Here is a 56,265-nt window from a genome sequence, read left to right as displayed (position 1 = left end):
GGCACGCAGAGCAGCGCCTGGTGCTGATAGTCAAAAGGACTCGGCAGCAGCAGAGTCTGCGCCTCGTCGATCCCCAGCCGGGCGGTAAAGTGATGCAGATCGTCGTTCACCGACAGCGTCGCCGAGGTAAAGATCCAGCTCCCCGACTTCTGCGCCATCACCTCTTTAAACTTCTCGGCCACGGTCAGCGGCGTCAGCGCGAGAGTAAAGTGGCGCGAGGTACACTCATACCAGTAGCTGTAGCCCGGCTGGTTGATCTCTTTCAACCGCTTCAGGCGCCCGCGATAGAGGGTGGCGCGCTCAAAAGCGGCGTCGAGCAGCGCCGAGCGACCCAGCGAAAGTTTGGCGACGTCATAGCATAGCTCGAGCGCGTCATCGAGCAGCAGCAGCGCTCGCTGAATGTGGCTGTCCGCCAGCAGCTCGCGCAGATTGCCGCGGTAGCCCGGGTCTCCCAGCTGCAGGCGGAAATCCTGCGCGCTTTGCGCCAGGCGGTCGGCGCATTTTTGCAGCTGCTGAGTGTCTTTCAGTTCGGTGCGGTAGGCAATGGTGATGTCTTTCGCCAGGTCCAGCAGCTGGCGGCTGGAGAGCGACTGGCCAAAGTACTGACTAGCGATATCCGGCAGCTGATGGGCTTCATCGAAGATCATCACTTCCGCCTCGGGGATCAGCTCGGCAAAGCCGCTCTCTTTGACCACCATATCGGCCAGAAACAGGTGATGGTTGACCACCACCACGTCGGCGTCCATCGCTTTTTTACGCGCCTTCACCACGAAGCAATCTTTATACAGTGGGCAGTCGCTACCGAGACAGTTATCGTTGGTGCTGGTGACCAGCGGCCAGGCCTGAGAGTCTTCCGCGACGCTGGCGCAGGTGCTGATATCGCCATCCTGAGTTTGATTCGACCAGGAGCGCAGGAGGATCACATCGCTGAGGGTTTGCACCGGCAGATCGCCGCCCGCCAGCGCCTGCTGCTCAAGACGTTCGAGACACAGGTAGTTGGAGCGCCCTTTGAGCAGCGCCAGTTTCCCGGTGAATTTGAGCGCTTTGGCGACGGTGGGCAGATCGCGGCTGTAAAGCTGATCCTGCAGCGCTTTCGAGCCGGTGGAGATAATCACCTTTTTTTTCGCCCGCAGCGCAGGCGCCAGGTAAGCGTAGGTTTTACCGGTTCCGGTCCCCGCTTCCACCACCAGCGGCCGGGAGGCCTCAATCGCTTCGCTGACCGCCACCGCCATCTGGCGCTGCGGCTCGCGCGGTTTAAATCCCGGTATGGCTTTGGCTAGCTGGCCGTCTGCTGCAAAATCGTCGATCACATTGCCCCCTGGTTATTTGGACAGTGATTATGTCAGGGAGGACGGCGTTTCGCCAGTCCGGGTAGTGACGCGAGCGGCACATTATGGCAGTCTTGCCGCAGCCGAATGGAATGCTTAAAGAGGAAAAGCAATGACAATTACGCGTATTGATGCCGAAGCCCGTTGGTCAGACGTGGTGATCCACAACCAGACCCTGTACTACACCGGCGTGCCGGCAAATCTCGATGCCGACGCTTTCGAGCAGACCGCCAATACCCTGGCGCAGATTGACGCGGTGCTGGAAAAACAGGGCAGCGACAAGTCGCGTATTCTTGACGCCACCATCTTCCTCGCCGATAAAAGCGACTTTGCGGCGATGAATAAAGCCTGGGACGCGTGGGTGGTGGCTGGTCACGCCCCGGTACGCTGCACGGTGGAAGCGACGCTGATGAACCCGCAGTATAAAGTTGAGATCAAAATTATCGCCGCGGTGTAATTACTCGTCCTCATCCTCATCTTCAAAGCGCGCAACGATCTGCTCGCCGGTATGCGTTGCGCGCAGCTCTTCCGCCACCAGGGCAATCGCCTGGCCGCTGCTTATCCCCTGAGCCATTAGCTCATGGATACGTTCGACCGCTTTTTGCTGTTGCTCGTGGCTCAGCGAAGGTAAACCTGCAAACATCTTTTACTCCTGCTACATTGTGGGGCGTAATTATTTCACGCCGTCCCCAACTACGCCAGAGGGGCGGCAACGTTCAGGATCGAGAAAGATGTTGTCCCCCGCGATTATTACCCTGCCCTGGCGCCCGGATGCGGCCGAACACTATTTTGCGCCGTTAAGCGCCCTGCCCTGGGCGATGCTGCTGCATTCCGGCTTTGCCGACCATCCGCATAACCGCTTTGATATTCTGGTGGCTGCCCCGCGCGCCACGCTGCTGACGCGCGGTGAACAGACGTGGGTCGACGACGGCGAAACCGTTGTTGTCTCAGCGGAAGATCCGCTGCAGCTCCTGCAGCAGCAGTTGGATCGTCAGCCGTTCACGCCGCAACCCCATGACGATCTGCCGTTTCTCGGCGGCGCGCTGGGATTATTCGGTTACGACCTGGGCCGTCGCTTTGAGCGTCTCCCTTCGCACGCGCAGGCCGATATCGCGCTGGCGGATATGGCGGTGGGGATCTATGACTGGGCGCTTATCGTCGACCACCAGCGCCAACAGATATCGCTGCTCAGCTATGACGACCCGCAGCAGCGTCTACAGTGGCTGGAGGCGCAAACGCCGACGCCGGGTGAAACCTTCGCCCTGACCTCTGCCTGGCAGTCAAATATGAGCCGCCAGCAGTACGGCGAAAAATTTCGCCAGGTACAGGCCTATCTGCACAGCGGCGACTGCTATCAGGTCAACCTCGCCCAGCGTTTTCAGGCCAGCTACGTCGGTGATGAATGGCAGGCCTTCCGCCAGCTGAACGCCGTCAACCGCGCCCCCTTTAGCGCCTTTATTCGCCTCGATGAAGGGGCGATTTTAAGCCTGTCGCCGGAGCGCTTTATCCAGCTGCGCCAGGGGGAGATCCAGACGCGGCCGATAAAAGGCACCCTGCCGCGGCTCGATTCGCCGCTGGCAGATGCGCAGCAGGCTGAGAAGCTGGCGAATTCGCCGAAAGATCGCGCCGAGAATTTAATGATTGTCGACCTGATGCGCAACGACATCGGCCGCGTCGCCGTCCCGGGCAGCGTGCGGGTCCCCGAGCTGTTCGTGGTGGAGCCGTTCCCGGCGGTCCATCATCTGGTCAGCACCATCACCGCCCGCCTGCCAATGACGCTGCACGCCAGCGACCTGCTGCGCGCCGCCTTTCCCGGCGGCTCGATCACCGGCGCGCCGAAAGTGCGGGCGATGGAGATTATCGATGAACTGGAGCCCCAGCGTCGCAACGCCTGGTGTGGGAGCATTGGCTACCTGAGCTATTGCGGCAATATGGATACCAGCATCACCATTCGCACCCTGACGGCATGGCAGGGACAGCTGTACTGCTCCGCCGGCGGCGGAATTGTGGCGGATAGCGAGGAAGCGGCGGAATATCAGGAAACTTTTGATAAAGTTAATCGTATCCTGCAGCAACTGGAGAACTAGACCATGGTGGATCGCGCCCTTAATCTGGATGATTTTCTGTCCCGCTTTCAGCTTCTGCGCCCGCAGCCTTCGCGCCATGCGCTCAATCAGCGGCAGGCGGCGGTGCTGGTGCCGATCGTGCGCCGGCCGCAGCCCGGCCTGCTGCTGACCCAGCGTTCGCCGCTGCTGCGCAAGCACGCCGGCCAGGTCGCCTTTCCCGGCGGCGCAGTAGATAATACCGACGCGACGCTTATCGCCGCCGCCCTGCGCGAAGCTCAGGAAGAGGTGGCGATCCCGCCGGAGGCGGTCGAGGTGATCGGCGTCCTGCCGCCGGTGGACAGCGTTACCGGCTTTCAGGTGACGCCGGTGGTGGGCATTATTCCCCCGGATCTGCACTATCACGCCAGCCAGGACGAAGTCTCCGCGGTATTTGAAATGCCGCTCGCCGAAGCCCTGCGCCTTGGGCGCTACCATCCGCTCGATATCCACCGCCGGGGCAACGACCACCGCGTCTGGCTCTCCTGGTACCAGCATTATTTTGTCTGGGGAATGACCGCCGGAATCATTCGCGAGCTGGCGCTGCAAATTGGCGCACGTCCTTAGCTATACTGATAATGAGAGGGCGCTCTCATTATTAGTAAAATCGCGGTTAGCCATTAGTTTAATTCATGTGAATAGTTGAACTGACAGGGCGCTTCCCTCTTACACTATGCGCAGTTATTACATCGTTACCGCACCCGCGGTAACCCTGTCAGGAGTATTATCGTGATTAGTCTATTCGACATGTTCAAGGTGGGGATTGGTCCCTCATCTTCCCACACTGTTGGCCCGATGAAGGCCGGAAAACAGTTCGTCGATGACCTGGTCGAAAAAGGATTGCTTAATGCAGTGACTCGTGTGGCGGTTGACGTCTACGGTTCACTGTCATTAACCGGCAAAGGCCACCATACGGACATCGCCATTATCATGGGACTGGCGGGCAATCAGCCCGATACGGTCGATATTGACGCGATCCCGGCTTTTATCCGTGACGTCGAAGCGCGCGGTCGTCTGCTGCTGGCCAACGGCCAGCATGAGGTCGACTTCCCGGCGGATGACGGCATGCGTTTTCGCAGCGACAACCTGCCGCTGCACGAAAACGGCATGACCATTCACGCCTGGGCCGGCGAGAAAGAGATCTACTGCAAGACCTACTACTCGATCGGCGGCGGCTTTATTGTCGACGAAGAGCACTTCGGCAAGGAAAACGCCAACGAACTGCAGGTGCCCTACCCATTTAAATCGGCGCAGGAAATGCTGGCCTACTGCAAAGAGACTGGCCTGTCGCTCTCCGGGATGGTGATGCAGAACGAGTTGGCTCTGCACAGCAAAAAAGAGATCGAGGATTATTTCGCCAACGTCTGGCAGACCATGCGCGCCTGTATCGACCGCGGGATGAACACCGAGGGCGTGCTGCCTGGCCCGCTGCGCGTACCGCGTCGCGCCTCGGCGCTGCGTCGTCTGCTGGTGGCCAGCGATAAGCTCTCCAGCGATCCAATGAACGTTGTTGACTGGGTCAATATGTTCGCGCTGGCGGTCAATGAAGAGAACGCCGCCGGCGGTCGCGTGGTAACCGCGCCGACCAACGGCGCCTGCGGCATCGTTCCGGCGGTACTCGCCTATTACGATCACTTTATCGAGTCCGTCAGCCCGGAGATCTATATTCGCTACTTTATGGCCTGCGGGGCGATCGGCGCGCTGTATAAGATGAATGCGTCCATTTCCGGCGCGGAAGTCGGCTGTCAGGGCGAGGTGGGCGTCGCCTGCTCGATGGCGGCGGCGGGCCTGGCTGAACTGCTCGGCGCCAGCCCGGAACAGGTTTGCGTGGCGGCGGAGATCGGCATGGAACACAACCTCGGCCTGACCTGTGATCCGGTCGCCGGCCAGGTGCAGGTGCCATGTATTGAACGTAACGCCATCGCTTCCGTCAAGGCGATCAACGCCGCGCGAATGGCGATGCGCCGCACCAGCGAACCGCGCGTCTCGCTCGATAAGGTGATCGAGACCATGTATGAAACCGGTAAAGACATGAACGCCAAGTACCGCGAAACCTCGCGCGGCGGCCTGGCGATTAAAGTTCAGTGTGACTAAACTTTTCGTGCCCCTCTGCGCCTGCAAAGCGCGCAGGGGGTTAACCCTGGTGACTGAAATCTCCCTGATGCGCCTTCAACGGCGCATTTTCTTTTTTCTATACCTGGCGATATTCTGCCACTACACTTGCTCTATAAAATAAGCCACGCTTAACCACTCGTCCTGTCGACAGGGTGTCGCACATGCAGACTGCACAAAAAGTCATTACGGCCTATCGTCACAAACGCATTATTGTCTGCCTGCTGGTAGCCCTGGCGACCCTGGGCGCCACATTAGCCATCCGATTTATTTCGCAGCGCAGCGTAAATGAAGATTATATTCGCACGGCCGCCAGCCAACGGGTGGCGGCGCTCAATGACATCTTGCGCCCGCTAAGCGCGCAGCGAGCCACCCTGCTCCCTCTGGTGGGCAAACCCTGCCCTGATATCCATCTGACGCTGCGCAAAATGGCGGCCTCGTTGCAAACCATTCGTTCCGTCGCCCTCGTCACGTCAGGTATCGTTTACTGTTCCAGTATTTTTGGCCCGCGACAGGCAGACTTACATCGCCTGCAGCCCGCGCTTCCTGCGCCCCGCCCTCTGCTGCTCTTCTCGAACGACAGCTCCTTGCTCAAAGGCTCGCCGGTACTGATCCAATGGTATCCAGCCGCGGAGAGCGGCCTGGACGGCGTGATGCTGGTGGTGAATATTGAGCTGCTGGGAACCTTAATTCTTAATGAAAAATCGGCCCTGATCAGCGACGTCAGCCTGCAGGTTGGCGATCGTTATTTTAGCAGCCGCCATGGGCTTCTCGAAAAAACGCATGTCCCGCAGGGCACGGTGATTTATCGCCAGCGCTCTACGGAGTTTCCGTTTACTGTCAATATTAACGGCCCTGGCGCCTCGGCGATTGCGCTTGAGGAGCTGCCCGGCGAGCTGCCGCTGGCGCTGATTTTTAGCCTGCTAATGACCGGCATCGCCTGGCTGGCCACCGCCGGCAGAATGAGTTTCTCGCGGGAAATAAGCCTTGGCATTTCGGCCCGGGAGTTTGCCCTCTGGTGCCAGCCGCTGCAGGATGCGCGCAGCGGCCGCTGCTGCGGGGTGGAGATCCTGCTGCGCTGGAATAATCCCCGCCGTGGGACGATTTCGCCGGAGGTATTTATCCCCATCGCCGAAGGCAATAATCTGATCATCCCTCTCACCCGCTATGTGATTGCCGAAACCGCTCGCCGCCTGGACGCTTTTCCTCGCGACCGCCATTTTCACATCGCGATCAATGTCGCCGCGCGCCATTTCGCTAACGGACTCCTGCTGCGCGACCTGCACAATTACTGGTTCAGCGTGGATCCGGTGCAGCAGCTGGTGGTCGAGCTAACCGAACGCGATGTCCTGCAGGATGGCGACCAGCATATGGCCGAACATCTGCACTTTAAAGGCGTACAGCTGGCGATCGATGATTTTGGTACCGGCAATACTTCGCTCTCATGGCTGGAAAAGCTGCGCCCGGACGTCCTGAAGATCGACCGCTCGTTCACCAGCTCGGTCGGCATAGATAGCGTGAACGCGACGGTGACAGATATTATTATCGCCCTCGCCAACCGCCTGCATATTGTTACCGTTGCCGAAGGGGTGGAGACGCTGGAGCAGGAAAACTACCTGCGTAGCCACGGCGTCGATGTGCTGCAGGGGTTTTATTATGCGCGGCCGATGCCGGTGGAGGCGTTCCCGGCGTGGCTGGCCAGCAGGGAGGAGAGTGAGAGTGAGGGTGAGAGCGAGACGACAGAATAACTCGCCGGCCGCAGCGGCCGGCGAGCCTGGCGATTACTCTTCTTCGTCGCTCGGCGGACGAGTGACCACCGCGCGCACCAGATCGACCCGGTAATCATTCGCTTCCACTACGGTAAAATGCAGCGGCGGAAGCGACACGACGTCGCCAATGCGCGGGATATGACCATTAGCGGAGATCACCAGCCCGGCAACGGTGGCAATATCCTCATCGTCATTGATCAGTGGATCCAGCCCCAGCGCCTGCTGCAGCGCATGCAGGTCGGTCGACCCCTTAATAAGCCAGCCATCGCCATCGATGACAATCTCTGGCGTCTCATCAGCGTCCGGGAATTCACCGGCGATGGCTTCAAGGACGTCCAGCGGCGTGACCAGCCCCTGCACCACGCCAAATTCATTAGTTACGATGACGAAGCTGCCGCGCGCCCGACGCAGGACCCCGAGCAGATTGATCGGGTCCAGCGTTTCCGGAACGACAATTGCCGGGGAGGCAGAAGCCAGCGCCGCGACGTTTTCCCCCGACTCCAGGGCCACCAGCATCTCTTTCGCCCGCACGATACCAATGATTTCATCCAGCTCTCCGCGGCAGACCGGGAAGAGGCTGTGCGGCGACGACAGCAGCTGACGACGAATTTCATCTTCACTCTGCTCAGCGTCGACCCAGCTGATTTCTCCGCGCGGGGTCATGATGCTGCGCAGGGAGCGCTGGGCCAGGGTCAGCACGCCGTTAATCATGTAGCGCTCTTCTTCCGCAAAGGCGCCCTCAGGAACGGGCACCGCGGCTGGACTGTCTGCGTCATGGCTGACGGAGGCCTGTTTGCGGCCGCCCATCAGGCGCAGGATGGCATCCGCGGTCCGAGCGCGCAGCGGCAGCGTCGACTGGTGGCGAACAAAGTTACGGCGCGCCACCTGGTTAAAGAACTCGATAATGATCGAGAAACCGATCGCCGCGTACAGATACCCTTTTGGAATATGGAAGCCAAACCCTTCCGCCACCAGGCTAAGGCCAATCATCAACAGGAAGCTCAGACAGAGCACGACCACCGTCGGGTGCTGGTTGACAAAGCGCGTCAACGGCTTGGAGGCCAGCAGCATCAAGATCATCGCGATCACCACCGCCGCCATCATCACCGGCAGATGGTTAACCATCCCGACCGCCGTGATCACGGCGTCCAGGGAGAAGACGGCATCCAGCACCACTATCTGCAATACTACTACCCAGAAACTGGCATAGCCTTTACCGTGACCGGCATCGTGCTGGCGGTTTTCCAGCCGTTCATGCAGCTCGGTTGTCGCCTTAAACAACAAGAAGATCCCGCCGAGCAGCATGATGAGATCGCGCCCGGAAAAGGAGAAATCGGCGATGGTAATCAGTGGTTTCGTCAGCGTTACCATCCAGGAGATGACCGACAGCAGCCCCAGGCGCATCACCAGCGCCAGTGACAGGCCGATCAGACGCGCTTTATCGCGCTGCTTCGGCGGCAGTTTGTCCGCCAGGATGGCAATAAACACCAGGTTGTCGATACCGAGCACAATTTCCAGAACGATAAGCGTCAACAGGCCGGCCCAGATTGAGGGATCCATTAACAATTCCATGTACGACTCCGGTTTGCGGCAAGGTCAGTCATCGCCATGCCATGCAGGGGCGCGACACCAGGTGCTGAAAGAAATGCGGGATACGTAGAGGTGGCAATCAGATGCCAGAAAGTGAAAAGACGTCGATGACGGTCCATACTGCGGGCTATGCCCTATACTCCTGAGTAATTAAACGGAAGTTAAACATAGCAAAATATAGATCGAAATTGGAAATAATTTACCTGAATTTGCAATAACTAAGGCTATTTTTTGCGCTGCAAAATTATTCGCAGACGATACGTGATTAACGGATCTTCATCACATTAATTATTTTTTCACTGTCTAAAATAATTCGCGGTAGTAACTATTTTCTATCTTACACCCTAACTGAATCGATTTTGTCCTCAAGAGTGATTCAGGATGTATCAAAGCAGATGATGCATTCACGATAATAAAGGAGGTAGCAAGTGACGATTGCTATTGTAATAGGCACACATGGTTGGGCTGCAGAACAGCTGCTGAAAACAGCAGAAATGCTGTTGGGCGAGCAGGAAAACGTTGGCTGGATCGATTTCGTTCCGGGTGAAAATGCCGAAACGTTGATCGAGAAATACAACGCCCAGTTGGCAAAACTGGATACCAGTAAAGGCGTGCTGTTTCTCGTCGATACATGGGGAGGCAGCCCTTTCAACGCTGCTAGCCGCATTGTCGTCGATAAAGAGCATTACGAAGTTATCGCCGGCGTCAATATCCCGATGCTGGTGGAAACCTTCATGGCCCGCGACGACGATCCTTCCTTTGATGAACTGGTCGCCTTAGCGGTTGAAACCGGCAGCGAAGGCGTGAAAGCGCTTAAAGCCAAACCGGTGGAAAAAGCGGCCCCTGCGCCCGCGCCTGCCGCAGCGCCAAAAGCCGCCGCACCGGCCAAACCCATGGGCCCGAACGACTACATGGTAATTGGCCTTGCGCGTATAGACGACCGTCTGATCCATGGTCAGGTCGCCACCCGCTGGACCAAAGAGACTAACGTTACCCGCATCATCGTTGTCAGTGATGAAGTGGCCGCGGATACCGTGCGTAAAACTCTGCTGACCCAGGTTGCGCCGCCGGGCGTCACCGCTCACGTGGTGGATGTGGCCAAAATGATCCGCGTCTACAACAACCCCAAGTATGCCGGACAGCGCGTTATGCTGCTGTTTACTAACCCGACCGACGTTGAACGTATCGTCGAGGGCGGCGTGAAAATCACCAGCGTCAACATCGGCGGTATGGCGTTCCGCCAGGGTAAAACCCAGGTTAACAACGCGATTTCAGTCGATGCCAAAGATATTGAGGCGTTTAAAAAGCTGAACGCCCGCGGTATCGAGCTGGAGGCACGTAAAGTGTCCACCGACCCGAAACTGAAAATGATGGATCTGATCGCTAAGGTTGATAAATAACCCGGCGGATCGCGCCCCAGTTTTCACTTTAAGACTTAATCAACAGGAGAAGTACAATGGAGATTACCCTTCTTCAGATTGTGCTGGTGTTCATCGTCGCGTGTATTGCGGGTATGGAGTCGGTACTTGATGAATTTCAGTTCCACCGTCCTCTGATCGCCTGTACGCTGATCGGCGCCGTTCTCGGCGATATGAAAACCGGTATTATCATCGGCGGTACGCTGGAGATGATAGCCCTGGGCTGGATGAACATCGGTGCGGCGGTAGCCCCTGATGCCGCGCTGGCGTCCATTATTTCCACCGTCCTGGTTATTGCCGGCCATCAGAGCATCGGCGCCGGTATCGCGCTGGCTATCCCGCTGGCGGCGGCAGGCCAGGTGCTGACCATCATCGTGCGCACCATCACCGTGGCCTTCCAGCACGCGGCGGATAAAGCGGCGGAGAATGGCAACCTGACCGCCCTGTCGTGGCTGCACGTCTCGTCCCTGTTCCTGCAGGCGATGCGTATCGCTATCCCGGCCGTTATCGTGGCGATTTCCGTCGGCACCAGCGAAGTTCAGGGCCTGCTGAATGCTATCCCGGAAGTGGTCACCAGCGGTCTGAACATCGCCGGCGGTATGATCGTGGTTGTCGGTTATGCAATGGTCATCAACATGATGCGCGCAGGCTATCTGATGCCGTTCTTCTACCTCGGCTTCGTCACCGCCGCCTTCACCAACTTCAACCTGGTGGCCCTGGGCGTGATTGGTGCGGTCATGGCAATCCTCTACATCCAGCTGAGCCCGAAATATAACCGCGTCGCCGGTGCGCCGGCTCAGGCGGCTGGTAACAACGATCTCGATAACGAACTGGACTAACAGGTGAGCGAAATGGTTGATATGACTAAAAATACCACCGAGAAAAAACTCACACAGAGTGATATTCGTGGCGTGTTCATTCGTTCTAACCTGTTCCAGGGTTCATGGAACTTCGAACGTATGCAGGCGCTGGGGTTCTGCTTCTCTATGGTTCCGGCGATTCGTCGTCTGTACCCGGAGAACAACGATGCGCGTAAGCAGGCAATTAAGCGTCACCTTGAGTTTTTCAACACCCACCCTTACGTTGCCGCTCCGGTACTGGGCGTAACCCTGGCGATGGAAGAGCAGCGCGCCAATGGCGCAGAGATTGACGATGGCGCTATCAACGGCATCAAAGTCGGTCTGATGGGACCGCTGGCCGGCGTTGGCGACCCGATCTTCTGGGGTACCGTGCGTCCGGTGTTTGCAGCCTTAGGCGCCGGGATCGCGATGAGCGGTAGCCTGCTCGGTCCTCTGCTGTTCTTTATCCTGTTCAACGCGGTGCGTCTGCTGACCCGTTACTACGGTGTCGCCTATGGTTATCGCAAAGGCGTGGATATCGTTAAAGATATGGGCGGCGGCTTCCTGCAGAAACTGACTGAGGGGGCGTCAATCCTCGGCCTGTTTGTCATGGGGGCGCTGGTTAACAAGTGGACGCATGTGAACATTCCGATGGTGGTGTCAAAAATCACCGGCTCTGACGGACAGGTTCACGTCACCACGGTGCAGACTATCCTTGATCAGCTGATGCCTGGTCTGGTGCCGCTGCTGTTGACCTTCGCCTGTATGTGGCTGCTGCGTAAGAAAGTTAACCCGCTGTGGATCATCGTTGGCTTCTTCGTCATCGGTATCGCCGGCTACGCGGTCGGCCTGCTGGGTCTGTAATTTCCAGGCTGTACGCCGGGGGCTTGCCCCCGGCTTTTTTTTATCAGGAGAAACGCAAAGCAATGACCTTCACGGACCTGGTGATCATCCTGTTTATCCTTGCGCTACTGGCCTACGCGATATATGACCAGTTTATTATGCCGAGGCGAAACGGCCCGGTACTGCTGGCCATCCCCCTGCTTCGCCGCAGTCGCGTTGACGGCATGATCTTTGTCGGCCTCACCGCCATTCTGATCTATAACAACATTACCCAGCACGGCACGGCGATCACCACCTGGCTATTATCTGCGCTGGCGCTGATGGGGCTCTATTTATTCTGGATCCGTACGCCGAAAATCATTTTTAAACCGCGCGGCTTTTTCTTCGCCAACGTGTGGATAGAATATCAGCGGATTAAAGAGATGAATTTATCCGAGGACGGTGTGCTGGTGATGCAATTAGAGCAACGGCGGCTGCTGATACGCGTACGAAATATCGACGATCTGGAGAAGATATACAAACTTCTCATTACAACTCAATGACTTAAAAATATAGCCAGCGCTATATTATTCCCGTTAGCAGCGGAGAAATATTATAGCCACGGCTATATTTCCCGCCTAACCTTATCTTTTTTATTAACTATTTTTTCACTTATAAATTTAAATGAAAATCGTTATCATTTGGTTATTAAAATAGCCCTCTTCTGTTATTGTTTTATATTCTAAAAATATGTTAAGGTTGCGCCCGTCGTTGGGGAGTAGCCGATTTCCTGCCCGCCAGGAAATGTACGTGTCAACATACTCGTTGCAAAACGTGGCACGTACGGGTTGAAGAGATTCAATCAGGCGAGACCATAGATACATCACTGCTGTACGTATTGCTCAGCCATTGAGCGGCTCCGCGTATGTTTACTGGGGGCAGCGATGTGTCATATGGATTATCCCCGGTCAGGACACGCACATGAATTTATCCGCTACCATTCTTCTCGCTTTCGGCATGTCCATGGACGCCTTCGCAGCCTCCATCGGCAAAGGCGCCACCCTGCATAAACCCAAATTTTCAGAGGCAGTACGCACCGGGCTGATTTTTGGCGCCATTGAAACCCTGACACCGCTGGTCGGCTGGGGGCTTGGCATGCTGGCCAGCCAGTTTATCCTCGAGTGGAATCACTGGATTGCCTTTATTTTACTGGTGTTTCTCGGCGGGCGAATGATCGCCGAAGGTTTTCGCGGCGACAGCGACGAGGCGTGCGAGGCGCCTCACCGACATGGTTTCTGGCTTCTGGTCACCACCGCCTTCGCCACCAGCCTTGACGCGATGGCCGTCGGCGTCGGTCTGGCCTTCCTGCAGGTCAGCATTGTGACCACCGCGCTGGCGATCGGCTGCGCCACCTTTATCATGTCGACGCTGGGGATGATGGTCGGTCGCTTTATCGGCCCGCTGCTTGGCAAACGAGCCGAAATTCTCGGCGGTATCGTGCTGATTGGCATCGGCAGCGAAATCCTCTGGAGCCATTTCGCCGGTTAAGCTTTACGCTTCGCGCTGCCAGCCGTGGATCATAAAATCGGTCTGGCAACCAAAGGTCGGCTGCTGACGCAGCGCGGCGTGCACTTCGGCTTTAGCCCGCCATGCGAACGGCGTCATCTGCAGCAGGGCCTGCGCTTCACTTCCCGTCAGGATCATCGGGTAAGCCAGCTGCTGCTGAGCCTCCAGGCGGAACCCCGGCATCGCTTCCGTCTTCAGCTCATGCAGGCGAACTTCATCGTAAATCAGCCCTTTCAGCTCCAGTAGGTGACGGGGACCCGGCGTGGCGGTGATCACCCAACCACCGGGACGCACCACCCGCGCCAGCTCTTCGGCGTTGCAGGGCGCGTAAATGCGCACTACCGCGTCGAAGCTAGCGTCGGAAAATGGCAGGCGCTGGCTGGAGGCCACGCAAAAATTCACCTGCGGGTAGCGTTTTGCCGCCGCGCGGATCGCCGGCTTCGACACGTCCAGCCCCCAGCTGCGGCTGGCGATGGCGGCAAACGCGTGGGTGTAATACCCCTCGCCACAGCCGATATCCAGTAAATCCGTAGGGGCGTAATGTCGCAGCCGCTCAGCGATAGCATCCCGTAGCGGCTGATAATGTCCGGCGTCGAGGAACGCCCGCCGGGCCTGCATCATTTCGGCGCTATCGCCGGGATCGCGCGACCGCTTGAACTGCACCGGTAGCAGATTGACGTACCCCTCTTTCGCCAGATCGAACTGGTGCCGCTGCGGGCAGGAATAGTGGTTGTCGCTACGGCTGAGCGGCGCGTGACAAAGGGGGCAACTGTATGACATGACGGCTCCGGTGTTGCTGAAAGGGCGAAAGTGTAGCGCTATTCGCCCCTGCAGACCACTGTTACAGCGCCGGCCCCTGTGGGTGGCTATCGTGCATTACGATCAGATTCTCCGCCCCTTGCGGCATGCCGTCCGGCATGACGTTCTCCAGCCGCAGGACATCGCCCATGATCTGGCTGAAGACCGGCGCGGACACAGCGCCGCCGTAATAGGAACCATTGCTCGGATCGTTCATCACCACCACCAGCGCGAACTGTGGTCGACTGGCGGGCGCCACGCCGGCGGTATAGGCCACATACTTATCGATATATTTGCCGTCCGGGCCGATTTTCTTCGCCGTGCCGGTTTTTACCGCCACCCGGTAGTCGCGTACCGCCGCTTTGGTACCGCCCCCGCCCGGGAGCGCCACGCTCTCCATCATATGTTCCACGCTATGCACAATACTCTCCGGCATCACCCGCGTGCCCATCACCGGCGGATCGATGCGGGTAATCGACAGTGGTCGCGCAATGCCGAAGCCGCCGATGGTGGCGTAGACGTGGGCGAGCTGGAGCGGGGTGACCATCAAACCATAGCCGAAGGCGAAGGTGGCGCGATCCAGTTGCCCCCAGTAGCGGCGATGCGGCATCAGCCCGGCGCTTTCGCCGGTCAACCCCAGCCCCGTCGGTTCGCCGAAGCCGAAAGCTTTATAGGTATCGATCAGATGCTGCACCGGCATGGCGAGCGAGAGGTGGGACACGCCGGTATCGCTGGATTTCTGCAGGATCCCGGTCAGGCTCAGCTCCGGATAATAGCCCACATCGCGAATACGATGGCCATCGAGGACGAACGGATGGGTATCCACCACGCTGTCTGGCTGGACAATCCCCTGCTGCAGCGCAGTCATGATCACCAGCGGTTTGACCGTCGACCCGGGCTCGAAGGTGTCGCTGATGGCCCGGTTGCGAAAATCATCCAGCGTCGCGCTATCGCGATTGTTCGGATTGAAGTCCGGATAGCTGGCCATCGCCAGGATCTCGCCGGTATCAATTTTGATCAATACCGCCGCCCCGGACTCTGCTTTGTTCCAGCGGACGGCGTTGTCGAGGGCGTCTTCCGTCACCGTCTGCAGGCGTTCATCAATACTCAGCTGCAGATTATGCGCCGGAACCGGCGGCACTTCGGTAATGTTCTCAATGACATTGCCATGTTTATCTTTACGCACCAGACGTCGCCCGGGTTTACCGGTCAACTGGGCGTTAAAGCTTTTCTCCACCCCTTCGATGCCCTGATTATCAACATTGGTAAAGCCCAGCAGATTGGCAGCCACGTGGCCCGCCGGGTAGAACCGTCGCGATTCATCGCGCAGGTAGACGCCCGGCAGATGCAGTTTATCAATCCACTCTGCCTGCTCGGGATTGATCTGACGCGCCAGATAGAGAAAGCGAGCGTGGGGATGACTCTGTACCCGCTGGGCCAGCTCTCCGAGGTTGAGGTGCAGCGCTTCGGCCATCGCCTGCCAGCGGGGTCCATAGCCCACACCGCCCTTCTCCATAGTGGTCTGCGGGTCGATCCAGATAGCACTGACCGGAACGCTCACCGCCAGCGGCCGTCCTTCCCGGTCGCTGATCATCCCCCGCTCAACCGCTACGGGTTCTTCGCGCAGGGAGCGCATATCTTCTTGTTTTACCAGGTTATCGGGGGAGATAATTTGTAGCCAGCCCACGCGGACCAGCAGCAGCCCCAGACAACCGAGAATGGCCACACACAGTAACCCGAAGCGAATCGGGGTGAAACTGGCGGCGGACTTCGTTTTTTTCTTTAGCACCATAGCTCCGGCATTGTTTTGCAACCAACTGATTTAACAGAAAATTAGCAAAACAGACTGCTACACAATGCTAATAAAGATGAGTATTTGCAACAAGACGCGACGGGAGGGGGAAAAATGACATGCTTTGCAATAAAAATGCAAAAGCCCCGCGCAGGCGAGGCTTTTATACAAGAAGAGTGGTCTTGTATCAGATAGCAGTTACGTTAACTGCAGCCGGACCTTTCTGGCCGTCCTGAATTTCGAACTCAACGTTCTGGCCTTCAGCCAGAGTTTTGAAGCCGTTACCCTGGATAGCGGAGAAGTGTACGAACACGTCTTTGCTGCCATCAGCCGGAGTAATGAAACCAAAACCTTTAGACTCGTTGAACCACTTAACTTGACCTTTAATCTTTGCCATTTGCAAAATTCCTTAGACTGTTTTCTTCGCCTGCTGGCGTTTACCTAGATAAAACTGACACATAACTGCATGAGGCACTAATTTAAGGTTCGGCAGAGAAGCGGTATTCAACGACAACGTGTTTACTCAGGACTTCTTTACTGAAAATGCCACACATAAACAGAACTGTACCTCGTTTAACCCGAAACGTGTTATCACACACTACGTAAATAATGGCAAGCCATTTTTAAACGTGTCTCGATCGTTCGCACAAATTATAAGGTAATCATTTGATCGCCTGCACATTTATGCGTCTTTGCCGCCCCTGGCAAGGCGCTACAGCATCAGCCAATATCGCCCATTCGTTGCCTCATTACTGCAACTTTTTTACCATAGCTCAACAACTTCGCTTCGTCCAGGTATGTCCGTACACGAACTGCTGTAATGTAAGCGTCTGGTGGGCAACGGTGAATATTGATGCGCATAATTCGTTATAACTCCAGGCTAAAAATCGCTAAGCCGTGCCAGTGTAGTGATAATAAAACCTGTTAGTCGTCACGCTAAAAATAGTGCTAATTCTGCACCTTAATAATGAAAAAAAGATGACAGTGTCACGTTACCCAACAATAAACGCGGCGAGAATGACTTTATTTACAGCGTGTAATAAAGAGGATATTGCACTAAGAAAGGAATAATGGAATAAGAATAAGATATTACCGCCCGCTATCATGCAGGTGCGCATCTTATGATGCACACCTGTCGGGCACCTTAACGTTCAGCTACCAGGCGGATAAACTCATCCTCCCCTTTCGCCTTGCCGGCGACGGTCGGCTCAGCCACATCCTCTTTCTCTGGCGCATTAGCTTCGCACAGGCGACGTAACAGCGCATTCTGCCGCTTTTGCTGATCCAGCAACGCTTGCAGCAGCTCTATCTGCTCATTGGCCCGCGAACTGGCGCGGTTGACGAAGAACCATAACAACAGACCGACAAGCAGCAGCGCCACGGACACAGCCAGCGATGCCAGATTTAAAATCCCAGGATTTAGTAACTCACTCATTTCACCACCTCAAAGAGAAGGCGTTCATTCTACCACCCGCGGCGCAGAAGGAAATCAGTCGGCAGAAAAATGTCTTACCACGGAATAAATTTATTAATAGTGCAAATGCCGCTGAAAAACTGAACATCCTGGTCGCACATTACGTTAAGCATCTGAGTCCACAGCAACAGGCAGCCTGCTATGATGACTATCAGTAAAACCCACCGTAATTTTTTCACTCCACTCTCCGCATCAGTACGCAATGTCGCCAGGATAGCACGGCCTTCTTAAACCGCGGCTAACTGTATTACGAAAGGTAAGTTTAGGAATCATCGACTTGTTTCAAAACGTGTTCGTGTCAAAATCAAGCCAGGGATCATACAAATAATGAGGCATCAATGCGATTAATCATTCGTACTATTATCTTGGTGGCTATCTTATGGATTGGCGTATTATTGAGCGGTTATGGGGTGTTATTCCACAGTGAGGAAAACGTCGGCGGTCTGGGTCTTAAGTGCCAATATCTCACCGCCCGCGGAGTCAGCACCGCACTTTATGTTCATTCCGACAGCGGAGTGATCGGCGTCAGCAGTTGCCCTCTGCTGCGTAAAAGCACAACCGTGGTTGATAACGGCTAACATCGAACCGGCGATCGCGACGTAGCGCCGCGGTCGCCAACCCCGTTATCCGCCGCCTCAGAACGGATAGTCGTTGTATCCCATTTGTTCAGAAATCTTACGCGCCGCCTGGTGGAGCATCGCCACGTATTCATGCAAGCGTTCTTCAGAGAAACGTAGCGTTGGGAATGAGATGCTCAGCCCGGCGATGACCACGCCGAAACGGTCAAACACCGGCACGCCAATGCAGCGCAGCCCCTCTTCCTGTTCCTCATTATCCTCGCCATAGCCCTGCTCGCGAACGCCATCCAGCACTTTCAGCAACTCCTCGGTGCTGGTAATGGTCCGCTCGGTGCTGCGCTTATACTCCACGCCGTCGAGGATCTGCTCCACTTCGCTGCGATCGCGCCATGCCAGCAGCACCTTGCCAATCGCGGTACTGTACAGCGGGTTGCGGCGGCCAATACGCGAGTACATCCGCAGGTTATACATCGAGTCAATTTTATGGATGTAGACGATACTGTCTTCATCCAGCGCCCCAAGATGGATGGTCTCTTTCGTCAGTCGCGAAAGTTCGCGCATCTGTATATCGGCGCTGCGCACCAGGTCGACGTTCTGCAGCGCGCGCGCGCCCAGTTCGAACAGCTTGAGGGTGAGAGAGTATTTCTCAGACTCTCCTTCCTGTGCCACATAGCCCAGTGATTTCATGGTCTGTAAAAAGCGATAAACGGTGCTTTTCGACATCATGACGCGCTGGGACAGTTCGGTAATGCCAATTTCACGCTCTTCACCCAGCGCCTGTAGGATGCCGAAAACCTTCAATACCGAAGAGACAGAATCTGGCTGTTTATCCAAATCTGCACCTGCCATTTATCACCTCGTCGTAACTGTTTTATAAAAATTAGAACCGGTTTTTATTATAAATTCGCCGCCTCTGAGCCGCAATCATTCTTCTGCCACTTCGTTACAAATCTGCGACATACTGCGAATTAATCAATGCTAAACTCATCATTCAAAAAACCGTTTCATTTAAGACTCATATTCACCATGGATAAAAATTCTTCTGATGGCGTGCCGTTGCCGCAACGCTATGGCGCCATTCTGACCATCGTGCTTGGGCTGACCATGGCCGTGCTCGACGGGGCTATCGCCAACGTCGCGCTGCCGACTATCGCCAGCGATCTCAACGCCTCACCGGCGGCTTCAATCTGGATCGTTAACGCCTACCAAATCGCCATTGTCATCGCCCTGCTGCCGCTCTCCTTCCTCGGCGACATGGTCGGCTATCGGCGTATCTATAAGATAGGCCTGGTGGTGTTTATCTTTACCTCGCTGGCCTGCGCGCTGTCGCGTAGCCTCGAAATGCTAACCTTCGCTCGCGTCGCGCAGGGATTGGGCGGCGCCGCGCTGATGAGCGTCAACACCGCGCTGATCCGTCTGATTTATCCGCAGCGCTTTCTTGGTCGCGGCATGGGCATTAACTCCTTTGTCGTTGCCGTCTCTTCGGCGGCCGGCCCGACTATCGCCGCAGCGATCCTCTCCCTCGCCTCATGGCAATGGCTGTTTTTAATTAACGTGCCTCTCGGCATCGTCGCCTTTGTTCTGGCCATGCGCTTTCTGCCGCCCAACAGCGCGCGCAGCAAAATCATCCGCTTCGATCTGCCGAGCGCCATTATGAACGCCCTTACCTTCGGGCTGCTGATCACCGCCCTGAGCGGTTTCGCCCAGGGGCAGTCCACTCAGCTGGTGCTGGCGGAGGTCGCCGCTATGCTGGTGGTGGGGTTCTTCTTCGTTCGCCGCCAGCTCACGATGCCCGTCCCCCTGCTGCCGGTCGACCTGCTGCGTATCCCACTCTTCTCTCTCTCTATCTGCACTTCCATCTGCTCCTTCTGCGCGCAGATGCTGGCGATGGTCTCTCTGCCCTTTTTTCTGCAGTCGATGATGGGGCGCAGCGAAGTGGAGACCGGTCTGCTGCTAACGCCGTGGCCGTTAGCGACCATGGTGATGGCGCCGCTGGCCGGCTATTTGATCGAGAAATGTCATGCCGGGCTGCTGGGGGCTATCGGTTTGCTGATTATGGCCTGCGGCCTGTTCGGCCTGGCGCTGCTGCCCTCGTCGCCCTCCGATCTGGATATCATCTGGCGCATGGCGCTGTGCGGCGCCGGCTTCGGGCTGTTTCAGTCGCCGAACAACCATACCATCGTCGCCTCGGCTCCGAGCCATCGTAGCGGCGGCGCCAGCGGCATGCTGGGCACCGCTCGCCTGCTCGGACAGAGCACCGGCGCGGCGCTGGTGGCGCTGCTATTCAATTTGCTCGGTAACAACGGCACCCACACCGCCCTGCTGCTGGCCGGCACCCTGGCTATCGTCGCCGCGCTAATTAGCGGTCTGCGGGTCACTCAGCCGCGCGCAGCCTGACGGACGGTAAAAAAAATCCGCAGCTTGCGGGCTGCGGATTGTCGTTTTCAGCGTCAGAAGATGGATTATTTCAGATATTCACCGCTACGCAGGGCTTCAATACGCTTATCCAGCGGCGGGTGAGTCATAAACAGTTCGCTCATGGATTTCGCTTTACCGTTAATGCAGAACGCCATCATGCTGCTGGCTTCCTGCGGCTCATAGCTGGTTTTCAGACGCTGCAGGGCTGCAATCATCTTCTCGCGGCCTACCAGACGCGCCGAGCCGGCGTCAGCATGGAACTCACGGTAACGCGAAAACCACATGGTGATTATGCTGGCCAGAATACCGAACACCAGCTCAAGCACCGTGGCGACGGCGAAGTAGATCAGCGGGTTGCCATTGCTGCTCTCCCCTTCATCTTCCCGGTTGCCGCCGAGGAAACCGGCCGCAATCTGCGCGATAACGCGGGAGATAAAGATAACGAAGGTGTTCACCACCCCCTGGATCAGGGTCATGGTAACCATATCGCCATTGGCGATGTGGCTGATTTCATGGGCAATGACCGCTTCCGCTTCATCACGGCTCATGTTTTGCAACAGCCCGGTGCTGACGGCGACCAGCGAGGCGTCACGACGCGCGCCGGTGGCGAAGGCGTTAATGTCAGGCGCGTGATAGATAGCTACCTGCGGCATGGCAATACCTACCTGCTGCGCCTGCTGCGCAACGGTATTCATCAGCCAGCGTTCCGTTTCGTTGCGCGGCTGCTCGATCACTTCCCCACCCACTGACTTCAGCGCCATCCACTTCGACATCATCAGCGAAACGATAGAACCACCGAAGCCGAACAGCAGGGCCATAATCAGAAGACCGGTCATGCTGCTGGATTGGATCCCCGTGAGGCTTAACACCAGCCCGAACACGACCATCACTGCCAGGTTCGTCAGCAGGAAAAGCGCGATTCGCATCATAATTTTCTTTTTACCTCAATTTAACAAAACGCACTATGCGATTACCCACATCGTATGGGTCAGGCTGCAATTTTCAACCATCAGCCCCCGCTAAGTCACGATAAAAACACAACTTTACATTTTGTAGCATCTTGCTGACAGCGGCAGCGCAGGTTGACATTTTGTTAGATGAGCTGAATGGCGATGACAACGCGCACAAAAAAAACGGGCACCTCTCAGGGTGCCCGTTAGCAACTTATTTGCTGGCCGGCGGTTCCACCGCCGGGCGCGCTTTCTCCAGATGCGCCAGGTCTACCGCGATATGGACCGTTTCATCAAGATACGGATCCGGCTCCTGGTAATCCTTCGGCAGATCGTCCAGTTTTTTCAACGGCGGCTTGCCTTCGCGTTTCAGGCGATCGTTAATCCGCGCCAGACGAATCGCATCATCTTCTTCGTTCTCTTTCTCACGCTGGGCGTAGTTCAGAGAGACGATGTTACGTTTGTCCTTCATCGCGTTATAACGGGCAATATCCTTCATGATGTACTGGAATTCAGGATCCTGCGCAATACGCTCGTCGTGGCGCTTGAGCAGCTCCGGTCCAAACGGGGTCAGATCCCCGGACTTCACATAGGTGGCCGCGTTGATGCTATCCCACGGCAGCGCGTTGTCTTCATACTGCTCGCCGGTTTCGCGATCTTCATTGCCGGTTGGCATCATGATATCCGGCGTCACGCCTTTGCGCTGCGTACTGCCGCCGTTAATACGATAGAACTTCTGGATGGTGTACTGGACGGAACCCAACGCCGGCCACTCCGGACGCAGCATTTGATCGTAAATACGATTCAACGAGCGATACTGCTGTACCGTCCCTTTACCGAAGGTCGGTTCGCCAACGATCAGCGCGCGGCCATAGTCCTGCATCGCTGCGGCGAAGATTTCAGACGCCGAGGCGCTAAAGCGGTCAACCAGCACCACCAGCGGCCCTTTGTAATAAACCACGCCATCGTTGTCGCTGTCTTCGCGCACTTTGCCATTATTATCCCGCACCTGCACCACCGGACCGGACGGAATAAACAGACCCGAGAGCGATACCGCCTCTGTCAGCGCTCCGCCGCCGTTGCTGCGCAGGTCAATGATGATGCTGCTGACGTTCTGTTTTTCCAGCTTCTGCAGCTGCACTTTCACATCATCGGTCAGGCCAACGTAAAAGCCTGGAATATCCAGCACGCCGACTTTTTCTTTCCCGACGGTTTTCACCGACATCTTCACCGCACGGTCTTCCAGACGAATGCGCTCGCGGGTCAGCGTTACAATACGCGTCTTGGCTCCTTTACCGGCCGGCAGGATTTCAAGACGAACCTTGCTGCCCTTCGGCCCTTTAATCAGCGCCACGACGTCATCCAGACGCCAGCCGATGACATCAACCATCGACTTCCCGGTCTGGCCAACGCCAACGATGCGATCGCCGACGCTGATCGCTTTGCTTTTCGCGGCTGGACCGCCCGCCACCAGCGAATTAATGACGGTATAGTCATCATCCATCTGCAGCACGGCGCCGATCCCCTCGAGTGAGAGGCTCATTTCGGTGTTGAACTGCTCGGTATTACGCGGCGACAGATAATTTGTGTGCGGATCGATTTCGCGAGCGAAGGCGGTCATCGCCAGCGAGAAGACATCTTCGCTGTTGGTTTGCGCCAGGCGACGGATAGCAAACTTATAGCGACGGGTTAAGGTGTCGCGGATCTCTTTATCGTCTTTACCCGCCAGCTTCAGGCTTAACTGGTCAAACTTAACCTTAGCGTCCCACAGCTTGTTCAGCTCGGCCTCGTCTTTTGGCCACGGCGCTTTGGAGCGGTCAAGATTGAAATTATCATTGCCGGTAAAGTCCATCGGACGTTCAAGCACCTTCAGCGCATACTGATAGCGCTCGAAGCGGCGCTGCTGCCCCAGGTTGTAGAGGTCGTAAAAGACGTCCAGTTTCCCGCTGCGCAGCTCATCGCCAATTTGGTCTTTTTTAGCCGCAAACTTCGCCACATCGCTGGCCAGCAGCACATTGTGGCTGTAGTCCAGCAGGTTCAGGTAACGGTCAAAAATCTTTGCCGAGAAGGCGTTGTCGAGATCAAACTGACGGTAATGAGAGCGGGTAAAGCGCGACGTCACGCGCTCGCTTACCGTCGCGTGCTGCGGCTCTTCTTTCAGCACGGGGATTTGATCTGCGCGGGTTATGTCATCAACAGCGAATGCATGGCCTGCTATTGCCAGCAGGCCCGCAAGCGCGGTGATTTTAAAAAATGTGTTCATGCCTGGCCCGGCCTCCGTTTCAGAACACCAGGTGTTCTGCGCGTACAATCATTGACATACCAGAAGTCAGCTGTACACGAACGCCATCTTTGGTGATTTCCAGAACGGTGGCGTCCATGGCGTTATTGCCTGCTTTTACCTTCAGCGCCTGGCCGACGGTCAGAACGGAAACATCCGATACCGGAGTAAGACGCTCTTCACGCGGGGCTTTGGCCGCAACAGGACGCGGTTTACGCTGTTCAGCGCCTTCTTTACGACGCGGCTGCTGAGGACGCGGTTTACGCTCGCGGCGAACGCCTTCATCCTGCTGGCCTGCGGCCGCAGCGGCTTCGCGTTTTTTCGCCTGCTGGGCTGCGCGCTGCGCCTGAACGCGAGCTTTCGCTTCTTCCAGCTGCTGACGCGCATGGGCAATGTGCTGCTCTTCCAGTTCGCCGCACGGATTGCCATCCAGGTCAACGCGAATAGCGCCGGCTTTTACGCCGTACAGATAACGCCAGCTGGACGTGTAGAGACGTAATGCAGCGCGAAGCTGGGTCTTGCTGAGATTCATCTCACCACCCACTCGCTCAACGAGATCCTGAAAAATTCCGATTTTCAGGGGGCGCGCTTCACCTTCAGCGCTAAAGCACTGCGGGAAACGTTCGGCCAGAAAGGCGATAACTTCTTTACTGCTATTCAACTTAGGTTGATTTTCCATGAAATTTCCTGATTACAACGGACGTAGCCAACAAGCCGCAGGCATGAACAGGCGACATTATAATGACGTCCTCGCTAAATGCTACGTTATCCGTTGATTATCCCACGACACGGGTAAAGATTTTTTGATAATCCGTGGCCGCAATGAGTTTTTCCAGATGCTCGACCAGCGTGCGCAACCCCTGCTCATCTTCAGCGGTGAAGCGCCCGTAAGCCGGACTATCGATATCCAGCACGCCGATAATCTGGCCATTCACGCGCAGAGGGAAGACAATTTCCGAATTACTGGCGGCATCGCAGGCAATGTGGCCGTCAAAGGCGTGGACGTCCTCGACGCGCTGGACCTGAGCCTGCGCCACCGCCGCGCCGCATACGCCTCGCCCGACCGGGATCCGCACGCAGGCCAGTTTGCCCTGGAACGGTCCCAACACCAGGGTATCGCCTTCCAGAAGGTAGAAACCGGCCCAGTTGACCTCGCTCAGCCGCTCGAACAGCAGCGCACTGGTATTGGCGATCATCGCCAGAAAACTGGTTTCACCTGCCATTAATGCCTGGAAATCGCGGTTCAGATCCGCGTAAAATTCTGTTTTGCTCATTATATCTTCACTTTGTTGTCTTACTGCCTGATACGTACAGCCTACTAAAATAAGCATTAAATGCGCTTGGGCTCAAGATGAATTCATTCATAGGTTAAGATAGTGAGATACATTCATTCCTGTACGTAATAAATGCCGATAAAAACACCCACCCTCAAACCTGCGAAAAAGATGGTCGTGCATACCGTCAGCACGCCGCTTCCCTATGCGCATTATCAGCGCTGTACGCAGTGTGACATGCTCTTCCGCTTACCGGTGCTCAAACGCAACCAAAGCGCCTGGTGTCCGCGCTGTAACGCGAAGGTGCGCGATGGCCGCGACTGGTCGCTGACCCGCCTGGGCAGCATGGCCCTCGCGATGCTATTGCTCATGCCTTTCGCCTGGTCTGAGCCTCTGCTGCGCCTGCATCTGTTGGGCGTACGCATCGACGCCAACGTCCTGCAGGGGATCTGGCAGATGACCGCGCAGGGCGATCCGATTACCGCCGCCATGGTACTGTTTTGCGCGGTGGTCGCCCCGGTGCTGCTGGTGGTCTCCATCAGCTATCTCTGGCTGGGCAATGTGCTGGGGATGAACCTGCGGCCGGTGCTGCTGATGCTCGGCAAGCTTAAAGAGTGGGTGATGCTGGATATCTATCTGGTGGGCATCGGCGTCGCCTCCATCAAGGTGCAGGATTACGCCTTCCTGCAGCCGGGCATCGGTCTGGTGGCGTTTATCTCCCTGACGTTGTTGAGCATCCTGACGCTTATTCATATGAACGTCGAAGAGCTATGGGAGCGTTTCTATCCCGAGCGTCCGGCGACCCGCGCCGATAATAATCTGCAGGTGTGCACCGGCTGTCATTACACCGGCTATCGCGACGCGCGCGGCCGCTGCCGACGCTGCCACACGCCGCTGCATCATCGCCGACCGCAGAGCCTGCAGCGCAGCTGGGCGGCGCTGATTGCCTCGCTGGTTTTCCTCTTTCCGGCCAACCTGTTGCCAATCTCCATCATCTACGTCAACGGCGCGCGCCAGGACGACACGATCCTCTCGGGGATCATCTCCCTGGCCAGCAGCAATATCGCCATTGCCGGGGTCGTGTTTATCGCCAGTATTTTGGTGCCATTCACCAAAGTTATAGTGTTATTTACCCTGCTGCTCAGCATACAATTCAAGTGCGAGCAGGGATTGCGCACCCGCATCCTGCTGCTGCGGCTAATCACCTGGATTGGCCGTTGGTCGATGCTGGATCTGTTTGTTATCTCACTCACCATGTCGCTAATAAATCGCGATCAGCTCCTCGCCTTCACCATGGGGCCGGCTGCGGTTTACTTTGGCGGCGCGGTAATTTTAACTATTCTTGCAGTTGAATGGCTGGACAGCCGCTTACTTTGGGACGCACATGAGTCAGGAAACGCCCGCTTCGCAGACTGAAGCCAGAATAAAAACCAAACGCCGTATTTCGCCATTCTGGCTGCTGCCGGTCATCGCGTTGCTGATTGCCGCCTGGCTAATCTGGACCAGCTTTGACGACCGCGGATCGACGATTACGATTGATTTCCAGTCCGCGAACGGCATCGTGCCGGGACGGACGCCGATCCGCTATCAGGGGGTTGAAGTCGGCACCGTCCAGGATATTAGCCTCAGTAAAGATCTGAGTAAGATTGAGGTTTCGGCCAGCATCAAACGCGATATGAAAGATGCGCTGCGCAAAGAGACCCAGTTCTGGCTGGTCACGCCGAAAGCCTCTCTGGCCGGCGTATCGGGCCTCGATGCGCTGGTGGGCGGGAACTACATCGGCATGATGCCGGGCAAGGGTGAACCCGAAGATCACTTTGTCGCCCTCGACACCCAACCTAAATACCGCATCAACAACGGCGAGCTAATGATCCACCTGCAGGCGCCGGATCTTGGCTCTCTGAACAGCGGCTCGCTGGTCTACTTCCGAAAAATCCCGGTCGGGCGAGTGTATGATTATTCCCTGAATGCCAATAATCAGGGGGTGACCATCGATGTGCTAATCGAGCGCCGGTTTACCAATCTGGTGAAAAAAGGCAGCCGCTTCTGGAACGTCTCAGGCGTCAAGGCCGACGTCGGCCTGAGCGGGGCCAAAGTGCAACTGGAGAACCTGTCCGCGCTGGTGAACGGCGCCATCGCCTTTGACTCCCCCGCCGATTCGCATGTCGCCTCGCAAAACGATGAATATCACCTGTATGAAGATCTGGCGCATAGCCAGCGCGGCGTGGTAGTGACCCTCGATCTGCCTGATGGCGACGGACTGAAAGCGGGCTCGACGCCGCTCATGTATCAGGGGCTGGAGGTGGGCCAGTTAAGCAAACTGAATCTAAACCCCGGCGGCAAAGTTACTGGCGAGATGACCGTCGACCCGAGCGTGGTGACGCTGCTGCGGGAGAAAACGCTGATTCAGATGAAGAAGCCGAAGCTCTCCCTCGATAACCCCAGCATTAGCACCCTGCTCACCGGCAATACCTTTGAGCTGGTGCCCGGCGAAGGCGAGCCACGCAATCACTTCTCGGTAATGCCGGCGGATAAAGCGCTGCTGGATGAGCCCAACGTCGCCACCGTTACCCTCTCGGCGCCGGAGAGCTACGGCATCGACGGCGGTCAGCCGCTGGTGCTGCACGGAGTAAAAGTCGGCCAGGTGCTGGAGCGTAAACTGACGGCCAAAGGGGTAACCTTTCAGGTTGCCATTGACCCTGAATACCGCGATCTAATTCACGGCGACAGCAAATTTGTGGTTAACAGTCGTCTGGACGTCAAAGTGGGGCTCGACGGCGTGCAGGTGCTGGGCGCCAGCGCCAGCGAATGGGTGAACGGCGGGATCAGGGTGATCCCCGGCGAAAAAGGCAAAATGCAAAGCAGCTATCCGCTGTACGCTAACCTTGAAAAGGCGCAGGAAAATAGCCTGAGCGAAGTGCCGACCACTACCCTGAGCCTGTCTGCTGAGACGCTGCCTGACGTTCAGGCCGGCTCGGTGGTGCTGTATCGTAAATTCGCCGTCGGCGAGATCATCGCCGTCAAACCGCGCAAGGATGCATTCGATATCGATCTGCATATCAAGCCGGAGTACCGCTACCTGCTGACCAACAACAGCGTCTTCTGGGCGGAAGGCGGTGCGAAGGTCAAGCTTGACGGTAACGGACTCACCGTGCAGGCCTCGCCGCTGGCGCGCGCGATCAAAGGGGCGATCAGTTTCGATAACCTCAATGGCAGCAGCGCCGGAGCACGGCTGAATAACAAACGTATCCTTTATGCATCTGAAACGGCGGCGCGCGCCGTGGGCGGCCAAATCACCCTGCACGCGTACGACGCCGGGAAGATGGCGGCCGGGATGCCGATTCGTTATCTCGGCATCGACATCGGTCAAATCCAGTCGCTGGAGCTAATCACCGCCAAAAACGAAGTGCAGGCGAAAGCGGTGCTCTATCCGGAATACGTCGGCACCTTCGCCCGCGCCGGGACCCGCTTCTCGGTGATCACCCCGCAAATCTCCGCCGCGGGCGTGGAACATCTCGACACCCTGTTCCAGGCCTACATCAACGTTGAGCCCGGCCGCGGCCCGGCACGACGCGATTTTGAGATCCAGGATACGACGATCAGCGATTCGCGTTATATCGACGGCCTGAACATCGTGGTGGAAGCGCCGGAGGCGGGGTCGCTTGGCATCGGTACGCCGATCCTGTTCCGCGGACTGGAAGTCGGGACGGTTACCGGACTGTCGCTGGGGTCGATGTCTGACCGGGTGATGGTTAAGCTGCGCATCAGTAAGCGCTACCAGTACCTGGTACGTAATAACTCGGTGTTCTGGCTGGCCTCGGGTTACAGCCTCGACTTCGGCCTGATTGGCGGGGTGGTGAAAACCGGTACCTTCAATCAGTTTATCCGCGGCGGGATCGCCTTTGCCACGCCGCCGGGCACGCCGCTGGCGCCGAAGGCCCAGGATGGCAAGCACTTCCTGCTACAGGAGAGCGAGCCGAAAGAGTGGCGGGAGTGGGGCACCGCTCTGCCGCAGTAATGCCCCCTTCTCCCGCCCCGGGCAACGCCGGGCGCGGGGAGAGGGTAAACCGCACGCCCCGGTGTCACGCGCCGGGGCGTTTGTGCTAAACTGCGCACCCTTTTTTTCTGTGGTGCGCTGCCCGTGGCTGAAAATACTGTCTATTTCCCTGAAGCGTTTCTCGCTCAAATGCGCGCGGCGATGCCAGCGCATCTCTCTTTCGACGACTTTATCGCCGCCTGTCAGCGCCCGCTACGCCGCAGTATTCGCGTCAATACGCTGAAGATTAGCGTCGATGATTTCCTCTCTCTGGTTGCCCCCTACGGCTGGCAGCTCGCGCCGGTGCCCTGGTGCGCAGAGGGATTCTGGATCGAGCGAGAGGATGACGACGCGCTGCCGCTGGGCAGTACCGCCGAACATCTCAGCGGACTGTTCTATATTCAGGAAGCCAGTTCGATGCTGCCGGTCGCCGCCCTGTTCGCCGATAACCGGCAGCCCGAACGGGTGATGGACGTTGCCGCCGCCCCGGGATCGAAAACCACCCAAATTGCAGCCCGAATGGGCAACGCGGGCGGCATTCTCGCCAATGAATTCTCCGCCAGCCGGGTGAAGGTGCTGCATGCTAACATCAGCCGCTGCGGCATCAGCAACGTCGCTCTGACCCACTTCGACGGCCGGGTTTTTGGCGCGGCCTTGCCCGAAACCTTCGATGCCATCCTGCTTGACGCCCCTTGCTCCGGCGAAGGGGTTGTACGTAAAGACGCCGACGCGCTGAAAAACTGGTCGCCGGAGAGCAACCTCGACATCGCCGCCACTCAGCGCGAGCTTATCGACAGCGCCTTCCATGCTCTGCGCCCTGGCGGGACGCTGGTGTATTCCACCTGCACCCTGAATCGTGAAGAAAATCAATCGGTCATTGAGTGGCTGCTGTCCCGCTATCCGCAGGCGGTGGAGATCCTGCCGCTGGGAGAGTTGTTTCCCGGCGCAGCCGACGCCTTAACCGCGGAAGGTTTTCTGCACGTTTTTCCGCAAATTTACGATTGCGAAGGCTTCTTTGTCGCGAGGTTGCGCAAAACTGCGGCGATCGATCCGCTCCCGGCGCCAGGCTATAAGGTCGGTAAATTCCCGTTTACGCCGCTGAAGGACCGGGAGGCCGCCGCGGTAACTGCCGCCGCCAGGGCTGTTGGCCTGGAGTGGGACGCAGGCCATACGCTGTGGCAGCGGGATAAAGAGCTGTGGCTGTTTCCGCTGGCTTTGGAGCCCCTGTTCGGCAAGGTGCGCTTTTCTCGCATCGGCGTGCGCCTGGCGGAGCTGCACAATAAGGGGTACCGCTGGCAGCATGAGGCGGTTATCGCCTTTGCCGCGCCGCAGCGCGCCTTCGAGCTGTCGCAGGAGGAAGCGGAAGAATGGTATCGCGGGCGCGACGTCTATCCGCAAACCGCGCCTGGGCAGGATGAAACCATTGTGACCTTCCAGGGCGTCCCGCTGGGCCTGGCGAAGCGCGTCGGCTCCCGACTGAAGAACAGCTATCCGCGCGAACTGGTGCGCGATGGAAAACTTTTTGCCGGCAAGGTGTGAGGCCGCGCAAAAAATGCGCACTTTTTGACTGGCGCTTTTCGCCCCATTGACTACGCTGAAAAATAACGGCCATAACTGGTCGTACCACAACTCAGCTGAAAAATGGGGTGAAGCGATGAGTAAAACCAATGTCCGCATCGGCGCGTTCGAAATAGACGATGCCGAACTGCACGGTGAGCATCAGGGTGAGCGAACGTTAAGCATACCCTGCAAATCCGATCCAGACTTATGTATGCAGCTTGACGCCTGGGATGCCGACACCAGCGTGCCCGCGATTCTCAATGGCGAACATTCTGTTCTCTACCGTAAACATTACGACCGCCAGTCCGATGCCTGGGTCATGCGCCTTGCCTGACACCAATGAACCCGTCGCCTGAGACGGGTTATTTATTTCCCCGTCCCGCCGTCATCCCCTACACTAAATAGTATGTGAACCCGAGCATGAGGCCAGGATGTTTGCCTTAGTGTTGTTTATTTGCTATCTGGATGGCGGCTGCGAGGACATTGTGGTTGACGTCTACCGCGAGGAAACGCAGTGCTTAGTGGCGATGGAGGATCAGCGGATCCGCCACGGTGGCTGCTACCCGATAGAAGATTTTATTGATGGCTTCTGGCAACCCGCCAGCGAATACAGCGACTTTTAGCCTGCCGACTGCAGCGCCACCAGCGTCAGCGTCCCACCAAACACAGCGCCCGTATCAATATAGTGTTGATTATCGTGGTCATAACGCGCCTGAAGCGGCGTATGGCCAAACCAGAAATGGTCTGCGCCGGCAATAGCGCCATGGCGCCCCGCCAGGTGTTCACTCAGACGATGGCGGCTCCATAGTACCCGTTGGGGATCCACCGGCTGCTGCCAGCGATAGACCGGCGCCGGGTAATCGGCGTGGGCGATCACATGCCGCGCTTTCCCGCATTCCACTTCAATAATCAACGGTAGCCGCCGACAGTTCGCCAGCAGCCGATCGACGTCGGCCCGCTGCCGCGCATCGCCCTTGACGTACCAGTCGCCACCGTTCATCTGCCAGAGCCGCATATCTCCGCTCTCCAGCGCCTCCAGCGCCATCTGCTCATGATTCCCCCGAACGGTCCTGAACCAGCGACAGCGCAACAGGCCAAGACAATCGGCGCTCTGCGGCCCGCGATCGATCAGATCGCCCACCGAGATCAGCAGATCGGCCCAGGGATCAAAACGCAGCTGACGCAGGCGATTCATCAGCAGCGCAAAGCAGCCATGCAGATCGCCCATCAGCCAGATATTACGCCAGTCGCTGCCGTTAATACGTTGATACATATAATTACCTCTCAGCGGTAATTATAGGTAATTCCAGCAAAGGTCCACGGAATTTAATTTACACCTCAATCAATTTTAAACAGACGGCAAATATAGTCCGCCAGAGGATTAAGCTTGTCAGTGGCTCGCTTTAAAATAGGGGGAAATCACAACGAGGTGTTTATCGTGACAGACAATAGCCTGCATTCATCCGGCGTGCTAGCGCCGCGCTCGCATCTTATTGCCGATCTGGTGATGGGCAGATTGACACCTGCCCCCATCTGGCGGCAAAAAAATTACCGCTTTAAGTTTTTGCTGCGCACGGCCCTATTTTATAACGCCACCAGAGCGATGCTGGAAGCGCTCTGCGCTCGGGATGATTTTAATCAGCTGCTGGCCGCGCAGGCTACGCTGCCGGGCAAAGTACACCGTCAATATCTGACCCGCGATCTCAACGCCTGGCAGCGGGCGGTGGCGGTAATCAACCATTATCGCTATATCGACACCCTACGCGGATCGCGGCTGGCGCACGCTATGACCGCGGTGTCTGAGGTCCCGCTGCTGACGTTAAACGGAAAAGAGGACCGCCGGTTTACTCTTTATGCCTCCTCGGCAGGCAAAGCCGAACGTGAGGGTGAAACCACTCTGTGGCTGCGCGACAGCGACCACACCCTGCTGGCCAGCGCCACCTTCAGCGTAACCCGTGATCACGATGCCTGGCAGCTGGTTATCGGCGGTCTGCAGGGGCCGCGACGTCACGTTTCTCATGAGGTGATTAAGCAGGCGACTCGCGCCTGCTACGGCCTGTTTCCGAAGCGCCTGCTGCTGGAGTTTATCTGGCAGCTGGCCGCGCGCAGCCAAATCGCGGCTATTTACGGCGTCAGCGATAATGGTCACGTGTTCCGCGCCCTGCGCTATCGCCTGAGCAAAGGCCGCCATTTCCACGCCAGCTACGACGAGTTCTGGCAGTCTATCGACGGCCAGCCGGAAAGCCCCTGGCGCTGGCGGCTACCGCTATGTCTGGAAAGAAAATCGCTGGAGAGTATCGCCAGTAAAAAACGGGCTGAATATCGGCGGCGATTCCAGCTGCTGGATCAGCTGACGGAGCAGGTGGCAATATTGACGCAGCGGCATGCCGGTGACTAAATTGCGCTGTCGGTGAAGCCGAATTACAACATGGCGTTTGCTTATTATGTCAATATTTCGCTACTATCAGGGTCCCCGAAGGCCACCGGATAGTCGCTTGCATAATGAGTAAAACCGAAATTTTTCTGCTGATTATTCTGGCGGTCATTCTGCTCGGGAGCATATGGTTTATTTTTAGCGATGAAATTTGGCTATTGCTCTGCTATCTGGAAAGTCAGATATACCCTACATTCAGCGTTCCGCAATAATATTTTCCGCCCGCAAAAGTGCTCGTTCTTATTATTTATGCCACCTCGTCAGCCGGCGAGGTGTAATCGCATGAATTGCCAAATCGTTTAGATTTTGCTTATTTTATTTATCATACAAATATGTATACTAGCAGGCTTCCGATGTTGGCCCGCCAGTTAACCTGCACGCCGGGCCTGTTTAGGTGCAGGTTTTTTCTTTTCTCCGCCCTCGTTTACGGTTCCACCTTTGCCACCTCCCCCTTCCACAGGATGCGATTTATGTGTAAATGAATTGTGTATGCTAAAAACGGTGTGCTATAACGGGACATCCAGAGGCCAGCGGGTGTTTGACTGACAGGATGTCGCTGGCTATTGAGAAAGAAGACAGATAAAGATAAAAAGAGACCGAATACGATTCCTGTATTCGGTCCAGGGAAATGGCTCTTGGGAGAGAGCCGTGCGCTAAAAGTTGGCATTAATGCAGGCTAAGTCGCCTTGCACTATAAGAATAGTTTAACGCGTCAGCTTTTCCAGTCCGCGGCCAAAGTGGCTGCATAATTCCTGGAAAGGGGGCCTCTGCCAGCGAAAAAACCGCCACTGCCGTTGTCCGGCAAGGGCGGTTTTTTTAATGTTATTACAGCAGGATAGCGAGAAAGTTTAGCAGAGCTTCTTCGCTCGCTCGATAAAGGGCGCGAGGCTCATTTTTTGTCCCGGATGCTGCGGATCGTCGATCTGGATCACTGAGATCGGCTGCGCGGTGGTTTTGCCGGCTTTGACCTGCTGCTCAGCCACCTCATTGAGCGGATACTGAACCAGCGTGCTCGGGTTGATGGCGTAAAGCGCGTTACCCGGTCGACAGGTCAACATAACCTCTTCCCGGTTGAACGCCCAGCTCTCCTTCCCCACCTCAAAACGGCTCACGGTGATAATTTGTGGCGCTGCCAGAGCAGCCCCGGAGCTTGCCAGTAACAACATGGTCAGAACAATTTTTTTCATGATTTTGCCAGTTAATTCAATAAGGTTCCCAGGTGGCAAACAGACTGACGGCCAGCAGCGCCAGCGCGCCCAGCCCTATTTCAGCCTGCGTGGTTCGCAGGATCAGGCTTTCCGCCTGCGAATCGCTTGCCGACATGCGCGGTACCAGAACATACCTGTTCACTAACGCAATTACCACCATCCCGGCGACCAGCGCACATTTGATCAACAACATGCGTCCCCACGGCGATGCGCCAATCAATCCTCCCTGGATCAACAGCGCATTGAGCGCTCCGCTGGCAATCGTGCCGGCGACGGCCAGATGCCCGTAACGTGAAAAGCGCGCCATGGTATAGACCGCGGCCGGCCGCCAGCGCCCCTGCGCCAGGCGCAGGCAATAGATAAAGGGCAACAGACCGCCAAACCAGCTGGCGACGCAGAAGAGATGCACAGCGTGGTTTGTCCGCTGCAGCACGCCGGTGAGACCATCGTGCATAGCGGCGTGCCCTACCCCGGCGGAAAGCAGCAGCTGGGCCGCCAGCAGGGCCACCAGCTGGCGGGCGCCGTGACGGGGACGGATCCACACTACCGCAAGCGCGATCCACGTCAGTAGGATCTGCCAGATCCACACTCCACCAAAGCGGGTCCCGGCCACCGCCTGCCACACGGCGGGTCGCCAGACATCCGTCCAGCCTTCGCCCATCATTCCTCCCTGCAGGAGATACAGCGCCAGCGTAGAGATCGCGCCGATCAGCAGCAGCGGGCGCAGTAGTGGATAAAAGCGCAGCATCAGCACGCGTCTCAGCGGTACCGGCGCCCACCAGGCGCCATACAGCACGCAGCCAAAAGCCAGCATCAGGGAGATAAAGTGCCCAAAGCGCAGGGTAATATAGAGCCCGGTCAGCATCGCTTACTTCACGCTAAAGGTATATTGCCCTTTGGTTTTATGACCATCCACCGAGACCACATGCCATGCCACGGTGTACTCTCCCGGCGGCAAGGCTTCCGCCAAAGGTAACGTGACCTCGGCCGGATTATCGGCGCTGCGGGTCAGTTTTCCGGTAGCCACCGCATGCTGCTGCGGACCGGTGACGGTCACGCCGCTGAATGCGGGTTCAATACCTTCGGAAAAACTGAGCGTCAGCGTCTGTGGGGAAGCTGAAAGCTGCGCCCCGGCGGTCGGGATCTGCTGCTGCAGGTGAGCGTGGGCGAAGGCGCCCGCCGCGGTTAACATCCCGGCAAGCGCAACGGAGAGGCGCAACGCGCGTCCAGCAAGAAGTCGCATATTCGTCATTCCCTTTTGTTATGTCTGTAGCACAGAGAATAACCCTGTATAATGCCAGAGTCGAGCCAGGCATCTGGCCCTGACCGGATTTATAAGCAGAGTGGAGTGGATGATGGAAAGAAATCTGGCCAAAATTTCGCAAGATGAGATGGATAAAGTCAATGTCGATCTCGCCGCCGCCGGCGTTGCTTTTAAGGAGCGGTACAATATGCCGGTGGTCGCTGATTTAGTCGAGCGTGAACAGCCTGCACATCTGCGCGACTGGTTCCGTGAACGACTGATCGCCCATCGGTTGGCCTCCGTCTCCCTTTCGCGGCTACCGTGGGAGCCGAAACAGAAATAATGCGCGCTCGCCTCCTCCCCGTCGGTTGGCAAGCCCGGCCAATTCCATTACGCTTATTGTTTTGCTCTGGAGCGAGCCATGCTGCGCGTCATTGATACCGAAACCTGCGGCCTGCAGGGGGGCATCGTTGAAATCGCCTCGGTCGATATAGTCGACGGGCAAATTACCAATCCCATGAGCCATCTGGTGCGTCCCGATCGGCCCATCAGCCCGCAGGCGATGGCTATCCACCGGATCACGGAAGAGATGGTCGCCGATAAGCCGTGGATTGAGGAGATTATTCCGCACTATCATGGCAGCCCGTGGTACGTCGCGCATAACGCCAGCTTCGATCGCCGGGTGTTGCCGGAGATGCACGGCGAGTGGATCTGTACGATGAAGCTGGCCCGACGCCTGTGGCCGGGAATCAAATACAGCAATATGGGGTTATATAAGTCACGTAAGCTGAACGTGACTACGCCGCCGGGACTGCATCACCACCGGGCGCTGTATGACTGCTATATCACCGCCGCGCTGCTGCTGGATATCATCAATGTTTCCGGCTGGACCCCTGACGAAATGGCCGATATCACCGGTCGGCCGGCGCTGCTGACTACTTTTACCTTCGGCAAATACCGGGGTAAGGCCGTCGCCGAGATTGCTGAAAACGATCCAGGCTATCTGCGCTGGTTATTCAACAATCTCGACCGCATGAGCCCCGAACTGCGCCTGACGCTCAGGCATTACCTCGGGGAATAGCGCCTACACTGCCGCTTTTCCCGGCAGTGTCCCCTGCGCCAGGGCGATGAAAAAGGCGTACTCCAGCGCCACCCCTTCATAGCTTTTAAAGCGCCCGGATTTTCCGCCGTGTCCGGAATCCATATCGGTGCAGAGCAGCAGCAGGTTATCGTCGGTTTTCAGTTCCCGCAGTTTCGCCACCCATTTAGCCGGCTCCCAGTATTGCACCTGGGAATCATGCAGACCGGTAGTCACCAGCATGTGGGGATACGCCTGCGCCCTCACGCCGTCATAGGGACTGTAGCTTTTCATATAGTGATAATAGGTTTCATCCTGCGGATTTCCCCACTCTTCAAATTCACCGGTGGTCAGCGGAATAGTTTCATCCAGCATGGTGGTCACCACATCGACGAACGGCACCTGGGCTATCACGCCATGGAACAGCTCTGGCCGTTCATTCACGGCCACGCCCATCAGCATTCCGCCGGCGCTGCCCCCCATGCCGTAGCAGAGCCGCGGATCGCCGTACCCCTGGGCAAGCAGCGCGTCACAGACGTCCAGATAGTCGTTGAAGGTATTTTTCTTACACAGGAATTTACCGTCTTCATACCATTGCTGACCCAGCTCGCCGCCGCCGCGGACGTGGGCGATGGCGTAGACAAAGCCGCGGTTGAGCAGGCTCAGCCGGCTGGCGCTGAAATCGGCATCGATACTCTCGCCATATGAGCCATAGCCATAGACCAGCAGCGGGTTGCTCCCTTTGCGAAAATGTTCGCGATGGTAGACCAGAGAGACCGGGACTTCGACGCCATCGCGGGCGGTCACCCACAGGTGTTCGCTCTGGTAGCAGCTCGTATCCAGCCCCTTTACCTCCTGCTGTTTGATCACTCTTCGTTCGCCGGTATCCATATCCAGTTCAAACAGCGTATCCGGCGTAGTCATGGAGGAATAGCCGTAGCGCAGTCGCGACGTTTCGGGCTCCGGATTATAGGCAAGCCAGGTGACATAGGCCGGATCGTCAAAAGCGATCCCCACCACCTCCCGGGTCTTGCGGTTAATTTGCCGCAGACTGGTCAGGCCACGCTGGCGCTCCTCCACAACCAACCAGTCGGTAAACAGGGTAAATCCTTCGAGCATCACGTCGTGACGCGGGGGGATCAGCGTGGTCCACTGTTCTTCATCACGCAGCACGGTACGGTAGAGGCCGAAATTCTTCCCCTCCCGGTTGGAACGAAGATAGAAAGCGTGCTGATAGTGATCAAGACTGTATTCATGATCTTTACGCCGTGGCAGAAAGCAGACCGGCTCGGCGTCTGGCAGTTCGGCGTTGAGCAGCAGCACTTCGCTGGTGGTGGCGCTGGAGAGATAAATTACCACGAACTGCTGGGAGGTGGTTTTATGCACGCTGACGTAGAAGGTCTCATCTTTTTCCTCGTAGACCAGCGCGTCGCTCTGCGCCGGTGTCCCGACGGTGTGGCGCCAGACCTGATAAGGGAGCAGCGTGGTGGGATGTTTACGCACATACCAAACAAAGCGTGAATCGTTACTCCAGGCAAAGCCGGAGGTGACATTTTCGAGGATTTCCGGGTACCACTCGCCGTTGCTGAGGTCGCAAAAGCGCAGGCCGTACTGGCGGCGGGAAAGGTAATCTTCCGCCACCGCCATTAGCTGGTTGTTGGGCGCAATGCCCAGTCCGCCCAGGGTGTAGAACTCGCTCTTCGCCGCCCGCTGGTTGGCATCGAGCAGGATCTCCCACTCATCCCACTCTTCTTTCAGCACCGACTGCCGCTGGTAGATAGCGTATTCGCAGCCCGGCTCATACACCTGACGGTAGCGAAAGCCGTTTTTACTGTAGGGGGCAGAGACTTCCCGCTGCGGAATGCGGTCGATAATCTCCTTCAGCAGACGCTCCTGCAGGCTGAGCTGCGAATCCATCACTTGCTTGCCGTAAGCGTTCTCCGCGTGCAGATACTCCAGCACGTCAGGTCGCGCGCGCTCATCGTCGCGCAGCCAGTAATAATTATCGATGCGTGTATCGCCATGCAAGGTCATGGCGTGAGGGATCCGTTTAGCTTTAGGTGGCATGTTATTCTTCTGCTGCTTTATCGTGACACAAGAGCATTCAGGCCGCAGGGTGGCGCCTGAATGATGACGTGTCTATAAGGGTGGCAAAAGACGCGAGCGATGCAAGCGAAACGTGATGATTTAGACGCTTAGCGCTTGTTTTTGTGACTGGATATCCTGTTCTATATCGGCCCGGACATCTTTCGGCAGCGCCAGGGCGTCTCCCAGCGCATTAAGGTAGCTACGCTCCATAAAATGGTCGATATCAATCACCGCGCAGCTGACGTAGTAGATCTCCAGCGCCTCCTGCGGGTCGATGATGCCCTCGGCGAGACGCTGCGGATCCAGCGGCTGGGCCAGCGCCTGGTCAATTAGCACCCGGGCCTGAACGTCAATATTGGCCGCCCGCAGCTGAGTTTCAATATTCGCCCGCTCGTGGTCATCAATATGACCGTCGCTTTTCGCGGCAAATACCAGGGCCGTGATCAGCCGCACGCTACGCGGATCGACCTCCGCCGGCGCCGCTGCCGTCTCAGGCGCCTGGGCGGATGTATTCTGCGCGCGCATTTTCTGCTGATACTTGTTCCATAACACCGTGCCCGCCACCGCCCCGCCGCCTGCCAGCAGCGCGCTAGTGCCATATTTCGCCAATAATTTGCGTGACGATTTGCTGGCCACCAGCAATCCGGCCAGCCCACCGATGGCGCCGGGCAGCAGGCCGCTCCCTTTTGACGACTCGCCGGACGGTGACGCACCCTGCTGCCCGAGCAGCGACTGCAGTTGATGTAGCCAGTTAGCCATGGTTTTCCTCTCAGGTGACAAACACTGTTATCAGCCTAAACGACGCGATGTCAGGAAATGTTAGATATGGCTAAAGATGCGCAAAGGTACGTGCGACGGCAGCATCGGGGCCGACCGACCAGTGACTGACCGCCAGCGTTCAGGCTGCCTTGGCTTTGCGCGCTTTGGCCGCCGGCACGGCGTCATCACCCGCCGGAGAAGTCTCGGCGGTAGCCGACGGCGCGGAGGCGTCCTGTGCGGGCGTCTCTTGCTCCGGCAGTCGGCCAACTCGCAGGATATGCTGCAGCGCTTCTTTACGCTCCGCCAGCCACATCGCCATGGTATCGCGCTGGACGTCATCCATCTCCAGCGGCGATGTCACCAGCCAGTCATTCAGCACCTCTGCCAGATCGAGCATTTTGTCGTAAGCGTCGGCCTCTTTTTTGCTGGCAAAAGACATTTTTTCCTCACCTTCGCGGATCACCACATATTTAATTTCAACCGCCATACTGCAGCCTCTCAACACTGTATTTTTATACAGTATAGCAAATTTCCCTCCCGGACTCAACTCACGCGCGTTACGCGCGTAAAGACATACGCAAACGTTTTCGTTTATAATCGCTGCCATCTTTTTTTACTGCGGATGAGAGTTATGACTGTATTAGGCACCGCGCTGCGCCCGGCAGCCACCAAAGTTATGCTGTTAGGTTCCGGCGAGTTGGGTAAAGAAGTCGCTATTGAATGTCAGCGTCTGGGCATTGAAACCATCGCCGTAGACCGCTACCCCGATGCCCCGGCGATGCAGGTCGCCCACCGCGCCCACGTCATCAATATGCTGCACGGCGAGAGCCTGCGCGCCCTGATTGAACAGGAAAAACCCGATTACATCGTGCCGGAGATCGAAGCTATCGCTACCGACACCCTGGTCGAACTGGAACAGGCCGGGCAGAAAGTGGTCCCCACGGCGCGGGCGGCAAAGCTCACCATGAACCGCGAAGGCATTCGCCGCCTGGCGGCGGAAGAGCTGCAGCTTCCCACTTCCCGCTATCGTTTTGCCGACAGCGAAGAAGGCTTCCGCGCGGCGGTTACCGAGATCGGTTTGCCATGCATCGTTAAACCGGTGATGAGCTCCTCCGGCAAAGGCCAGAGCTTTATCCGCTCGGCTGACCAGCTCAGCGAAGCCTGGCGCTATGCGCAGCAGGGCGGCCGCGCTGGCGCCGGACGGGTGATCGTCGAGGGGGTGGTGAACTTCGATTTCGAAATCACCCTGCTCACCGTCAGCGCTGTCGATGGCGTGCATTTCTGCGCTCCGGTTGGTCATCGTCAGGAAGACGGCGACTACCGCGAGTCCTGGCAGCCGCAGCAGATGAGCGACCTGGCCCTCGAGCGTGCCCAGACCATCGCCCGCAAGGTGGTGCTGGCGCTGGGAGGTTATGGTCTGTTTGGCGTGGAGCTGTTCGTATGCGGCGACGAGGTGATCTTCAGCGAAGTCTCCCCGCGACCACACGACACCGGGATGGTGACGCTTATCTCCCAGGATCTCTCGGAATTCGCCCTGCACGTTCGCGCCTTCCTCGGGCTACCCGTCGGCGCTATCCGCCAGTATGGTCCGGCCGCCTCCGCGGTGATCCTTCCGCAGTTGTCCAGCCAGAACGTCAGCTTTGGCCAGCTGCAGTCGGCCGTCGGGGCTGGCCTGCAGCTGCGTCTGTTCGGCAAGCCGGAGATTGACGGTACCCGCCGCCTGGGGGTAACCCTCGCCGTCGCCGATTCGGTTGAGGAGGCCGTGGCGCGCGCTAAAGCCGCCGCCGCGGCGGTCATCGTCGAAGGGTAAAGACAAAAAACCCGGTCGCGTTGCCGCAGACCGGGTTGTTGACCTGGAGGCGTGGTTTATTTCGCGCCTTCCACCGCTTCTCGCGCGAGGGTGGTGATGCGATCGTAGTCGCCGGCTTCGAGGGCGTCGGCTGGCACCAGCCAGGAACCGCCGATGCACAGTACGCTGTTCAGCGCCAGGTAGTCACGGTAGTTGGCCGGAGAGATACCGCCGGTCGGGCAGAAACGAATGTGGCCGAACGGACCCGCAATCGCCTGCAAGGCTTTCACGCCGCCGTTGGCTTCCGCCGGGAAGAATTTAAACTCTTTCAGGCCATACTGCATACCCAGCATCAGCTCAGATACCGTGCTGATCCCCGGGATCAGCGGGATGGTGCCGTCTTCGGTCGCCGCTTTCAGCAGGGATTCGGTAAGACCCGGGCTGATAGCGAACTGCGCGCCGGCTTCCGTTACCGCTTTCAACTGCTCAACGTTGGTAACCGTGCCCGCGCCGACAATCGCGTCCGGAACTTCTTTGGCAATCGCGCGGATCGCCTCCAGGGCGCACTCGGTGCGCAGGGTAACTTCCAGCACGCGAACGCCGCCCGCCACCAGCGCTTTCGCCATCGGTACCGCGTGTTCCAGCTTTTTCACTACGATAACCGGGACAACCGGACCGGAGGTGAGGATTGCTTCTGCTGTTGTTTTCCAGTTTTTCATCAGGATTTTCTCTCGCCAGATCTAGAAATTAAATCGTCTTAAAAAGTGATGCAGGTTGCGCCCTGCTCCGCGCCAGAGAGCTTCTCACGCAGCGCCCCAAACATCTCCCGACCGGTTCCCACGCGCGACGCGCTGAGGTCAGGGATATGCGGCTGACGCGCCGCCAGTTCGGCCTCATCCACCAGCAGCGTCAGTTCCCCCGTCTGTCCGTTCACGCGAATAAGATCGCCATCGCGCACTTTCGCCAGCAAGCCGCCATCATACGCTTCAGGCGTGACGTGAATGGCTGACGGGACTTTACCGGAGGCGCCAGAAAGTCGGCCATCGGTCACCAGCGCTATTTTGAAACGGCGGTCCAATAATACACCAAGTGGCGGCATAAGTTTATGTAATTCTGGCATCCCGTTCGCTTTTGGCCCCTGATGACGGACCACCACCACGCAGTCTTTGTCCAGCAGCCCCGCTTCAAAGGCCGGCAACACGTCGTGCTGGCTCTCAAATACCACCGCCGGCGCTTCAATCACCAGGTTCTCCACTGGGACCGCCGAAGTTTTCATCACCGCGCGTCCCAGGTTGCCGCTCAGCACCTTGGTGCCGCCGTGGCGGGAGAATGGTTTTTCAAAGGTCGCGATGACCTGGTCGTCCAATGGCGCTGTCGCCCCTTCGCGCCAGCCCAGCTCGCCGTTATTCAGCCATGGCTCCAGGGTGTAGCGCGACAGGCCAAAGCCGGCCACGGTGTGAACATCCTCATGCAGCAGGCCGCCTTTCAGCAGCTCGCGCACCAGTACCGGAACGCCGCCTGCCGCCTGGAAGTGGTTGATATCCGCCGGGCCGTTGGGATAGAGGCGCGCCAGCAGCGGCACCACGTCTGACAGGTCGGAGAAATCGTCCCAGTTAATGATAATTCCCGCCGCGCGGGCCATCGCCACCAGGTGCATAGTGTGGTTGGTGGAGCCACCGGTCGCCAGCAGCGCCACGATGCCGTTGACCACCACTTTTTCGTCAAACATTTTGCCCAGCGGCATCCACTCATTGCCGTTGCCGGTCATGCGGGTGACCTGGCGCGCGGCGGCGGCGGTCAGCGCTTCCCGCAGCGGAGCATCCGGATGGACAAAGGACGAGCCCGGCAGCTGCATGCCCATAAATTCGACCACCATCTGGTTGGTGTTCGCCGTTCCGTAGAAAGTACAGGTCCCCGGCGCGTGATAAGAGGCGGCTTCGGACTCCAGGAGCGCCATACGGTCAACTTTCCCTTCTGCATACAGCTGGCGAATGCGAACCTTCTCTTTATTCGGCAGGCCGCTGGCCATCGGACCGGAGGGAATAAAGACCGACGGCAGATGGCCAAATGAGAGCGCCGCCATGGTCAGACCGGGAACAATTTTATCGCAGACCCCGAGATACAGGGCCCCGTCGAACATGTTATGCGACAGGCCGATGGCGGCGGACATAGCGATCACCTCGCGGCTCAGGAGTGAAAGCTCCATCCCGTCCTGCCCCTGCGTTACGCCGTCGCACATCGCCGGCACGCCGCCGGCGACCTGGCCGACCGCATTGGCGCTGTGCAGCGCTTTGCGGATGATCTCCGGGTAGTGTTCATAGGGCTGGTGAGCGGACAACATGTCGTTGTAGGAGGTGATGATGGCAATGTTGTTGCGCAACATGCTCTTCAGGGAGGCTTTGTCGTCAGCCTGGCAGGCCGCGAATCCGTGAGCCAGATTGCCGCAGGCCAGTTGCGCACGATGCACGGTGTCGGTTTTGGCCTGGTTAATCCTTGCGAGGTAAGCCGCGCGGGTGTCACGCGACCGTTCGATAATGCGATTTGTTACCCGTAACATTGTCGAATTCATAAAGGCTCCTCAAATTTTTATCTGTCCGGCCGCTGCGTGATGACGTGTTGACGTGGTAAAGGCCACAAACACCAGCGCTCAGGGGCAAAATGTCTGCAGGCAGTGTAATAAAAAAAGCCCCGTGGGTGAATCCTCACGGGGCTTAAAAGATTAAAAAGCGTGCGACTTTCTGCGTCAGATCATGTTACCGGTAAAATAACCCTGACGGATTAGCCTCCAGCCTTACTCGAACTCGTTCCATGAACGACCGTCGCGAGTGATCATGGCCACCGACGCAACCGGTCCCCAGGTCCCGGCCTGATACGGTTTCGGCGCATCGCGGTCGGCTGCCCAGGCTTCGGTAATGGAGTCAACCCATTTCCACGCCTCTTCTACTTCGTCACGGCGAACGAACAGCGCCTGGATGCCACGCATGGTCTCCAGCAGCAGACGTTCATAGGCATCGGCCAGGTGCGTCTGGTTGAAGGTTTCGGAGTAGCTCAGATCCAGTTTAGTGATCTGCAGGTTATGTTTATGATCGAGGCCCGGCACTTTGTTCAGTACCTGGATATCTACCCCTTCGTCCGGCTGCAGGCGAATGGTCAGCTTGTTCTGCGGCAGCTCCTGCCAGGTCTCTTTAAACAGATTCAGTTCCGGGGTTTTGAAGTAAACCACTACCTCTGAGCATTTGGTCGGCAGACGTTTGCCGGTGCGCAGATAGAACGGTACGCCAGCCCAGCGCCAGTTATCGATATCGACGCGGATCGCCACGAAGGTTTCGGTGTTGCTGGTCTTGTTGGCCCCCTCCTCTTCGAGATAGCCAGGCACTTTTTTGCCCTGGGCAAAGCCGGCGGTATACTGGCCGCGAACGGTTTTCTCGCGCACGTTGGAGCGGTCAATACGGCGCAGGGATTTCAGCACCTTGACCTTTTCATCACGGATGCTGTCGGCGCTGAGATCGGACGGCGGCGACATGGCAATCATGCACAGGATCTGCAGCAGGTGGTTCTGGATCATGTCGCGCATCTGCCCGGCCTGGTCGAAGTAACCCCAGCGCCCTTCAATACCCACCTCTTCCGCGACGGTGATTTCGACGTGATCGATGGTGCGGCAGTCCCAGTTATTGACGAACAGGGAGTTGGCGAAGCGCAGCGCCAGCAGGTTGAGGACCGTCTCTTTACCGAGATAGTGGTCGATACGGTAGACCTGACACTCTTCAAAAAACTCGCCGACCTGGTCGTTGATTTCACGGGAGGTTTCCAGCGAGGTGCCGAGCGGTTTTTCCATGACCACGCGCGCAGGCTTGGCATTAAGCTTCGCTTCGCCCAGCCCTTTACAGATCGCGCCAAAGGTGCTCGGCGGCATAGCGAAATAGTTGATGGTGACACGGTTCTTTTGATCCAGCATCTCACCCAGGCGGGTGAAGCCGCTGGTGTCATTGACGTCAAGATTACAGAACTCCAGGCGTCCGCTCAGGGTATCCCACAAACCTTCATCAATTTTTTCCTTCATGAAGGTTTCCAGCGCTTCGCGCACGACTTTGGTATAAGCCGCTTTATCCCAGTCGGCACGGCCGACGCCAATGATTCTGGTGTCAGCGTGGATCTGGCCCGCCTTTTCAAGCTGATACAGGGAAGGCAACAATTTACGCCGCGCCAGGTCGCCCTTCGCGCCGAAAATGACCAGGTCGCATGCCTGGGCCGTTTGCGTTACCGCCATGTCATTCTCCTCAGTTGATAGTCTGGTGCTTTTGCCAGGCTATATTTGTAATTTTCTTACACTGCACTGTACTGTGTTTACGTATTTCCCGAAAGCCTTCCCCTTCGTTTGCGGCGGTAAAACCGCACAGGGTGAAAACATTCGGCGATGATTTGGGCATTCGGCCGTTATTGTTCGTTGTTTGTACCTGGTTCAGGTCAGTAAAATACGACCCTGATCATGTAATGAAAAAAAACAACATCATTTCACGTCATTCCTCACCGCTTGCGCTTGCGGAGGGGTATATTCTTGCTAAAACGCCCAATGATTTCACCCATTAATGAAATCGTTTCCATTGATGAGCGCCCTGTTACTAATGAACATGCTGGAAAAAATCCAGTCCCGACTGGAACACCTTAGCAAATCTGAACGCAAAGTGGCGGAAGTGATCCTCGCCACCCCCGAGCAGGCCATTCATTCGAGCATCGCCGCCCTCGCCCTTGAGGCCGGGGTTAGCGAACCGACCGTCAATCGCTTCTGCCGTAGTCTCGAAACCCGCGGATTCCCTGACTTCAAACTGCATCTGGCCCAGAGCCTTGCGCACGGCACGCTCTATGTTAACCGGAATGTCGATGAAGACGACAGCGTTGAGTCATACACGGGAAAAATATTCGAATCGGCCATGGCGAGTTTAGATCAGGTGCACCATTCTCTCGACATGTCGGCGGTAAATCGCGCGGTGGATCTGCTGACTCAGGCCAAAAAAATCGCCTTTTTCGGCCTCGGCTCCTCAGCGGCGGTCGCTCACGACGCGATGAACAAATTTTTCCGCTTTAACGTGCCGGTCATCTATTCCGACGACATTGTCCTGCAACGGATGAGCTGTATGAATTGCGATGACGATGATGTGGTGGTGATTATCTCGCATACCGGAAGAACCAAGAGCCTGGTGGAGCTGGCGCAGCTGGCTCGTGAAAACGATGCCATGGTGATCGCGCTCACCTCCGCCGGTACGCCGCTAGCCAGGGAAGCCACGCTCGCCATTACCCTTGATGTGCCGGAAGATACCGACATCTATATGCCGATGGTCTCCCGTTTGGCCCAGTTGACCGTCATTGACGTGTTGGCGACTGGCTTTACCTTGCGTCGGGGGGCAAAATTCAGAGATAACTTGAAGAGGGTCAAGGAAGCGCTGAAGGAATCGCGTTTTGATAAAGAACCATTCGTACCCAGTGATAATCAATAAAAGTTGATAACAAGCAGTACCCCATTACACCTTCGATAACGATCCGGCTGTGCGACGTTGCAGGCTGGCGCTACCGAATCCATGTTCACGCAACACCAAAGTTGTATCAGTCAACGGAGTATTACATGTCCAGAAGGCTTCGCAGAACCAAAATCGTTACTACCTTAGGCCCGGCAACTGACCGCGATAACAACCTGGAAAAGGTTATCGCCGCGGGCGCAAACGTAGTACGTATGAACTTCTCTCACGGCACCCCGGAAGATCATCAGCTCCGTGCCGACAAAGTGCGTGAGATTGCGGCAAAACTGGGCCGTCATGTGGCCATCCTCGGCGACCTCCAGGGACCAAAAATTCGCGTATCGACCTTCAAAGAAGGCAAAATTTTCCTCAACGTCGGCGATAAATTCCTGCTCGACGCAAACCTTGGCAAAGGCGAAGGCGACAAAGAGAAAGTCGGGATCGACTATAAAGGCCTGCCGGCGGACGTCGTGCCGGGCGATATCTTATTGCTCGACGATGGTCGCGTGCAGCTGAAAGTCCTCGAAGTTCAGGGGATGAAAGTGTTCACTGAAGTGACCGTCGGCGGCCCGTTGTCCAACAACAAAGGGATCAACAAGCTGGGCGGCGGCCTGTCTGCCGAAGCGCTGACCGACAAAGATAAAGCTGATATCGTCACCGCCGCTAAAATCGGCGTCGACTACCTGGCCGTCTCTTTCCCGCGCTGCGGCGAAGACCTGAACTACGCCCGTCGCCTGGCGCGCGATGCCGGCTGCGATGCGAAAATCGTCGCCAAAGTTGAGCGTGCCGAAGCGGTTTGCGATCAGGATGCGATGGACGACGTGATCCTCGCCTCCGATGTGGTAATGGTTGCCCGTGGCGACCTCGGCGTCGAGATCGGCGATCCTGAGCTGGTGGGCATCCAGAAAGCGCTGATCCGTCGTGCCCGTCAGCTGAACCGTTCCGTCATCACCGCCACCCAGATGATGGAGTCGATGATCACCAACCCGATGCCGACTCGCGCGGAAGTGATGGACGTGGCCAACGCCGTGCTGGATGGTACCGATGCGGTGATGCTCTCCGCGGAGACCGCTGCCGGTCAGTATCCTTCGGAAACCGTGGCCGCGATGGCGCGCGTGTGTCTGGGCGCGGAAAAAATCCCTAGCCTCAACGTCTCCAAACACCGTCTGGACGTCCAGTTCGACAACGTGGAAGAAGCGATTGCCATGTCGGCGATGTATGCCGCCAACCACCTGAAAGGCATTACCGCCATCATCACCATGACCGAATCGGGCCGTACCGCGCTGATGACTTCGCGCATTAGCTCCGGTCTGCCGATTTTCGCCCTCTCCCGCCACGAGCGCACCCTGAACCTGACCGCCCTCTACCGCGGGGTGACGCCGGTGTTCTTCGACAGCCAGAATGACGGGGTGGCCGCCGCGCACGACGCCGTCAATCTGCTGCGGGACAAAGGCTATCTGGTCTCCGGCGACCTCGTGGTCGTGACCCAGGGTGACGTGATGAGCACCATCGGCAGCACCAACACCACCCGTATCCTCACCGTCGAGTAAGCACGGTAGAGATAAAAAAGCCTCCTGACGGAGGCTTTTTTTATTTCTTTTTCGGGAACAGCTCTTTGCGTTTATAGGGCTCGATTTCACCCGGCTTGCGCGTTTTCAGCAGCTTCAGGATCCAGGTATACTGCTCGGTGTGCGGCTTAACAAACACTTCCACTTCTTCGTTCATCCGCCGGGCGATGGTCGTATCGTCAGCGTCCAGCAGATCGTCCATCGGCGGGCGCACCAGCACCGTCAGGCGGTGCGTCTTGCTATCGTAGACCGGGAACAGCGGTACGACGCGGGCGCGGCACACTTTCATTAAGCGGCCAATCGCCGGCAGCGTGGCCTTGTAGGTAGCAAAGAAATCCACAAACTCGCTGTGTTCGGCGCCGTGATCCTGATCGGGCAGATAGTAGCCCCAGTAGCCCTGACGCACCGACTGAATAAACGGTTTGATCCCATCGTTGCGCGCGTGCATACGCCCGCCAAAACGACGACGCACGGTATTCCACACGTAATCGAACACCGGGTTACCCTGGTTATGGAACATCGCCGCCATCTTCTGCCCGCCGGAGGCCATCAGCATCGCCGGGATATCCACACCCCATGCATGCGGAACGAGAAAAATCACCTTCTCATTATTGCGCTGCATCTCGTCGATGATCGCTTTCCCCTGCCAGTCAACGCGGGCAAGGATTTTCTGCGGATCGCGCAGGCCCAGCTCGGCCATCATCACCATCGCCTGCGGCGCCGAGGCATACATGGCGTCGATAATAGCTTCCCGCTCGTACTCGCTTTTTTCCGGGAAGCAGTACAGCAAATTAATCTGCGCCCGGCGGCGCGAGCTTTTCGCCAGACGCCCTACCAGACGACCGAGTTTGCCGAGGAGCGGATCGCGAAAGGATGGCGGCGTCAGCGCAATACCGGCGAAGGCAAAGACCCCCAGCCAGGCGCCCCAGTAGCGCGGCAGTAAAAAGGATTTTTCAAACTTAGGGATAAACTCAATATTATTTTTTTTCGTTTCCATGCCCAATCCGCAGATCGACTGCTTAATCAAGATAATGGGATAGTGTAGCGAGACGTCGGGTATCCTACAAAAGAAAAAGCCGGCGCCCTGGGGCACCGGCTTTCCACTGACCGGTGGTTAGTCAAACCGCAGCTGCGGAACGACCTCTTTGACCTGCGCCAGATAGTCGGTCCGGTCGGAACCGCTCAGCCCTTCGGTACGCGGCAGCTTAGCCGTCAGCGGGTTGACCGCCTGCTGGTTGATCCACACTTCGTAGTGCAGGTGTGGCCCGGTAGAGCGTCCGGTATTCCCCGACAGCGCAATGCGATCCCCGCGCTTCACTTTCTGCCCCGGCTTCACTAACAGCTTACGCAGGTGCATGTAGCGAGTGGTATAGGTGCGGCCGTGGCGGATCGCGACGTAATACCCGGCAGCGCCGCTGCGTTTGGCCACGACTACTTCACCATCGCCCACCGCCAGCACTGGCGTTCCCTGCGGCATCGCGAAATCGACGCCACGGTGCGGCGCGACGCGGCCGGTGACCGGGTTCAGACGACGCGGATTAAAGTTAGAGGAGACGCGGAACTGACGCGCCGTTGGGAAGCGCATAAAGCCCTTCGCCAGACCCGTGCCGTTGCGGTCGTAGAATTTGCCGTCTTCGGCGCGGATGGCATAGTAATCCTTACCGTCAGAGCGAAGACGCACGCCGAGTAACTGGCTTTGCTCACGTTTGCCGTCGAGCATTTCGCGCGACATCAATACCGAGAATTCGTCGCCTTTCTTCAGCTTACGGAAATCCATCTGCCACTGCATGGCCTTGATCACCGCGTTGATTTCCGTGCTGGTCAGCCCGGCATCACGCGCGCTGGAGACAAAGCTGGCGCCGACGGTGCCCTTCAGCACGCTGTTGACCCAATCGCCTTTCTGCAGCTCGCTGCTCATTTTAAAACCGTTATCCACACGGGTATAGGTGCGGGTCTCGCGGCGGGACATCTCCCAGGTCAGGCTCTGCAGATCGCCGTCGGCGGTCAGGGTCCAGGAGAGCTGCTGGCCAATCTTCAGGTTGCGCAGCTCTTTATCGGCGGAGGAAAGCTGGGCGATATCGCCCATATCGATACCGTACTGGTTCAGAATACTGCTGAGCGTATCGCCGGTCGACACCACATATTCGTGCCCGCCGGCATCGCTATCGGCTTTTTCGTCGAGCTCATCCTGAGGAATGGCTTCTTCTTCCTGCGGGGCCTGATCGATCGGCTCGGAGGCTTCCGGCAGCAGGGAACGGATCTCGCTTTTTTCCAGTTCAATGGTTCTGACGATGGGGGCGGATTCCGGGTGGTAAATGTAGGGTCGCCAGACGGCGACCGCTAAGGTAAGAACGCTAAGCGACCCCAGCATAACGCGATGAGGTCGTGGCAGATTGTTGAATGCCTGAGTGACAGCGCGGGCTATCTGTTGCACGTATTCACTTCCTCGTTAATCTCCTTTCAGGCAGCTCGAATACTGATTCGCCAGTTGGGTGAGGAATTGCGGGTAACTCGTTTTACCCAGCGTAATTCCTGTTCCCAGTGGATCCAGGGTTCCCATGCGCACAGACGTGCCCCGGGCAACAGCTTCGATAACCGCTGGCCTGAACTGTGGCTCAGCAAAAACGCAAGTGGCTTTCTGCTCAACCAGTTGTGTTCTGATTTCGTGTAAACGCTGCGCACCGGGCTGTATTTCAGGGTTGACGGTAAAGTGCCCCAGCGAGGTCAAACCGTAGTGTTTTTCAAAGTAACCGTAGGCGTCATGAAAAACGAAATAGCCCTTCCCTTTCAGCGGTGCCAGCTCATTGCTCACCTGCTTGTCGGTCGCCGCCAGCGCGGTCTCGAACTGCTGCAGGTTGCTGTCGAGTTTGGCTCGACTCTGCGGCATAAGTTCCAATAATTTATCGTGGATTGCAACCGCCGAAAGCCGCGCTATCTCTGGGGATAACCACAGATGCATATTGTAAATACCGTGATGGTGATCGCCGTCACCTTTTTCTGCTGCGCCATGGTCATGACCATGGTGATCGTCATCGTCGTCCGCCCCGGTGATGAGCAGCGGTTTGACCCCATCCAGCTCGGCAATCGTCACCTTTTTATTCGCCGCAATGCTTTGCGTCGACTTATCCATAAAGGCTTCCATTTCCGGACCAATCCACACCACTAAGTCTGCGTTCTGTAAGCGTTTTACATCAGAAGGACGGAGGGAATAATCATGCTCGGAGGCGCCATCGGGCAGCAGCACCTGGGTCTCGGTCACCCCATCGGCGATGGCCGCCGCAATAAAGCCCAGCGGTTTCATAGAAGTCACCACGGCGGCGCTGGCCAGCGGTACCTGCGCGAACAAAAAAACAGCGCCAAGTCCAGCGCAAAGAAGCGTATTTTTATGTAACATAATGCGTCTAGTCATCGAAATAAGTGAGTGTGATGTGATATTATAACATTCACTAGCTTGTGCAACCCCTAAATTACTATGACAAACCTTGTAACGCTGGAAAATGTCTCGGTGGCCTTTGGCCAACGCCGCGTGTTGTCTGACATCTCGCTGGCTCTCACGCCAGGCAAAATCTTAACCCTGCTGGGCCCCAACGGCGCCGGCAAATCGACCCTTGTGCGGGTGGTTCTCGGGCTGGTAGCACCGACAGAGGGTGTTATCAAGCGTGACGCACGCCTGCGCATCGGCTATGTGCCGCAGAAACTGCATCTGGACGCCACGCTGCCGCTGACCGTTAGCCGCTTCCTGCGTTTGCGCCCGGGCACCCGTAAAGACGACATCCTGCCGGCGCTGAAGCGCGTGCAGGCGGGGCATCTGATCGATGCGCCGATGCAAAAGCTCTCCGGCGGCGAAACGCAGCGCGTACTGCTGGCCCGCGCCCTGCTCAACCGTCCGCAGCTGCTGGTGCTGGATGAACCGACCCAGGGTGTTGACGTCAACGGCCAGGTGGCGCTCTACGATCTTATCAACCAGCTGCGCCATGAACTGGACTGCGCGGTGCTAATGGTATCCCACGATCTGCATCTGGTGATGGCCAAAACCGACGAAGTTTTGTGCCTGAACCAGCATATCTGCTGCTCTGGCGCACCGGAGGTGGTCTCCATGCACCCGGAGTTTATCTCCATGTTCGGCCCGCGCGGCGCGGAACAGCTGGGGATATACCGCCACCACCATAATCACCGCCACGACCTTCAGGGGCGAATTGTACTGCGTCGGGGAAACAGCCGCTAATGATTGAACTTCTGTTACCTGGCTGGCTTGCCGGGATGATGCTGGCCTGCGCCGCTGGTCCGCTGGGCTCCTTTGTGGTCTGGCGCCGCATGTCTTATTTCGGCGACACGCTGGCGCATGCGTCTCTGCTCGGCGTCGCTTTCGGTTTATTGCTTAACGTCAATCCGTTCTATGCGGTGATCGCCGTGACCCTGCTGCTGGCCGGCGGGCTGGTGTGGCTGGAAAAACGACCGCATCTGGCGATCGATACCCTGCTGGGCATCATGGCGCACAGCGCGCTGTCCCTGGGGCTGGTAGTGGTCAGTCTGATGTCTAACGTCCGCGTCGATCTGATGGCGTACCTGTTCGGCGATCTGCTGGCGGTTACGCCGCAGGACCTGATCGCCATTGCCACTGGCGTGGTGATTGTGATTGGCATTCTACTCTGGCAGTGGCGAAATCTGCTGGCGATGACCATCAGTCCGGACCTGGCGTTTGTCGACGGCGTGAAGCTGCAGCGGGTCAAGCTGCTGTTGATGCTGGTCACCGCCCTGACTATCGGCGTGGCGATGAAGTTCGTCGGGGCGCTGATCATTACTTCCCTGCTGATTATACCTGCCGCCACCGCCCGCCGTTTTGCCCGTACGCCGGAGCAGATGGCCGCCGTGGCGGTGGGCGTGGGCATGCTGGCCGTTACCGGCGGGTTAACCTTCTCGGCTTTCTATGATACCCCGGCCGGGCCGTCGGTGGTGCTCTGCGCCGCGGTGCTGTTTATTCTCAGCATGACGAAAAAAGCCGCCAGCTGAAAATGAAAAAGCCCGGTCACGCTGCTGACCGGGCTTCACCATAAACTGCTCAACCGCAACGCGCTACGGCATTTCCGGCGGCGTAATCCCGAAATGATTCCAGGCGCGCACCGTCGCCATTCTTCCCCGCGGCGTACGCTGCAGAAAGCCCTGCTGAATTAAGTAGGGCTCCAGTACATCTTCAATGGTTTCCCGCTCTTCGCCAATCGCGGCGGCGAGGTTATCCAGCCCCACCGGGCCGCCAAAGAACTTATCTATCACCGCCAGCAGCAGCTTACGGTCCATATAGTCGAACCCTTCCGCATCGACGTTAAGCATATCCAGCGCCTGGGCGGCAATATCGGCGGAGATGGTGCCGTCGTGGCGCACTTCCGCAAAGTCACGCACCCGGCGCAGCAGACGGTTGGCAATACGCGGCGTGCCGCGTGAACGGCGGGCTACTTCCAGCGCGCCCTCGTCGCTCATCTCCAGCCCCATATGGCGGGCGCTGCGGCTGACAATATGCTGCAGATCGGGGATCTGATAGAACTCCAGACGCTGCACGATGCCAAAGCGGTCGCGCAGCGGCGAGGTCAACGAACCGGCGCGGGTGGTGGCGCCGATCAGGGTAAACGGCGGCAGATCGATCTTGATGGAACGCGCCGCGGGACCTTCGCCAATCATAATATCCAGCTGGTAGTCTTCCATTGCCGGATAGAGCACCTCTTCCACCACCGGCGAGAGGCGATGGATCTCATCGATAAACAGAACATCGTGCGGTTCGAGGTTGGTGAGCATCGCGGCGAGATCGCCCGCCTTCTCCAGCACCGGGCCGGAGGTGGTACGCAGATTCACCCCCATTTCATTGGCGACGATATTGGCCAGGGTGGTTTTCCCCAACCCTGGCGGGCCAAAAATCAGCAGGTGATCGAGGGCGTCGCCGCGCAGCTTCGCCGCCTGGATAAAGATCTCCATCTGCGAACGCACCTGCGGCTGGCCGACATACTCTGCCAGCAATTTTGGGCGGATGGCGCGGTCAGCGGCCTCTTCAAAGCCGCTGCTGTCTGCCGATACCAGCCGGTCTGCTTCAATCATCCCTTACCTCACAACGCAGCGCGCAGCGCTTCGCGAATTAGCGTTTCACTGTTGGCGTCCGGACGCGCGATCTTGCTGACCATCCGGCTGGCCTCCTGCGGTTTATAGCCCAGCGCGACCAGCGCGGCAACCGCTTCCTGCTCGGCATCGTCCGCCGTTGGGCCTGCCGGCGAGGTCAGCACCAGATCGGCCGCCGGGGTGAACAGGTCGCCGTGCAGCCCTTTGAAGCGGTCTTTCATCTCAACGATCAGACGTTCAGCGGTTTTTTTGCCAATCCCCGGCAGCTTCACCAGCGAGGCGACCTCTTCCCGTTCAACGGCGTTGACGAACTGCTGCGCCGACATGCCGGAGAGGATCGCCAGCGCCAGCTTGGGCCCCACGCCGTTGGTTTTAATCAGCTCTTTAAACAGGGTACGTTCCTGTTTGTTGTTAAACCCATACAGCAGCTGGGCATCTTCACGCACCACAAAGTGGGTGAAGACGATCGCCTCCTGCCCGGCCTCCGGCAGCTCATAGAAGCAGGTCATTGGCATATGCACTTCATAGCCGACGCCCGCCGTTTCCAGCAACACCAGCGGGGGTTGTTTTTCGAGAATGATGCCTCTGAGTCTGCCTATCACGTGGGGCTCCTGCGTTATGGTCTAAGTATCAGGCGGTATCATAAAAAAAGGCTGGATAGATATCCAGCCTGATTTGCGATTATCGTAAGCGCCCCCGCGCCAGATTGAGCCGGGCCTCGCTGATCTGAGCGGCATTCTGGCTGACATGGCAATGGGTGATGGCGATCGCCAGCGCATCCGCCGCATCCGCCTGCGGATTGGCGGGCAGCTTGAGCAAGGTGCGCACCATATGCTGGACCTGGCTCTTTTCGGCGCTGCCAATCCCGACCACGGTCTGCTTGACCTGACGGGCGGCGTATTCAAACACCGGCAGCGCCTGATTGGTCGCTGCGACGATCGCCACCCCACGCGCCTGCCCGAGCTTTAACGCCGAGTCGGCATTCTTGGCCATAAAGACCTGCTCAATGGCGAAATAGTCGGGCTGGAACTGGGTGATGATCTCCGTCACCCCGGCGTAGATCAGCTTCAGCCGCGACGGCAGATCGTCCACTTTGGTGCGGATGCATCCGCTGCCCAGGTAGCTCAGCTGCCGCCCAACCTGGCGGATCACGCCATAACCGGTAACGCGCGACCCCGGGTCAATGCCGAGAATAATAGCCATCACGCGCCTCCGGTTAACCGTGGATGCGGCTGCATCACAGGGTGGCTGCGACCTCGTCGGAGATCTCGCCGTTATGGTACACTTCCTGCACGTCGTCGCAGTCTTCGAGCATATCGATCAGACGCAGCAGCTTCGGCGCCGTCTCGGCATCCATATCCGCTTTGGTGGACGGAATCATTGAGACTTCGGCAGCGTCGGCTTTCAGGCCGGCGGCTTCCAGCGCGTCGCGCACGGCGCCCATCTCTTCCCAGGCGGTGTAGACGTCGATGGCGCCGTCGTCATAGGTCACCACGTCTTCTGCGCCTGCTTCCAGCGCCGCTTCCATGATAGTGTCTTCATCGCCTTTCTCGAAGGAGATAACGCCTTTCTTGCTGAACAGGTAGGAGACGGAACCATCGGTGCCGAGGTTACCCCCGGTTTTGGTGAAGGCGTGACGCACTTCCGCAACGGTACGGTTACGGTTGTCGGACAGACATTCCACCATCACCGCGGTGCCGCCAGGACCGTAGCCTTCATAAATGATGGTTTCCATGTTCGCGTCTTCATCGCCGCCGACGCCGCGCGCGATGGCGCGGT

At 57.5% G+C, this 56,265-nt stretch carries 56 protein-coding genes and 2 pseudogenes (2 of these 58 cut by a window edge); 26 read left to right on the top strand and 32 right to left on the bottom strand.

What is annotated here, in order from left to right:
• Positions 1-1,310: the 5' portion of an ATP-dependent DNA helicase gene (locus tag RRF55_RS08975; RefSeq protein ID WP_004175456.1), read on the bottom strand. The gene continues 601 nt to the left of window position 1, outside the view; 1,310 of the gene's 1,911 nt are visible here — the first part of the coding sequence; the start codon lies at positions 1,308-1,310; its stop codon lies beyond the left edge, outside the window.
• A gap of 130 nt (positions 1,311-1,440) precedes the next feature.
• On the opposite strand from RRF55_RS08975, the gene RRF55_RS08970 reads away from it, so the two are divergent.
• Entirely contained in the window at positions 1,441-1,785 is a 345-nt protein-coding gene (locus tag RRF55_RS08970) for a RidA family protein (RefSeq protein ID WP_002910910.1), read from the top strand.
• Here RRF55_RS08970 and RRF55_RS08965 read toward each other — a convergent pair whose 3' ends face one another.
• Positions 1,786-1,971: a YoaH family protein gene (locus RRF55_RS08965; RefSeq protein ID WP_004145519.1), complete on the bottom strand. Its 186-nt coding sequence runs from the start codon at positions 1,969-1,971 to the stop codon at positions 1,786-1,788. It lies immediately after the preceding gene.
• Between the two features lie 88 nt (positions 1,972-2,059).
• On the opposite strand from RRF55_RS08965, the gene pabB reads away from it, so the two are divergent.
• From pabB to RRF55_RS08945, 4 genes are all read left to right on the top strand, one after another.
• The gene (pabB, locus tag RRF55_RS08960; protein ID WP_004145520.1) at positions 2,060-3,415 is read left to right on the top strand and encodes an aminodeoxychorismate synthase component 1; all 1,356 of its coding nucleotides are present in this window, start codon (positions 2,060-2,062) and stop codon (positions 3,413-3,415) included.
• Between the two features lie 3 nt (positions 3,416-3,418).
• Positions 3,419-3,997, top strand: coding sequence for a CoA pyrophosphatase (locus tag RRF55_RS08955; protein ID WP_032432438.1), 579 nt, complete (start codon positions 3,419-3,421; stop codon positions 3,995-3,997).
• A gap of 162 nt (positions 3,998-4,159) precedes the next feature.
• The gene (gene sdaA, locus RRF55_RS08950; RefSeq protein WP_004151445.1) at positions 4,160-5,524 is read left to right on the top strand and encodes an L-serine ammonia-lyase; all 1,365 of its coding nucleotides are present in this window, start codon (positions 4,160-4,162) and stop codon (positions 5,522-5,524) included.
• A 182-nt stretch (positions 5,525-5,706) separates the two neighbouring features.
• The gene (locus tag RRF55_RS08945) at positions 5,707-7,290 is read left to right on the top strand and encodes an EAL domain-containing protein (RefSeq protein ID WP_032416254.1); all 1,584 of its coding nucleotides are present in this window, start codon (positions 5,707-5,709) and stop codon (positions 7,288-7,290) included.
• A 33-nt stretch (positions 7,291-7,323) separates the two neighbouring features.
• Here RRF55_RS08945 and yoaE read toward each other — a convergent pair whose 3' ends face one another.
• Positions 7,324-8,883, bottom strand: coding sequence for a CNNM family cation transport protein YoaE (gene yoaE / locus RRF55_RS08940; RefSeq protein ID WP_004145524.1), 1,560 nt, complete (start codon positions 8,881-8,883; stop codon positions 7,324-7,326).
• A 446-nt stretch (positions 8,884-9,329) separates the two neighbouring features.
• On the opposite strand from yoaE, the gene manX reads away from it, so the two are divergent.
• From manX to mntP, 5 genes are all read left to right on the top strand, one after another.
• Positions 9,330-10,301, top strand: a complete 972-nt coding sequence (gene manX / locus RRF55_RS08935) for a PTS mannose transporter subunit IIAB (RefSeq protein WP_002910917.1) — start codon at positions 9,330-9,332, stop codon at positions 10,299-10,301.
• Between the two features lie 56 nt (positions 10,302-10,357).
• Positions 10,358-11,158, top strand: a complete 801-nt coding sequence (locus RRF55_RS08930; RefSeq protein WP_002910918.1) for a PTS mannose/fructose/sorbose transporter subunit IIC — start codon at positions 10,358-10,360, stop codon at positions 11,156-11,158.
• 12 nt (positions 11,159-11,170) lie between these two features.
• Entirely contained in the window at positions 11,171-12,022 is an 852-nt protein-coding gene (locus tag RRF55_RS08925) for a PTS mannose transporter subunit IID (protein WP_004145526.1), read from the top strand.
• Between the two features lie 62 nt (positions 12,023-12,084).
• Complete coding sequence (locus RRF55_RS08920; RefSeq protein WP_002910920.1) at positions 12,085-12,543, top strand: DUF986 family protein; 459 nt, start codon at positions 12,085-12,087, stop codon at positions 12,541-12,543.
• Between the two features lie 418 nt (positions 12,544-12,961).
• Positions 12,962-13,528, top strand: a complete 567-nt coding sequence (mntP, locus tag RRF55_RS08915) for a manganese efflux pump MntP (RefSeq protein ID WP_021312761.1) — start codon at positions 12,962-12,964, stop codon at positions 13,526-13,528.
• A 3-nt stretch (positions 13,529-13,531) separates the two neighbouring features.
• On the opposite strand, the gene rlmA is transcribed toward mntP, so the two are convergent.
• From rlmA to mgrB, 6 genes and pseudogenes are all read right to left on the bottom strand, one after another.
• Positions 13,532-14,326: a 23S rRNA (guanine(745)-N(1))-methyltransferase gene (rlmA, locus tag RRF55_RS08910; RefSeq protein WP_064153311.1), complete on the bottom strand. Its 795-nt coding sequence runs from the start codon at positions 14,324-14,326 to the stop codon at positions 13,532-13,534.
• 61 nt (positions 14,327-14,387) lie between these two features.
• A complete protein-coding gene (gene ftsI / locus RRF55_RS08905) occupies positions 14,388-16,136 on the bottom strand; it encodes a peptidoglycan glycosyltransferase FtsI (RefSeq protein WP_002910924.1) in 1,749 nt (582 codons plus the stop codon).
• 187 nt (positions 16,137-16,323) lie between these two features.
• Positions 16,324-16,533 carry a transcription antiterminator/RNA stability regulator CspE gene (gene cspE / locus RRF55_RS08900; protein ID WP_001062678.1) on the bottom strand — a complete coding sequence of 70 codons (210 nt, stop codon included), beginning with the start codon at positions 16,531-16,533 and terminating at the stop codon, positions 16,324-16,326.
• 85 nt (positions 16,534-16,618) lie between these two features.
• Positions 16,619-16,690 (bottom strand): annotated as a pseudogene (locus RRF55_RS08895) (DUF2627 domain-containing protein); the annotation flags it as partial.
• Positions 16,691-17,280: 590 nt separating this feature from the next.
• Positions 17,281-17,571, bottom strand: coding sequence for a YebO family protein (locus RRF55_RS08890; protein ID WP_002911374.1), 291 nt, complete (start codon positions 17,569-17,571; stop codon positions 17,281-17,283).
• A gap of 74 nt (positions 17,572-17,645) precedes the next feature.
• Positions 17,646-17,789: a PhoP/PhoQ regulator MgrB gene (gene mgrB / locus RRF55_RS08885; RefSeq protein WP_002911375.1), complete on the bottom strand. Its 144-nt coding sequence runs from the start codon at positions 17,787-17,789 to the stop codon at positions 17,646-17,648.
• 159 nt (positions 17,790-17,948) lie between these two features.
• Between mgrB and RRF55_RS08880 the strand changes: the two genes are divergently transcribed.
• Entirely contained in the window at positions 17,949-18,188 is a 240-nt protein-coding gene (locus RRF55_RS08880; RefSeq protein ID WP_004145533.1) for a YobH family protein, read from the top strand.
• A gap of 57 nt (positions 18,189-18,245) precedes the next feature.
• Here the strand turns inward: RRF55_RS08880 and kdgR are convergent, their stop codons facing one another.
• The gene (gene kdgR, locus RRF55_RS08875) at positions 18,246-19,037 is read right to left on the bottom strand and encodes a DNA-binding transcriptional regulator KdgR (RefSeq protein WP_002911378.1); all 792 of its coding nucleotides are present in this window, start codon (positions 19,035-19,037) and stop codon (positions 18,246-18,248) included.
• 177 nt (positions 19,038-19,214) lie between these two features.
• On the opposite strand from kdgR, the gene RRF55_RS08870 reads away from it, so the two are divergent.
• Positions 19,215-20,585: an MFS transporter gene (locus tag RRF55_RS08870; protein WP_002911379.1), complete on the top strand. Its 1,371-nt coding sequence runs from the start codon at positions 19,215-19,217 to the stop codon at positions 20,583-20,585.
• Positions 20,586-20,650: 65 nt separating this feature from the next.
• On the opposite strand, the gene htpX is transcribed toward RRF55_RS08870, so the two are convergent.
• The 4 genes and pseudogenes from htpX to RRF55_RS08850 form a co-directional block, all read right to left on the bottom strand.
• Positions 20,651-21,535: a protease HtpX gene (htpX, locus tag RRF55_RS08865; protein WP_002911381.1), complete on the bottom strand. Its 885-nt coding sequence runs from the start codon at positions 21,533-21,535 to the stop codon at positions 20,651-20,653.
• A 235-nt stretch (positions 21,536-21,770) separates the two neighbouring features.
• Positions 21,771-23,819 carry a carboxy terminal-processing peptidase gene (prc, locus tag RRF55_RS08860; protein WP_004145536.1) on the bottom strand — a complete coding sequence of 683 codons (2,049 nt, stop codon included), beginning with the start codon at positions 23,817-23,819 and terminating at the stop codon, positions 21,771-21,773.
• Between the two features lie 19 nt (positions 23,820-23,838).
• Positions 23,839-24,516 (bottom strand): RNA chaperone ProQ, encoded by a 678-nt coding sequence (gene proQ / locus RRF55_RS08855; protein ID WP_002911385.1) that lies wholly within the window; start codon positions 24,514-24,516, stop codon positions 23,839-23,841.
• A gap of 81 nt (positions 24,517-24,597) precedes the next feature.
• Positions 24,598-25,111 (bottom strand): annotated as a pseudogene (locus tag RRF55_RS08850) (GAF domain-containing protein).
• A gap of 132 nt (positions 25,112-25,243) precedes the next feature.
• On the opposite strand from RRF55_RS08850, the gene yebS reads away from it, so the two are divergent.
• The 5 genes from yebS (at position 25,244) to RRF55_RS08825 (ending at position 31,330) form a co-directional block, all read left to right on the top strand.
• Positions 25,244-26,527: a membrane integrity lipid transport subunit YebS gene (gene yebS, locus RRF55_RS08845; RefSeq protein WP_002911387.1), complete on the top strand. Its 1,284-nt coding sequence runs from the start codon at positions 25,244-25,246 to the stop codon at positions 26,525-26,527.
• Entirely contained in the window at positions 26,496-29,129 is a 2,634-nt protein-coding gene (locus RRF55_RS08840) for a PqiB family protein (protein WP_130974816.1), read from the top strand. Before yebS ends, RRF55_RS08840 begins: the two co-directional genes overlap by 32 nt.
• A 123-nt stretch (positions 29,130-29,252) precedes the next feature.
• Entirely contained in the window at positions 29,253-30,686 is a 1,434-nt protein-coding gene (rsmF, locus tag RRF55_RS08835) for a 16S rRNA (cytosine(1407)-C(5))-methyltransferase RsmF (protein ID WP_004148845.1), read from the top strand.
• A gap of 115 nt (positions 30,687-30,801) precedes the next feature.
• Entirely contained in the window at positions 30,802-31,041 is a 240-nt protein-coding gene (locus RRF55_RS08830) for a YebV family protein (protein WP_002911393.1), read from the top strand.
• 97 nt (positions 31,042-31,138) lie between these two features.
• On the top strand, positions 31,139-31,330 hold the full coding sequence (locus RRF55_RS08825; RefSeq protein ID WP_002911395.1) for a YebW family protein: 192 nt from the start codon (positions 31,139-31,141) through the stop codon (positions 31,328-31,330).
• On the opposite strand, the gene pphA is transcribed toward RRF55_RS08825, so the two are convergent.
• Positions 31,327-31,980, bottom strand: coding sequence for a protein-serine/threonine phosphatase (pphA, locus tag RRF55_RS08820; protein ID WP_032447686.1), 654 nt, complete (start codon positions 31,978-31,980; stop codon positions 31,327-31,329). The two genes, RRF55_RS08825 and pphA, sit on opposite strands and share 4 nt — an antisense overlap.
• Before the next feature lie 156 nt (positions 31,981-32,136).
• Here pphA and RRF55_RS08815 point away from each other — a divergent pair, with 156 nt between their 5' ends.
• Both RRF55_RS08815 and RRF55_RS08810 read left to right on the top strand, forming a co-directional pair.
• Positions 32,137-33,105 carry a VirK/YbjX family protein gene (locus RRF55_RS08815; protein ID WP_074185275.1) on the top strand — a complete coding sequence of 323 codons (969 nt, stop codon included), beginning with the start codon at positions 32,137-32,139 and terminating at the stop codon, positions 33,103-33,105.
• Positions 33,106-33,209: 104 nt separating this feature from the next.
• The gene (locus RRF55_RS08810; RefSeq protein WP_002911398.1) at positions 33,210-33,353 is read left to right on the top strand and encodes an Ecr family regulatory small membrane protein; all 144 of its coding nucleotides are present in this window, start codon (positions 33,210-33,212) and stop codon (positions 33,351-33,353) included.
• Between the two features lie 636 nt (positions 33,354-33,989).
• Here RRF55_RS08810 and RRF55_RS08805 read toward each other — a convergent pair.
• From RRF55_RS08805 to yobA, 3 genes are read right to left on the bottom strand one after another with little or no spacing between them, the layout of a single operon-like run.
• Positions 33,990-34,328 carry a YebY family protein gene (locus RRF55_RS08805; RefSeq protein WP_016529031.1) on the bottom strand — a complete coding sequence of 113 codons (339 nt, stop codon included), beginning with the start codon at positions 34,326-34,328 and terminating at the stop codon, positions 33,990-33,992.
• Positions 34,329-34,344: 16 nt separating this feature from the next.
• Entirely contained in the window at positions 34,345-35,214 is an 870-nt protein-coding gene (gene copD, locus RRF55_RS08800) for a copper homeostasis membrane protein CopD (RefSeq protein ID WP_048331959.1), read from the bottom strand.
• Positions 35,215-35,217: 3 nt separating this feature from the next.
• Positions 35,218-35,592, bottom strand: a complete 375-nt coding sequence (yobA, locus tag RRF55_RS08795; protein WP_004151448.1) for a CopC domain-containing protein YobA — start codon at positions 35,590-35,592, stop codon at positions 35,218-35,220.
• 112 nt (positions 35,593-35,704) lie between these two features.
• Between yobA and RRF55_RS08790 the strand changes: the two genes are divergently transcribed.
• Positions 35,705-35,935 carry a DNA polymerase III subunit theta gene (locus RRF55_RS08790; protein WP_002911406.1) on the top strand — a complete coding sequence of 77 codons (231 nt, stop codon included), beginning with the start codon at positions 35,705-35,707 and terminating at the stop codon, positions 35,933-35,935.
• Positions 35,936-36,013: 78 nt separating this feature from the next.
• Positions 36,014-36,673 carry an exodeoxyribonuclease X gene (gene exoX, locus RRF55_RS08785; protein WP_002911407.1) on the top strand — a complete coding sequence of 220 codons (660 nt, stop codon included), beginning with the start codon at positions 36,014-36,016 and terminating at the stop codon, positions 36,671-36,673.
• Between the two features lie 3 nt (positions 36,674-36,676).
• Here exoX and ptrB read toward each other — a convergent pair whose 3' ends face one another.
• From ptrB to RRF55_RS08770, 3 genes are all read right to left on the bottom strand, one after another.
• The gene (gene ptrB, locus RRF55_RS08780) at positions 36,677-38,737 is read right to left on the bottom strand and encodes an oligopeptidase B (protein ID WP_004151449.1); all 2,061 of its coding nucleotides are present in this window, start codon (positions 38,735-38,737) and stop codon (positions 36,677-36,679) included.
• A gap of 120 nt (positions 38,738-38,857) precedes the next feature.
• The gene (locus RRF55_RS08775; protein ID WP_004180434.1) at positions 38,858-39,517 is read right to left on the bottom strand and encodes a tellurite resistance TerB family protein; all 660 of its coding nucleotides are present in this window, start codon (positions 39,515-39,517) and stop codon (positions 38,858-38,860) included.
• 139 nt (positions 39,518-39,656) lie between these two features.
• The gene (locus RRF55_RS08770) at positions 39,657-40,004 is read right to left on the bottom strand and encodes a YebG family protein (RefSeq protein WP_004184662.1); all 348 of its coding nucleotides are present in this window, start codon (positions 40,002-40,004) and stop codon (positions 39,657-39,659) included.
• A 144-nt stretch (positions 40,005-40,148) separates the two neighbouring features.
• On the opposite strand from RRF55_RS08770, the gene purT reads away from it, so the two are divergent.
• On the top strand, positions 40,149-41,327 hold the full coding sequence (gene purT, locus RRF55_RS08765) for a formate-dependent phosphoribosylglycinamide formyltransferase (protein WP_004151450.1): 1,179 nt from the start codon (positions 40,149-40,151) through the stop codon (positions 41,325-41,327).
• 56 nt (positions 41,328-41,383) lie between these two features.
• Here purT and RRF55_RS08760 read toward each other — a convergent pair whose 3' ends face one another.
• From RRF55_RS08760 to RRF55_RS08745, 4 genes are all read right to left on the bottom strand, one after another.
• Positions 41,384-42,025 (bottom strand): bifunctional 4-hydroxy-2-oxoglutarate aldolase/2-dehydro-3-deoxy-phosphogluconate aldolase, encoded by a 642-nt coding sequence (locus RRF55_RS08760; RefSeq protein WP_002911423.1) that lies wholly within the window; start codon positions 42,023-42,025, stop codon positions 41,384-41,386.
• 38 nt (positions 42,026-42,063) lie between these two features.
• Positions 42,064-43,875: a phosphogluconate dehydratase gene (gene edd, locus RRF55_RS08755; protein ID WP_032102649.1), complete on the bottom strand. Its 1,812-nt coding sequence runs from the start codon at positions 43,873-43,875 to the stop codon at positions 42,064-42,066.
• Positions 43,876-44,097: 222 nt separating this feature from the next.
• Positions 44,098-45,573, bottom strand: coding sequence for a glucose-6-phosphate dehydrogenase (gene zwf, locus RRF55_RS08750; protein WP_002911427.1), 1,476 nt, complete (start codon positions 45,571-45,573; stop codon positions 44,098-44,100).
• A 10-nt stretch (positions 45,574-45,583) separates the two neighbouring features.
• Positions 45,584-45,733 (bottom strand): hypothetical protein, encoded by a 150-nt coding sequence (locus RRF55_RS08745; RefSeq protein ID WP_004145554.1) that lies wholly within the window; start codon positions 45,731-45,733, stop codon positions 45,584-45,586.
• Between the two features lie 159 nt (positions 45,734-45,892).
• Between RRF55_RS08745 and RRF55_RS08740 the strand changes: the two genes are divergently transcribed.
• Both RRF55_RS08740 and pyk read left to right on the top strand, forming a co-directional pair.
• Positions 45,893-46,798 (top strand): MurR/RpiR family transcriptional regulator, encoded by a 906-nt coding sequence (locus tag RRF55_RS08740; protein ID WP_004145555.1) that lies wholly within the window; start codon positions 45,893-45,895, stop codon positions 46,796-46,798.
• 125 nt (positions 46,799-46,923) lie between these two features.
• Positions 46,924-48,366 (top strand): pyruvate kinase, encoded by a 1,443-nt coding sequence (pyk, locus tag RRF55_RS08735; protein WP_002911440.1) that lies wholly within the window; start codon positions 46,924-46,926, stop codon positions 48,364-48,366.
• 40 nt (positions 48,367-48,406) lie between these two features.
• Here the strand turns inward: pyk and lpxM are convergent, their stop codons facing one another.
• The 3 genes from lpxM to znuA form a co-directional block, all read right to left on the bottom strand.
• Positions 48,407-49,381: a lauroyl-Kdo(2)-lipid IV(A) myristoyltransferase gene (gene lpxM / locus RRF55_RS08730; RefSeq protein ID WP_002911442.1), complete on the bottom strand. Its 975-nt coding sequence runs from the start codon at positions 49,379-49,381 to the stop codon at positions 48,407-48,409.
• A 117-nt stretch (positions 49,382-49,498) separates the two neighbouring features.
• Entirely contained in the window at positions 49,499-50,818 is a 1,320-nt protein-coding gene (mepM, locus tag RRF55_RS08725) for a murein DD-endopeptidase MepM (RefSeq protein ID WP_002911444.1), read from the bottom strand.
• A gap of 15 nt (positions 50,819-50,833) precedes the next feature.
• Positions 50,834-51,778 carry a zinc ABC transporter substrate-binding protein ZnuA gene (znuA, locus tag RRF55_RS08720; RefSeq protein WP_004180437.1) on the bottom strand — a complete coding sequence of 315 codons (945 nt, stop codon included), beginning with the start codon at positions 51,776-51,778 and terminating at the stop codon, positions 50,834-50,836.
• Positions 51,779-51,889: 111 nt separating this feature from the next.
• Between znuA and znuC the strand changes: the two genes are divergently transcribed.
• Both znuC and znuB read left to right on the top strand, forming a co-directional pair.
• The gene (znuC, locus tag RRF55_RS08715; protein ID WP_004197828.1) at positions 51,890-52,609 is read left to right on the top strand and encodes a zinc ABC transporter ATP-binding protein ZnuC; all 720 of its coding nucleotides are present in this window, start codon (positions 51,890-51,892) and stop codon (positions 52,607-52,609) included.
• On the top strand, positions 52,609-53,394 hold the full coding sequence (gene znuB, locus RRF55_RS08710; RefSeq protein ID WP_002911451.1) for a zinc ABC transporter permease subunit ZnuB: 786 nt from the start codon (positions 52,609-52,611) through the stop codon (positions 53,392-53,394). The genes znuC and znuB overlap by 1 nt, the downstream gene beginning before the upstream one ends.
• A 63-nt stretch (positions 53,395-53,457) precedes the next feature.
• Here the strand turns inward: znuB and ruvB are convergent, their stop codons facing one another.
• The 4 genes from ruvB to RRF55_RS08690 all read right to left on the bottom strand — a co-directional run.
• The gene (gene ruvB, locus RRF55_RS08705; protein WP_004148860.1) at positions 53,458-54,468 is read right to left on the bottom strand and encodes a Holliday junction branch migration DNA helicase RuvB; all 1,011 of its coding nucleotides are present in this window, start codon (positions 54,466-54,468) and stop codon (positions 53,458-53,460) included.
• Positions 54,469-54,476: 8 nt separating this feature from the next.
• A complete protein-coding gene (ruvA, locus tag RRF55_RS08700) occupies positions 54,477-55,088 on the bottom strand; it encodes a Holliday junction branch migration protein RuvA (protein ID WP_002911454.1) in 612 nt (203 codons plus the stop codon).
• A gap of 79 nt (positions 55,089-55,167) precedes the next feature.
• The gene (gene ruvC, locus RRF55_RS08695) at positions 55,168-55,689 is read right to left on the bottom strand and encodes a crossover junction endodeoxyribonuclease RuvC (RefSeq protein ID WP_021467157.1); all 522 of its coding nucleotides are present in this window, start codon (positions 55,687-55,689) and stop codon (positions 55,168-55,170) included.
• 34 nt (positions 55,690-55,723) lie between these two features.
• Positions 55,724-56,265: the 3' portion of a YebC/PmpR family DNA-binding transcriptional regulator gene (locus RRF55_RS08690; RefSeq protein ID WP_002911459.1), read on the bottom strand. 199 nt of this gene lie beyond the right edge of the window; 542 of the gene's 741 nt are visible here — the last part of the coding sequence; its start codon lies beyond the right edge, outside the window; the stop codon is at positions 55,724-55,726.

This window comes from Klebsiella sp. K47, assembly GCF_051858335.1.
Taxonomy (GTDB): domain Bacteria; phylum Pseudomonadota; class Gammaproteobacteria; order Enterobacterales; family Enterobacteriaceae; genus Klebsiella; species Klebsiella pneumoniae.
This window is presented reverse-complemented; position numbering and strand designations above follow the sequence as displayed.

What these genes read in the sequence shown, in the direction of transcription:
- RRF55_RS08970 (WP_002910910.1), top strand. Translation starts at nt 1,441, where the DNA reads ATGACAATTACGCGTATTGATGCCGAAGCCCGTTGGTCAGACGTGGTG.
- RRF55_RS08965 (WP_004145519.1), bottom strand. Translation starts at nt 1,971, where the DNA reads ATGTTTGCAGGTTTACCTTCGCTGAGCCACGAGCAACAGCAAAAAGCG.
- pabB (WP_004145520.1), top strand. Translation starts at nt 2,060, where the DNA reads ATGTTGTCCCCCGCGATTATTACCCTGCCCTGGCGCCCGGATGCGGCC.
- RRF55_RS08955 (WP_032432438.1), top strand. Translation starts at nt 3,419, where the DNA reads ATGGTGGATCGCGCCCTTAATCTGGATGATTTTCTGTCCCGCTTTCAG.
- RRF55_RS08945 (WP_032416254.1), top strand. Translation starts at nt 5,707, where the DNA reads ATGCAGACTGCACAAAAAGTCATTACGGCCTATCGTCACAAACGCATT.
- yoaE (WP_004145524.1), bottom strand. Translation starts at nt 8,883, where the DNA reads ATGGAATTGTTAATGGATCCCTCAATCTGGGCCGGCCTGTTGACGCTT.
- RRF55_RS08930 (WP_002910918.1), top strand. Translation starts at nt 10,358, where the DNA reads ATGGAGATTACCCTTCTTCAGATTGTGCTGGTGTTCATCGTCGCGTGT.
- RRF55_RS08925 (WP_004145526.1), top strand. Translation starts at nt 11,171, where the DNA reads ATGGTTGATATGACTAAAAATACCACCGAGAAAAAACTCACACAGAGT.
- RRF55_RS08920 (WP_002910920.1), top strand. Translation starts at nt 12,085, where the DNA reads ATGACCTTCACGGACCTGGTGATCATCCTGTTTATCCTTGCGCTACTG.
- mntP (WP_021312761.1), top strand. Translation starts at nt 12,962, where the DNA reads ATGAATTTATCCGCTACCATTCTTCTCGCTTTCGGCATGTCCATGGAC.
- rlmA (WP_064153311.1), bottom strand. Translation starts at nt 14,326, where the DNA reads ATGTCATACAGTTGCCCCCTTTGTCACGCGCCGCTCAGCCGTAGCGAC.
- ftsI (WP_002910924.1), bottom strand. Translation starts at nt 16,136, where the DNA reads ATGGTGCTAAAGAAAAAAACGAAGTCCGCCGCCAGTTTCACCCCGATT.
- cspE (WP_001062678.1), bottom strand. Translation starts at nt 16,533, where the DNA reads ATGGCAAAGATTAAAGGTCAAGTTAAGTGGTTCAACGAGTCTAAAGGT.
- RRF55_RS08890 (WP_002911374.1), bottom strand. Translation starts at nt 17,571, where the DNA reads ATGAGTGAGTTACTAAATCCTGGGATTTTAAATCTGGCATCGCTGGCT.
- RRF55_RS08880 (WP_004145533.1), top strand. Translation starts at nt 17,949, where the DNA reads ATGCGATTAATCATTCGTACTATTATCTTGGTGGCTATCTTATGGATT.
- kdgR (WP_002911378.1), bottom strand. Translation starts at nt 19,037, where the DNA reads ATGGCAGGTGCAGATTTGGATAAACAGCCAGATTCTGTCTCTTCGGTA.
- RRF55_RS08870 (WP_002911379.1), top strand. Translation starts at nt 19,215, where the DNA reads ATGGATAAAAATTCTTCTGATGGCGTGCCGTTGCCGCAACGCTATGGC.
- htpX (WP_002911381.1), bottom strand. Translation starts at nt 21,535, where the DNA reads ATGATGCGAATCGCGCTTTTCCTGCTGACGAACCTGGCAGTGATGGTC.
- prc (WP_004145536.1), bottom strand. Translation starts at nt 23,819, where the DNA reads ATGAACACATTTTTTAAAATCACCGCGCTTGCGGGCCTGCTGGCAATA.
- proQ (WP_002911385.1), bottom strand. Translation starts at nt 24,516, where the DNA reads ATGGAAAATCAACCTAAGTTGAATAGCAGTAAAGAAGTTATCGCCTTT.
- yebS (WP_002911387.1), top strand. Translation starts at nt 25,244, where the DNA reads ATGCCGATAAAAACACCCACCCTCAAACCTGCGAAAAAGATGGTCGTG.
- RRF55_RS08840 (WP_130974816.1), top strand. Translation starts at nt 26,496, where the DNA reads ATGAGTCAGGAAACGCCCGCTTCGCAGACTGAAGCCAGAATAAAAACC.
- RRF55_RS08830 (WP_002911393.1), top strand. Translation starts at nt 30,802, where the DNA reads ATGAGTAAAACCAATGTCCGCATCGGCGCGTTCGAAATAGACGATGCC.
- RRF55_RS08825 (WP_002911395.1), top strand. Translation starts at nt 31,139, where the DNA reads ATGTTTGCCTTAGTGTTGTTTATTTGCTATCTGGATGGCGGCTGCGAG.
- pphA (WP_032447686.1), bottom strand. Translation starts at nt 31,980, where the DNA reads ATGTATCAACGTATTAACGGCAGCGACTGGCGTAATATCTGGCTGATG.
- RRF55_RS08810 (WP_002911398.1), top strand. Translation starts at nt 33,210, where the DNA reads ATGAGTAAAACCGAAATTTTTCTGCTGATTATTCTGGCGGTCATTCTG.
- RRF55_RS08805 (WP_016529031.1), bottom strand. Translation starts at nt 34,328, where the DNA reads ATGAAAAAAATTGTTCTGACCATGTTGTTACTGGCAAGCTCCGGGGCT.
- copD (WP_048331959.1), bottom strand. Translation starts at nt 35,214, where the DNA reads ATGCTGACCGGGCTCTATATTACCCTGCGCTTTGGGCACTTTATCTCC.
- yobA (WP_004151448.1), bottom strand. Translation starts at nt 35,592, where the DNA reads ATGCGACTTCTTGCTGGACGCGCGTTGCGCCTCTCCGTTGCGCTTGCC.
- RRF55_RS08790 (WP_002911406.1), top strand. Translation starts at nt 35,705, where the DNA reads ATGGAAAGAAATCTGGCCAAAATTTCGCAAGATGAGATGGATAAAGTC.
- exoX (WP_002911407.1), top strand. Translation starts at nt 36,014, where the DNA reads ATGCTGCGCGTCATTGATACCGAAACCTGCGGCCTGCAGGGGGGCATC.
- ptrB (WP_004151449.1), bottom strand. Translation starts at nt 38,737, where the DNA reads ATGCCACCTAAAGCTAAACGGATCCCTCACGCCATGACCTTGCATGGC.
- RRF55_RS08775 (WP_004180434.1), bottom strand. Translation starts at nt 39,517, where the DNA reads ATGGCTAACTGGCTACATCAACTGCAGTCGCTGCTCGGGCAGCAGGGT.
- RRF55_RS08770 (WP_004184662.1), bottom strand. Translation starts at nt 40,004, where the DNA reads ATGGCGGTTGAAATTAAATATGTGGTGATCCGCGAAGGTGAGGAAAAA.
- purT (WP_004151450.1), top strand. Translation starts at nt 40,149, where the DNA reads ATGACTGTATTAGGCACCGCGCTGCGCCCGGCAGCCACCAAAGTTATG.
- RRF55_RS08760 (WP_002911423.1), bottom strand. Translation starts at nt 42,025, where the DNA reads ATGAAAAACTGGAAAACAACAGCAGAAGCAATCCTCACCTCCGGTCCG.
- edd (WP_032102649.1), bottom strand. Translation starts at nt 43,875, where the DNA reads ATGAATTCGACAATGTTACGGGTAACAAATCGCATTATCGAACGGTCG.
- zwf (WP_002911427.1), bottom strand. Translation starts at nt 45,573, where the DNA reads ATGGCGGTAACGCAAACGGCCCAGGCATGCGACCTGGTCATTTTCGGC.
- RRF55_RS08745 (WP_004145554.1), bottom strand. Translation starts at nt 45,733, where the DNA reads ATGCCCAAATCATCGCCGAATGTTTTCACCCTGTGCGGTTTTACCGCC.
- RRF55_RS08740 (WP_004145555.1), top strand. Translation starts at nt 45,893, where the DNA reads ATGAAATCGTTTCCATTGATGAGCGCCCTGTTACTAATGAACATGCTG.
- pyk (WP_002911440.1), top strand. Translation starts at nt 46,924, where the DNA reads ATGTCCAGAAGGCTTCGCAGAACCAAAATCGTTACTACCTTAGGCCCG.
- lpxM (WP_002911442.1), bottom strand. Translation starts at nt 49,381, where the DNA reads ATGGAAACGAAAAAAAATAATATTGAGTTTATCCCTAAGTTTGAAAAA.
- znuA (WP_004180437.1), bottom strand. Translation starts at nt 51,778, where the DNA reads ATGTTACATAAAAATACGCTTCTTTGCGCTGGACTTGGCGCTGTTTTT.
- znuB (WP_002911451.1), top strand. Translation starts at nt 52,609, where the DNA reads ATGATTGAACTTCTGTTACCTGGCTGGCTTGCCGGGATGATGCTGGCC.
- ruvB (WP_004148860.1), bottom strand. Translation starts at nt 54,468, where the DNA reads ATGATTGAAGCAGACCGGCTGGTATCGGCAGACAGCAGCGGCTTTGAA.
- ruvC (WP_021467157.1), bottom strand. Translation starts at nt 55,689, where the DNA reads ATGGCTATTATTCTCGGCATTGACCCGGGGTCGCGCGTTACCGGTTAT.